Genomic DNA, 46443 nt, shown 5'->3' on the forward strand with positions numbered 1-46443 from the left:
TAATTCGATATACAATTTGGAGGATATACAATGACAAACGACAACTTTTTTGATGTTCTATATGAACGCACATCTACACGTGCATTCAACCCAAATAAAGAAATCTCATCTACAGAATTACATGAGATTTTAAAAGCCGCAGCACAAGCACCTTCCGCTTGGAACTTACAACACTGGAAATTCCTTGTTTTTCAAGGTGAAGATGTACAAAAACGATTACACCCAATAGCTTATAACCAACAACAAATTCTTGATGCTTCTGCAGTAGTCGCTATTTTAGGCGATTTAGAAGCTTATAAAAATGTTGAGCCGGTATATGGTCCAATTGTAGAACAAGGATTTATGAAAGAAGAAGCAAAAGAACGCTTAGCTAAAAATATTGAATCTGCATATGCTCGTGAACAATTCCCAAGAGATGCTGCCTTTTCAAATGCATCTTTAGCAGCAATGCAACTTATGCTTGCAGCTAAAGCAACTGGTTGGGATACTTGTGCTATTGGTGGCTTCAATCCACAAGCACTGACAGACGAATTTAACGTTTCATCTCGTTACGTTCCAATTATGCTTATTACAATTGGTGAATCAACTTTAAAAGGCCACCCTGCACCTCGCATGAGCGTAGAGCAAGTGAGTGAGTGGGCAAAATAATAAAAAACGAAGGTAACTACGTTGCCTTCGTTTTTTATTTCCTGTCATACTTTTGTAATATTACTACAAATCATTCGACATTTATACTTATGGAAAAGTATATTCTATTCCCTCCTCATAAATAAACGTGACGTTTCGTGTCGAATTTTGTTAAGGCGTTGAAATATACCCGTGTATTTTTGTTACAATTGTGATACAATGATAACAAATAGATAACAAGAGAGGGATTTTCATTGAGTTCATACGGAAGCTTTATCGCACTTTTATGTTACATAGTAACTGTACTGCTTCTATATTTTATTGGTGATGCCGCAAACATCTCCATTTTACAATTTCCAAAAGAAGAAGCATTCCAATTAGAATCAGAAAAACATACTGCACGATCCATTGTGCCACTACTCCTAGCTCTTCCTGTATATATCATCGTTTTATATAAAAGTAAAAAAGTGTAAAGGCTACCCATTTCATTTATTTCGGTGGTTTTTACATTTTTTTGTTATATTCCCCCTATTTTAAACATCATTCCATACTAAACACCCAGCTAGTCATTTAAAATGAGAAAATCCCCTAGAAAAAATTCCACTCTCTGTCCAGTCACTAACTACCGAACTTACATAGATTATAAGTGTGAAGGGGGTGATGAGGATTATGTTTGGATCATTTGGATGCTGTGATAACTTTAGAGACTGTCATCATCATGAAAGAGAGTGCAGACATCATGAGAAAGAGAAAGAGAGAGAAGTAGTTAGACCACAACAACCAGCTGTATGTAACGTACTTGCTAGCATTTCAGTTGGAACAGAGCTTTCTCTTTTAAGCATTAGAGGTAATGGCACTTTCAACAATGTAATTTTTGAAGGTTTCGCTAACGGTGTTGCTCTTTTCTCTGCTTTAGCTCGTAATAACAAAGATGACAAAGATAACAATAAAGACGATAAACACAATCAAAATCGAAATACTTTTACTGGTATTTTACGTGTATGCCCAACTGATATCGTTGCAATCGCTATCTAATTCTGTCTCTTATCCTCGATAGTAAGCAAATAAGATTTACTTTTCTCATAGAAAAAACCTGAGACCGATTTCAAATCGGCTCAGGTTTTTTTATTGATTATATGCTTTTAACTAGTTCAACAACTTCTTCAGCAGTTGACATCATTAATGCTTTTTCTGCTAATGTTTCCATTTCTGCTTTTGACAACTTGCTTAGCTGTGTTCTTGCAGGAAGAATAGATGTTGCACTCATACTGAACTCATCTAAACCTAATCCTAATAATAATGGGATAGCAAGTGAATCGCCCGCCATCTCACCACACATACCAGCCCATTTGCCTTCTTTATGAGCAGCATCGATAACCATTTTTACAAGACGTAAAATAGATGGGTTATATGGTTGGTATAAGTAAGATACTTGTTCGTTCATACGGTCTGCAGCCATTGTGTATTGGATTAAATCATTTGTTCCGATAGAGAAGAAGTCAACTTCTTTCGCGAATTGATCTGCTAATACTGCTGAAGCTGGGATTTCAACCATCATACCAACTTCAATAGAATCAGAAACAGTTGTACCCGCTTCTACAAGTTTCGCTTTCTCTTCTAATAAAATCGCTTTCGCTTGACGGAACTCATCAAGAGTTGCAATCATTGGGAACATAATTTTTAAGTTACCGTATACGCTAGCACGAAGTAATGCACGAAGTTGTGTACGGAACACATCTTGCTCATCAAGACATAAGCGAATTGCACGGTATCCTAAGAATGGGTTCATTTCTTTTGGTAAATGTAAGTATGGAAGCTCTTTATCTCCACCGATGTCAAGTGTACGAACAACGACTGGTTGACCTTCTTTTACACCTTCAAGAACTGCTTTATACGCTTCGAACTGCTCTTCTTCTGTTGGAAGATTGTCACGGCCCATGTATAAGAATTCTGTACGGTATAAGCCAACACCTTCTCCGCCATTATCGATAATACCTTGTACATCATTTGGTGTTCCGATATTTGCAACAAGCTCAACGTGATGTCCGTCACTTGTTACAGTAGCTTGGTCTTTTAATTTAGCCCATTCAGCTTTTTGCTCTTCAAATTTCGCTTTCTTTTCTTCAAACGAACGAAGAGTTTCTTCTGATGGATTTACAATTACTTCTCCATCTAAACCGTCAATGATAACGATATCGCCGTTTTGGATTTTCTCCATAACAACTTTCGTACCAACAACAGCTGGAATTTCCATAGAACGAGCCATAATTGCAGAGTGAGATGTACGTCCACCGATATCAGTAGTGAAACCTTTTGCATACTTACGGTTTAACTGAGCTGTATCAGATGGTGTTAAATCTTCAGCAATGATGATTACCTCTTCAGAAATTGTACCAGGATTTGAGAAGTTAATTCCTAGTAAATGTGCAAGAACGCGTTTTGTTACGTCACGAATGTCCGCAGCACGTTCTTTCATATATTCGTTATCCATGTTTTCAAACATAGAAATAAACATTGATGCAACTTCATCCATTGCAAATTCAGCATTTACTTTTTCGCTATTTACTTTATCTTTTACTGGGTTTACTAGTTCTGGATCATTTAACACTAATAAATGTGCTTCAAAGATCGCAGCTTTGTCAGCACCTAGTTCAGCAAATGCGTGGTCCTTAATAGCTTCTAATTCAGTTTTTGCTTTCTCAAGCGCAGCGTCTAAGCGTGCAATTTCTGCAGCTTCGTTTGTAATTGATTTCTTTTCGATGTTAAATTCAGGATTTTCAAGTCTGAAAGCCTTTGCAATAGCAATCCCACTTGATGCAGCGATCCCTTGAATGTTAAGAGTCATTATTCTCCTAATCCTTCGTTTTTCATAGTTTCTTCGATAGCTGCTAGTGCTTGAGCTGCATCATCACCATTTGCAGTGATTTTAATTTCTGCGTTTTGTTGAATGCCTAAAGACATAACGCCCATGATTGATTTTAAGTTAACGTTCTTTCCGTTATACTCTAAGTTAATGTCAGAACCGAATTTGCTTGCAGTGTTTACAAGTAGAGTTGCTGGACGAGCATGAATTCCTGAGTCGCTAGTTACTTTAAAGATTTTTTCCATGATAATTTATCTCCTTTAAATTACAGTATTTTTTAGTTGTATAGACGTGAGTACTACACCATCTATTATAATTATAAACATTTTGCGTCAAATTCCTACTGAATGTCAATAATAGCGGTTTCGCCCTTCTTAACATTTCCATCTTTTTTCAATTCGACTTGTTGCCCTTGTTGTAAGTTTGTAAAGACAATTGGTGTAATGATAGATGGTGCATTTTCTTTTACAAATGCAAGATCTACTTTTAATAATGGTTGGCCTTGTTTCACCTTGTCGCCTTGTGCTACAAGCGCTTCAAAACCTTCACCATTTAATTTTACAGTATCAATACCGAAGTGGATTAAAATTTCTTTTCCGCCTTCAGATTGAATGCCAATCGCATGTTTTGTAGGGAATACATTGACAATCTCACCGTTCACTGGAGAGACTACTGTTCCTTCAGTTGGTTCAATTGCAAATCCGTCTCCCATCATTTTTCCTGAGAATACTTGGTCAGGTACTTCTGTAATTGGTAAGATTTTTCCTTCGATTGGTGATACAATTGTTTCATTTTCATCAACTTTTTGAGGAGTTTCTTCCACTTTTACAGGTTCTTCTTTTTCAACATGAGGTGTACGACCTGACATAATATCATGAATTTGTGATTTTAATGTGTCAGATTTCGGCCCGAAAATAGCTTGAATGTTATTTCCAACTTCAAGTACACCAGCTGCTCCAAGTTCTTTTAAGCGGTCTTTGTTTACATTCTTTTGTTCGTTAACTTGAACACGTAAACGAGTAATACAAGCATCTAAAGAAGCAATGTTTTCTTTACCACCAAGTGCTACTAATACTTCACGAGGAAGTTCGCCTGCTTCTGCTTTTCCTGCGCCATCATTTGCATTTGCCACTTCACGACCAGGTGTTTTTAGATTCCATTTGCGAATTGCAAAGCGGAATCCGAAGTAGTAAATAACTGCTAGTACAAGACCAACAATAATTACCCACCACCATGCTGTACGGCCTGGTAATACACCGAATAATAGGAAGTCAATTAAACCACCAGAGAATGTCATACCAATTTTAACACCTAAAATTTGCATTGTCATAAATGATAGACCAGCAAATACAGCGTGAATTCCGAATAATACTGGCGCTACGAATAAGAATGAAAATTCAAGTGGCTCTGTAATACCTGTTAAGAAAGATGTTAATGCTGCAGAACCTAAAATACCTGCTGCTAATTTTTTATTTTCTGGACGTGCTTCATGGTACATTGCTAAAGCTGCTGCTGGAAGACCAAACATCATGAACGGATACTTACCAGTTGTAAATGTACCTGCTGTTAATTCTACACCGTCTTTTAACTGTGCCATAAAGATTTTTTGGTCACCACGGATTAATTCGCCAGCTGCATTTGTATACTGACCGAATTCGAACCAGAACGGTGAATAGAAAATGTGATGTAATCCAAATGGAATTAATGAACGTTCAATTAAACCGAATATAAATGCTGCGATTGTTCTATTTGCATCAATCATTTGATGTGAGAACGTGTTTAAGCCACCTTGAATGTATGGCCAAATGAAGCACATGATAATACCTACTATTAAAGAGAATGTTGCAGTTGCGATCGGTACGAAGCGCTTACCTGCAAAGAAACCTAAGTATGATGGTAATTCAATGTTGAAGTATTTATTATAGCAATATGCCGCTACTATACCGACGATAATACCACCAAATACTCCTGTTTGTAGCGTTGGAATACCTAATACGTTTGCATACGCTGGATCTGCAAATCCAATTTTTACTGGGTCTGCTCCAGAACTTGTTACTTTCACTAGCTTATCTACTTCTAAGAACACACTCATCGTTTTGTTCATAATTAAGTAGCCGACGAATGCTGCTAAACCAGCTACTCCGTCTCCACCAGCTAAACCAATTGCTACCCCAACTGCGAATAATAATGCAAGGTTAGCGAAAATAATATCACCAGATTGTTCCATAATTTTTGCAACCATTACGAACCAATCTGCTTTTAAAGCAGGAATAACATTTGTTAACTGTGGATTTTGAAATGCATTACCAAATCCAAGTAAAATACCTGCCGCCGGTAAAATCGCTACTGGAAGCATTAACGCTTTTCCGACTTTTTGAAGAACACCAAAGATCTTCTTAAACATGGAAACCCTTCCTCTCTTATCTATATTGATACCTTCCGACAAACGCCAAAAAGACATGAGGAAAAAAAGATAGAACGATAGCTATACAAAGGGTAGTATATCCCTTTCTCTAGCTTACATTCCTTACTTTTCTCCACTCATGCCTGATCGAATCAGTAACACGTGTCAAAAATAGGTTTACGTATAAGTTCACTATAATTAAGGCAAACGTTTTCGTTACTCACCTTAATGTGTTTGTCGAAATTTGTATAACTTTGCAATAGTTATTATACATAACTATTGTAAGCGATTCAATCATTTTTTTTAACGTTTTCATTTTAGACAAAAATATATGACTTTTTACACATGCTCTGCCTTCACTAAGCGTTGCAAGTGCATCGTTAAATAAATACTTTCAGCTTCATATACAGGTAGTTGCAACTCTTTTTGCATGACCTTAACTAGCTTCCAAGCCAAGTTATAGCAAACTGGATACTCCGCCTTTAATAAATCAGCAAAACTTTGCGATTCTTCTACTTTTTCTCCTTTTTTCACCCTCTCAATAGCATATTGAAGATGACGAATAAGGCGTAAATAATGAATGCTCTCTTGGTCTAATGTAATTTGTAAGTTTGTCTCAATTAAAGATACAAGTTGTGCAATGAGACGGGAGTTTTGATTAACTGAAGATAAATCAGAATTTGTAAGCGAACTGTAAATGTGAAGTGCAATAAAACCAATTTCTCCTTCTGGCAATGTAATTTGCAAACGAGAATTTAAAAGTTGTACAACACCTTCCGCAATTGCATATTCCTCTGGATAAAGCATTTTTGTTTCAACTAAAAAAGGGTTATCAATTGTAAGTCCTTGTTTTAACCTTTTAATCGCAAATGAAATATGATCCGTTAACGCAATATGAATATGTTCATTTAGTGGAGATTTCGCTTTTTCTTGAATGTACAGCATAATATCGTTCATCAATTCAATTAATTTTTCACTAATATGCGGCACTAATAATTTATATTGTTCACGATCACGTTCATTTTTTAAGACAAACATTTTTTCGATTTGTTCTTGCTCCAATACATCTTTCGCTTTTTTCCCAAATCCAATTCCTTTTCCAATCACTACTACTTCCTCGTGTTCAGGATGGCTAGCAATGATGACATTATTATTTAAAACTTTTTTAATTTCTAGATAATTATTCATATAACACCACCCTCGTACTTAAATAGCCTACTTTCATGTTACAGAATATTCTTCTTTGTCGTCAATGTAAAACATCTGCCATTTAATAAAAATTCATTTTTTAGACATGTTTATATATGATGCGTATAATGTAAGAGCAACTGTACATAGAAAGGAGATAACAGCATGATTAAAATGTTTGTAAGTGATATCGATGGTACAATGATGCAACACGGAGGTCTTATTGATGAACAAGATGTTGCGGCACTACGCAGCCTTGCCGAACAAAATGTTATTCTTTGCTTCGCTTCCGGAAGACTTGATAATGAAATTGCAGACTTAATGAAAGCTGTAAATACAAATTTTCATCGCATTAGTGTAAATGGTGTTTTTGTATATACACATGAAAATAAACAACTATTATCTGCAACTTTTGATTCCAGCATACTTCCCGATTTGTTAGCTATGACGAATGAAGATCCTTATTTCCGTTATGTAAGTGATGAGCATAATTATTACATTGAAGAGAAAACACCTTTTATTCAAGAACTTGAACAACAAGTAACTATGACTTCTGTTGAAGAACCAAACTTACTACAGAAGATTGATGATACAATTTTCCCAAATAAAATTTCTGTCGGTGGAACAAAGGAGAGCTTGCAACTCCTTCAGAAAAAAATTGATGAAAAATTCCACGGGAAAGTTAGTACTTTCATCTCAGCAGAACAATGTTTAGATGTAATGCCACCGAATGTTAGTAAAGGCTCTGCCATTTCTGTTTTATTAAATGAGTTTCAAATAAAACCTGAGGAAATTGCTTGTATAGGGGATTCTTACAATGATATTCCTATGTTTTCTTTAACTCCTCACAGTTTTGCTATGTCACAAGCAGATGATGCAGTAAAAAATCACGCTCACTATGTAGTAAATCACGTCAAAGATGCTGTTAACCACGTAATTGCTCATAATAAAAATACGACTCATTCCTTATAAGGATGAGTCGTATTTTTATTTCTTTACATGTTAACCATTTTCAATTCCACTGTACTTCACAAACTGAAATATACTATTTGTTACGTGCGATATTCGTAATAAATTTATAACGATCTCCACGATAAATACATTTCACATACTCTAGCGGTATCTCACCTTCTGAATATGACCATTGACGCATTACAAGTACAGGCGCCTTTTTAGGAATATGCAGATGTTCAGCTTCATTTTCCGTCGCAACGGAAGCTTCAATTGACTGAGTAGCGCTAACAAGTTTAAAGCCCAGTTTTTTCTCTAAATGTTCATATAAAGATTGTTGCAATATCTCTTCGTTAATATCTTTTACAAGAGCTGGCGACAAATATGTCGTCTCAAAAGCAATCGGTTCATCATCAGCTAAGCGAATACGCCTCACTTCATAAACCGATTCCCCCTCCTGTATTCTCAACCGGTCTGCTATTTTCGCAGTAGCTGGAACTAGGCGGAAACTAAGTAATTGACTACTTGGGTTCATCCCACGAGAAATCATGTCTTCTGTGAATCCCGTCATTCCTTGCAATTTTTGTTCCACTTTCGGAAGTTGGACAAATGTTCCAATTCCACGCTTCCGATATAAATAGCCTTGTTCCACTAAATTATTAATCGCCTGTCTGATTGTCATTCGACTCACTTCGAACTTATCACAAAGTTCATTCTCAGATGGGATTTTATCTCCCGGCTTCCATTCGCCGTCCTCAATTAGCTGTTTCACCCACTCTTGAATCTGATAATAGATCGGAAATGGTGAATACTTGTCGATGTTCATCAGCAATCGCCTCACTGCATAAAGATAGAGCTTCTTGATCAGCGATTACGGTTACATTCGGATGACGTTGTAAAACTGTAGCCGGACACTCTTCACTATATTCACCTTGCAATAATTCTTTAACAGCTTCTGCCTTTTTAGAACCCATAGCAACTAGTAGAACTTGTTTCGCTTTCATAATGCTTCCAATTCCCATTGTAATCGCATGAGTTGGCACATCTTCTTCTTTTTCGAAGAAGCGAAGGTTTGCTTGGCGTGTAGATTCTGTTAATTCAACAATGTTTGTTGGAGAATTAAACGGTGTTCCTGGCTCATTAAATCCGATGTGACCGTTTTCACCGATTCCAAGAATCTGTAGGTCAACTGGGTTAGCAGCTAGAATGCTCTCATAACGTTTGCATTCTTCCTCTAAATCACTTGCCATCCCGTTTGGTACATAAGTTTGTTTAAATGGAAGATGATCAAACAACTGTTCTTGCATGAAATAATGATAGCTGTTTTTATCTTCATGTGGTAAATTTACGTACTCATCTAAGTTTACAGTGGTTACACGGCTTGTATCAAGTTTATTTTTTCGCATTTCTGCATAAATACCTAATGGAGAGCTTCCTGTAGCCATTCCTAACGTTGGATTTTCTTTTGTTTTTACAACTTCTTCAATTAATTTATAACCTGCTTCTGCTAGTTCTTCTGGAGTTTTTACAACAAGAATATTCATTTAATTACTTCCCTTCCTTCATATGAATTCCTAAACGAACCGTATCATATACATGTAAATCTTCATTCATCACAACAAAGTCTGCATCTTTTCCTACCGCTAATGCACCTTTATTATTTAATCCAAACTCTTCTGCTTGGTTAACTGATGTCATCAGTACTGCATCTTCGATTGAACAACCTGTAAATTCAATTACATTTCGGAAAGCTTGATCCATTTTTAAAATACTACCAGCTAACGTTCCATCTTCTAATCGAGCACTACCATCTTTTACATGTACTGGCTGTCCGCCAAGCTCATATAATCCATCTTCAAGACCCTTTGCACGCATTGCGTCAGTGATAACACTTACTTTTTTTGGTCCTTTTAACTTATATGCTAATTTCACCATATCAGGGTGAATATGAATGCCATCTGTAATTACTTCAACCATTACATCTGGATTTAATAACACATGACCAACAACTCCTGGTTCACGGTGATGTAATCCACGCATTTGATTGTATAAATGTGTCGCATGTGTAATCTTTCTATTTTTTAGTTGCGCATCAATTGCATCTGTATGCCCCATTGTGCCAACTACACCAGTTTCAGCAAGATATTGTTCAAACTCTAACGCTCCCTCTTCTTCTGGTGCATATGTTACTAATTTAATTAAATTCCCACTTGCTTCTTGCCATTGTTTAAATTGCTCAATATTTGCAGGAACGATATGTTCAAGTGGTTGTGCACCTGCACGTTTCTTTGAAACATAAGGTCCTTCTAAGTGAATATATTCGAAATGCGCTCCTTTTTCTTTTGCTTCTTTTGCAGCAGTTAACGCTGCTTCAATTGCCTCTGGAGCTTGTGTCATTGTTGTTGGGAAGTAAGTTGTAACCCCTTCTTTTAACATTTCTTTACCTAGAGTTACTAACCCATCGCTATTTGCATCCATCGCATCAATATCGTATCCACCATGAATATGAACATCGATCATACCTGGAATTACAATCTTCCCTGTAGCATCAAAAACAGTTTCATTTTCTTGTGGTACATATTGAGCCATCAAACCAATTTCTTTAATGGTTTCTGCGTAACGAATAAATCCGTTTTCCACTATTTCTTGACCTGTGTAAATTTTGGCATTGATGACAATTTGCGTTTTCATTTTCATCGATCCTTTCCCATGAATTACCTACTTGTTATTATTACCTTATTCGCCTAGTTCCATCTTAATATACGCACGAGTAGTTGTCTATACATTCTAATGAAATTTCCTTTTTATTCAACAGAAAAGGAAATTTCTTACGTCTCTTATAATTATAATATATATTATTCATTTTTCCAAAAAGGGACAGTATCGCCCCCTAATCTAGAAATCACTTCAATAATGGCATTAACCCGCTAGACTCTAACATAATATGTTCACCATCTGTTTCCATTTCTACTGTACGTTTATTCGTTCTATATACCATTATACCGTGCCTTTTTAAGCGTTTCACTACACTTTGGTGAGGATGTCCATACGGATTACTACTCCCGTACGACAAAATAGCAAACTGCGGTTCCACTTTTTTTATAAACGTTTCACTTGTTGAAGTATATGAGCCGTGATGCCCCACTTTTAACACATCTGCATGGACATCAAATTGTTTTAATATTTCATGTTCTGTCCGTACATCCGCGTCACCCATTAATAAAAAATCCGCTTTTCCATATCGCACCTTTAAAACAATTGATGATTCATTATTTTCATCTTTTGATTTCCCGTTGTTTAATACTTGTATAGAAACATGTGGATCCAGCGGTATATATTGTCCTTCCTTTACTGAAACGAAAGGTATCCCTCTTTTTTTAATATTATTCCGATACGTATGATAAGTAAGAGAACTATATGTTTTTCCGCTATCTAATATAAGCGATACCGGCATTTGCTCTACAATTGGAATTAACCCCCCTATGTGATCCATATCGGGATGCGTACTGACAATTACATCTAAATGATTAATCCCTTTCTCAATTAATTTCTGAATAATAACCTCTCCTGCTTCATAAGGTCCTCCATCAATTAACATTGTTTGTCCATTTGGCATTATAATAAGTGTTGCGTCACCTTGCCCCACTTTTAAAAAGCTCACTTTCATTTTACTAAGATGTTGCCGATGCATATGTAAAGGAGACGTAGTATGAATGGACATCATATACCTTTTAGCTGATGCGCTATTTAAAGAAAAACATAATAAAACAGAAACTAATAATAAAATAATCCGCATACCTCTCATAACTCGTCTCCTTTTTTCATTTAGTATGGCACTGTAAATAATTGATATACAAAAAAAGCTTAGCAAAATGCTAAGCTTTTATTTCGATATCTCTTGTAAGGAACCGAAGAATAAATCTGCTTCATTCATTTGTTCATTCTCTTCAGAAAGCGGTGGTAAATCATCTAATGTTTTCAATCCAAATGTGTCCAAAAATTCTTTTGTTGTTCCGTATAAAATAGGACGCCCTGGTCCTTCTGCTCTTCCCATTTCTTTTATAAGTAAATGTGAAACCAACGTTGGTAACGCCTTATCAGTTTTAACTCCTCTAATCTCTTCCATTTCAGTCCTTGTGATTGGTTGGCGATATGCAACAATCGCTAAAGTTTCGAGGGCAGCTTGTGAGAGTGAAGCAGCTGTTGGTGTATCTATTAATTTTTGATAATATGAAGCATGTTCTTTCTTTGTAGCAAAACGATATACTTTTGCATACTGTACAATTTGCAAACCACGGTTTGCACCTTCACATTCTTGTTGCATTTCTTCTAAAATATTTATTACTTCATTCATTTCAATTTCAAGAACTTTCGCTATTTGTTCTGGATAAATCCCTTCATCACCAGAAACAAATAAAAGGCCTTCAATAATTGACTTTTGTTCTTTCCTATCCATTTCACGAGCTCCTTCCTTCTATTTTCTCATAAAAATACACATCAAAAAAACCGAATCACAATTAATGCGTTCGGTTCAATATTTTTTCTCTTGTTCCAAACGATACATAAAAACATAGCATGAGATAAAATGTTTCTATCCCATTTTCACATACTTGCTCTATGCAGATTTATTAGAGCTTGATACGAAAATTTCATCAAAATTATGTTCTTGCTCAATTATGATTTGTTGATTTTTCATAAGTTCCAGAACTGCTAAAAATGTTACAACCATTATTTCACGTTCATCATCAACAAACAAATCATAAAAACTTTGGCGACCACCCTTTATTTTTAACTGCTTTAAAATATCAGTCATTCGCTGTTCAATTGGTATTTCTTGACGAGTAATACGTGTTGTTACAGTTTTTTTTGCCTTTTTACGGCGCATTAATTTTTGAAATGCTGCTAGCATATCATATAACGTAACATCAAGAGGTAAGCTTGTCTCCTCTTCTTGTTGCAACGATGTAAAGTCAATTGGTGGACGTGTATATAGCTGTGCTCTTTCTTGTTCTCTTTCTTTTAACTCAGTAGCAACTTGCTTATATTTCTTATATTCAATTAACCTCTCCATCAATTCTTGACGAGGATCATCTATAAAATCATCACCGTTATCAAGTACATCTTCTTCATGTTTCGGCAACAACATCTTACTTTTAATTTGTAATAACGTTGCAGCCATTACTAAATACTCACTTGCAACATCTAATTGAAGTTCTTTCATCGTATGCACATAAGATAAATATTGCTCTGTAATATCTGCTACAGGAATATTATATATATCAATTTCATAACGATGTATTAAATGTAACAATAGATCTAACGGCCCTTCAAAAGCCTCTACTTTAAAATTATATTGCACAAAGCATCCCACCACATTTTTTCTATAACAACATAAGTATAGAGCATACTCATGTTCTATCCAACCTTTTTAAGAAATTTAATTAAAAATAGACCGATGCCTATGTCATCATGCCCACCACTTCATATGATAACAGTGTAGTAAGAACAATGTAGGAGGTCAAAAAACTATGGGTCACGTTGATTGTGGTTTTAGCGGTGGGTTCGCATTACTTGTTGTACTGTTTATTTTGCTAATTATTGTAGGAGCAGCTTGCTTCTGCTAATATGAACAATAACGGCTAGGGGGAAACCTCCTAGTCGTTTATTGTTCATATTTCTATGATACACTTATATGTATAACCGTTAGATAGGAGCGAGAAAACATGTATCCTACCGAATACATACAATTTTTAATTCATTTCCATGGAGATTATGACTATTTTGAATGCCACGAAATACTAGAAGAGTATTGGAAAACAAAACCAAGAGGTAATCGTGATCATTACTTAGTTGGTCTCATTCAAATTGCAGTTTCTTTATACCACCAAAGACGTGCTAATTGGAATGGTTCCACAAAAATGATGAAAAGCGCAATCACAATTTTAGAAAAAAGCGGTGTGCCTTTACAACGTTTAGGAATTAATCAAGTACAACTTCTTTCCTTGCTCAATGACAGATTGCAATCTATCCATAAAAAAGAACGTTTTGTACCTTTATTTTTACCCTTATCAGATCCATCGTTAGAGAAGCAGTGCATAGAGTTATGTCAAAAACAAAACCTCTCTTGGAAAGACTTGAATGCTATCCCAGGTGAATATATTATAAACAAGCACACTTTGCGTGATCGCACAGAGGTCATTACTGAACGAAACGAACAATTACAAAAAAGAAAGCAGAGATAATAAACTACTTATCTCTGCTTTCACGAATGTATATTTTGTTCTAGCCCTTTACATTTTTCGCAAAAACTTGCCGTTTGCTCATTTCCGCAAATTGTAAACTCAAGAAATTTACTCTTTAACTCTTGAACCATCTTCGTCCCAATCCCCACATGACGGTGAGACGGGTTCACACTCAAATGCTGAATTTCTAATACTTGATTCTCTTTTTTTACAATCCCCATTATTCCAACAAAATCTTCATTTTCTTTCCACAAATACAATTGCCAATCATCTTTTGCTTCATATTCTTTCATTGTCAATTGTAATGTTTTCACATCTTTTTCAGTTGGCATAAACGAAAGAAGCCCCATTGCAATTTTTTCATAACTTTTTTTAAAACGAATTAACATAACCCTTATCCCTTCTTACAAAAGTTACAAACTAATAATCCCCTCAATCACTCTTTTCATATCACATTCATTTTACAATATTTTCAACAGAGTGAGAAGAGTCTAAAACAACTTGATAATCATACAAAGCGAAAAGAAGAAAGTCAAATCTATGTTTCAGCACTATTCCTTTAATAAATAGAGTTAAAAAAAGAAAATTTTATATGGAATGGAAAGAAACATATCATTCAACAGCACTTCATTCATAGTTACCCTAAAGCAACACAATTCTAGCAAAATTAATATAACAAAAAATATTTATTGAAACATATAATGTAATGTATTCTATGTAATTGGTTAAAGGTTTGTTCTCACAAGCAATATATTTTAGCAACAATACTACTTGTATGATGAGCTGTAGAAGAAGTACTCAATCTCATTAAAAATAAAAAAGAGAGCAAAAGCTCTCTTTTTCCTTACCTTATTCTTCCCAAACTTTAACTTCTTTCATTACATCGCCTTGACGCATTTTTAATACTGTTTCAATACCGCTTGTTGCTTTACCAAATACAGTATGAACACCATCTAAATGCGGCTGTGGCTCATGAACGATAAAGAATTGGCTACCGCCTGTGTTACGGCCAGCGTGAGCCATAGAAAGTGATCCTACAAGGTGTCTATGAGGGTTTCCATCAGTTTCACATGGAATAGAGTAACCTGGGCCACCTGCACCTGTACCTGTTGGGTCTCCACCTTGGCTTACGAAGCCAGGAATAACACGGTGGAATGTCACACCGTCATAAAATCCTTGCTCTGCTAATTTTTTAAAGTTTTCTACTGTTTTCGGTGCTCCTTCTAGGAAAAATTCCAAGTCGATTTTTTCACCGTTTTCCATTAATATGTATCCTAAAGTTTTCATACGTATATGTCTCCTTTCAATTATCTCAGCACTATATTACCACATTCATGACTAGAAACAAAAAGAATCCGACAATCTAGATACTTCTTTTTTGAAATGTGGAAAAAGCTAGGTGACAAATAAGAAATATATACTATAATAACTTTGTTGCCCGAAAATTTTAGAAAGAGAAAGGGAGCGATTTTTCGTGAAAACGAAATTATTAGCTCTGCTATTAGCTGTAACGGTATTTATGATGCCAACAGCTTCATTTGCAGACATCATCGAGGGAGAATCAATTGTTACATTAGGAGAGAACTTATCCGAACAACAAAAACAAGATCTGTTAAAAGAAATGAAAGCACCAAAAGATGCTACAATTATCACTGTATCTAATGCGGAAGAACATAAATTTCTAGAAGGCATTGTTCCAAAAGCACAAATTGGTACGAGAGCAATTTCTTCTTCTATGATTACATACACAAAACCAGGATCTGGTCTTATTGTACGATCAAAGAACATTAACTGGGTAACAGATGCAATGTACACTAACGCTTTGATTACAGCAGGTGTAAAAGGTGCAGAAATTCAAATTACTGCACCTTTTAAAGTTTCAGGAACTGCAGCTTTAACTGGATTAATGCAAGCATACGAAACTGCGTCCAATAAACAAATTCCTGAAGAAGTTAAAAAAGTAGCGAATGAAGAAATGGTACAAACAGCCCAGCTTGGTGATAAAATTGGTGAAGAAAAAGCAGTTCAACTTGTTGCAAAAATTAAAGAAGAAATTGCAAAAGAACAGCCAAAAACAACCGAAGATTTACGTTCATTAATTAAAAAAATTGCTGATCAACTCGGCATTACATTAACAGATGAACAGTTAGATAACTTAGTATCGTTATTTGATAAAATGAAGAATCTTAATATCGATTGGAATCAAGTTGGTAGTCAATTAAACAAAGCAAAAGAACATGTTTCTGCCTTTTTAGGATCTGAAGAAGGGCAAAGTTTTCTAGATAAAGTGAAAGATTTCTTCTCAAGTATCATTGATTTTGTTAAATCTTTATTCAAGTAAAAAAGAAGTCCGCCAATGACGGGCTTCTTTTTTATACAAGTAACGGTAATTTCATAACAGCCTCTTCAACCGAACGCACTATATGATTTGCTTTCTCCTTTACATACGGATGGGCATGATGAAGAGTAAATGAATGCGGGGTTACTTCAAACATAGAAATATCATTGAAAGAATCTCCAATACAAGCAACTTCATTTGCTTCAATTTGCAAATGATCCATTAGTCGCTTTAGAGCACTCCCCTTACTCACGCCTCTTGGCATAATATCAACATAGCGTTTACCTGATATAAAAACTTCCGCTTCGCCTTGAAACGTATCTCGTAGCTCTTGATCTAACGTCACAATTTTCTCTTCTTCTCCAAAAACAAACAATTTTGCAGGGTGTACAGTCTTACCAAACTCTTCTTCTAACGCTTCAATTTCAGAGATATGCACGCCCATATACGCTTCAAAATTATGGTGATGTTCATTCTTCCTTTTTGTATATCGCTGCTCATTTGCACAAACAATATCCGCTAGTCCTTTTTTATGTATATATCGATATATTTCCTGGGCAACCACATTTTCAAAACTCGATTCATGAAATAAATTTCCATCCGGAAGTAACATTGTCGCTCCATTTAAGCCAGTTGTGTAATATGGGAATGCAAACCTTTTTACAACTTCATCAATTCTGTGTGTAAAGCGGCCAGAGGCAAAACAAATATTTGTCCCTTTCTCAGCTAACCAACACAGCGCACGTTCATCTTCTTTTTGCATATGATTCACATCGTAAACGAGCGTGTCATCTAAATCACTTACAAATAATTTAATCATGTCCTCTTCCCCTTCCATACACAATATCTACTCTAAGTGTACACAAAAAATGTTTGATTTTTGTTAAAAAATAATAAATTTTTGCTAAAAAAAATAAACGGGTGTATAATCCCGTTTATTTTTGTCTTTTTACATTTTGAGGTCTTACAATACTTGGTCGTACTTTTAAACTAGACATCGTTGGACGGAGTAAAATTTTTGTTAACGCGCCCCAATCAAATGGTAAAAACGGCCATAAATAAGGTGTTTGTAAACTTTTTATAGACGTTAAAAATAAAATTAATATCGTCATACCAATTACAAATCCCATCTCATGGAAGAGACCTGTTAAAATAATAACAAACAATTTCCCAACCTTATTCCCTAATCCTAATTCATAACTCGGTGTTGCATATGCACCAACCATCGAAACTGCTACATACAAAATTACTTCTGGCACAAACAAACCTACATCAATTGCAATTTGACCAATTAATATAGCGGAAATCAACCCTGCTGCAGACGATAACGGCGTTGGAGTATGAATGGCTGCCATCCTTAAAAACTCAAGTCCGACCTCTGCCATTAACACCTGTAATAAAATTGGTAAATGCGTCATCTTAGTCGGTCCAATAAAAGCAAGATTTGCTGGCAAAAGAGTTGGATCAAATACAAACACTAACCAAAATGGTAATAAAAATAACGAGAATATAACACCTAAAAAGCGCACCCAGCGTAAAAATGTACCGACAGCTGGATTTTGTCTAAACTCTTCCGCGTGCTGTAAATGATGAAAATATGTTGTCGGTGTAATCATAGCACTTGGCGATGTGTCAACGAGTACTAACACATGTCCTTCTAGTAGATGATTTGCTGCTACATCTGGCCTTTCTGTATATCGAATAAGTGGGAATGGGTTATAGCTTTGCTTTACAACAAATTCTTCTACTGTTTTATCCGCCATCGTAATTCCATCTACATCGATGTTATTTAATTCTTGTTTTATAATCTTTACTAAATCTGGATTTGCAACATCTTGAACGTATGTAATACAAATATCCGTTTGCGATCTATCTCCTACTCGAACCATTTCATTTCGAAGACGTGGATCTCGAATTCTCCTACGAATTAACGCTGTATTTACAACGATATTTTCAACAAATCCATCCCTCGCACCTCGTACTACCTTTTCGGTATCTGGTTCTGTCGGTGTTCGCCCTGGATAACTACGAACATCGATCGCGAACGCTTCCGTTTCACCTTCCACAAATATCACGATGAGTCCTGATAATACTTGGAGCATTACCTCATCCATCGTTTTCACTTTACTTACTTGTTGATGGATTAAGCGATTCTCTAAAAGCTTCACTGTATCTTCTTCTACATCCCTTATCTCATTTGTATCCACCGCTTCTTCTAAAATAGGGATAATATAATTTGTATCACAAAGTCCGTTTACAAATAGCACACCAATTTCTTTATTCAAAATTTGAAATTTACGAATGCCGACATCGTATGTAACGCCTAGTCCAACTGTCTGTTTTAAATAATTTTCATTGTCACTTATGAAAGTTGATATGGGGATATCCACTTTTTTAGGCTTCGTCATAAAACCCACTCCTTTCTAAAATTAATTGAATTGCTTTCTTTGTAATAGGTGACCCTCTCTCCCATTCATCATTTCCGCACATTTTACCAATATCACCAACTCCAACAATGACAGGAACATTTAAATCGTCTAAACAATATATTGTATCTCCACTAATCCTGCCAATTTCACCATCTGGAAGTCCAAATTTATCAACACCATATTCGGTTAAATTCCCGTTCCGATCTACACTTACATCTACACGTGCCCATTCCCAATGATGCGTATTAGACGCTACTGCTAAAATACCGAGCACATCAATTTGTTTATGGGTAGCCACATATTTTAATGCCTTTTCACCAGACCCTTCTCCAATAAATCCACTGTCATCAAACATGACAAATACAGGGTCATATGGCGTTTGCATAATAAGCTCAACAACTTTTTTCCCTGTCAATTTGGTTGGATTACTTTGTGATGCTGAAATACACCTTCCCCCAAATTCCTTCGTTAAAAGCTCAATTGTCCGCTTTGCATATTCATCTCCATCTGTGACCAAAACAACCCTTCGTCTCATTTGATTTATCCTTTCGGTTTACATATAAGTGCTATAAAAAATGAAAACAATATCGCTGCGGAAATGCCCGCAGACGTTAAACTAAACATGCCAATACCAATTCCTAAATATCCATGTTTTTCTGCTGCATGCATTGCTCCGTGCAATAGTGAATGTCCAAAACTTGTAATAGGGACTGTCGCTCCAGCACCTGCAAACTTTATTAGTTTATCGTACAATCCAAATCCATCTAAAATTGCTCCGATGACTACAAAAGTTGCCATTAAATGAGCTGGTGTTAACTTTACGAAATCTAACAATAGTTGCCCAATTAAACAAATAGCTCCACCTACAAGAAATGCATATATAAAATCCACAATTCACTCTCCTTTAACTCTCTCAAATACGACACCATGTGCAATTGTTGGAATCGTTTCCTTCTGTTGCATCATCATCGGGCTTAATAATGCACCAGTCGCAACGACAAAAATTCGTTGTAAATTCCCTTTTTGCATCTCGTGTAATAAATGGCCATACGTAACAACTGCTGAACAAGCGCAACCACTACCACCTGCAAACACTTCTTCTTGACTTGATTCATAAATCATCAATCCACAATCATTGTATATATGCCCAAGATCATAACCTTCCTCAAGTAAAAGTTGTTTCGCAATCGGCGTCCCAACAGCTGATAAATCACCCGTAACAATCAAATCATAATCATCGGCACTTCTTCTTAAATCTTCAAAATGTTGTTGAATTGTATGAGCCGCTGCTGGAGCCATCGCTGCCCCCATATCCAAAGGATTTGTAATTCCTAAATCTTGCACTTTTCCGATTGTAGCTGACGTAATTTTAATTGCACTTTTTTCATTGCTAATTAATATAGATCCTGCACCAGTCACAGTTGAATTTGCTGTCCCTGGTTTTTGCCCACCGTACTCTGTTGGATAGCGAAATTGTCTTTCAGCCGTTGCATTATGACTGCTTACTGTAGCTAAGACACGATTTGCAAATCCACCGTCTATAAAAGCTGAGCCAACTGCTAAAGTCTCCATAGACGTCGCACAAGCACTAAACATTCCTAAAAAAGGAATGCCCCACTTACGCGCAACATAATTTGCTGTCACTGTTTGATTCAATAAATCTCCCGCTAAAAAGAAATCAATTTGCGATGTTTTTATATTCCCTTTTTGCACTGCTTGTTGAATTGAGTCTGACATTAATCTTCGTTCGGCGAGCTCCCAATTTTCTTCTCCACAATGCAAGTCATCATATGAAATATCAAATTTTTTCCCAAGAGGGCCCTCAGCTTCTTTCGGACCGACAGCAGTACCCGTTGCATTCACATATATATCATTTTGAAATACCCACGTTTGTTTTCCGGTCAACCTCATACTAGCCCCTCCTTTAAGACATAAAAATTTTAAAGGTATACCTTATTAACCCAATGATATATGCACCAACAACCCCAAATACAATCACACTTCCTGCCAGTTTAAACATATTTGTAGCAATCCCTAGAACAACCCCTTCGCTCTTATGTTCTAAGGCAGCGCTCGCCATAGAATTTGCAAATCCTGTTACCGGTACCGCTGATCCTGCTCCAGCAAATTGACCGATTTTATCATATACACCACACCCTGTTAAAATCGCGGATAATAAAACAAGGGTTGCAACAGTTGGGTTTCCTGCCTCTTGTTCACTGAAGTGAAAATAATGTATATAAAATTTCATCAATACTTCTCCAACTGTGCAAATGAGTCCACCTACAAGAAATGCTTTGATACAATTTAGTAAATAGTTTGGCTTTGGATGATACTCCTTCACTTTATTTATGTAATCATCCTTCAATTTCTGACTTGTCATTTATATACTGCCTCCTACTTTACGAAATAAATCCAGTGAAACAACGATCCTATTACTTTCCCAAGTACAAGAGCGACGAGTAAAACAATAATCTTCCCCTCTACCCCTACTCGTTTCGCTAAAATAGGTAGAACATTTAACACCTCTGTTAATGCTGCAGCAAGCATTCCAATGAACGTGCCACAAAATATCCCTAATATAACGAGCCAATATTGCGACGTTTGAAATGTAATGTTTTTCAAACTGCACCAAGCCCCTGTTAAAGTACCTGCAATGACTGCCCACTCAAAATATTGAATATGCTTTCCACTTCTCGTTAATTGGGCTAAACGGGGGATTATACCAAGTACAGCTAAAAATGCGACATATCCGCTACCTACCGCAATCCCTCCAGCTAAACCAATTAAAATAACAAATCCAGACTCAATCATCGGTAAGTTGTTTCATATTATCCTTGTTTTCATTAACGATTACATACTGATCAAGTGACTGTTGGTATTGAAACATCTCAACTTCTAGCGGACTTGGCTCTTCATTAATTCGCTTTTGAAATACATGATTAAAGAATAAAACCATCCCTAAGCCAAGACCTAAAGAATAAGGAATTTGAAATAAAAGTGGTTGCGCATTAAATTCTCCAGTAATCATGTAATATAACCGTTGATGTACTTGTTGCATACTTACATCTTCATGGAAATAAATGATCGCAAGGGCCGCTCCAATGAAAAGTAACAGCCATACAAGCCCGAAAAAAATTGGGTGCGCCTTCTTTTTTTCGTATATAATTTCAACAAGAGTTTGTCCAGAACCGAGTAAATTAATTTGTACATGAGATGCTTTCTGTTGAATAATCTCAATTACTTTCATAACATCAATTACAACATGCGTCTTATCATGCGCTGTTATTTTGTAAACTATCTCATTTTGTAACAACTCAACTACGGAAGAATCTCCGGCAAGTTGAGCAACATCGCCCAGCTTTACTTCATAAGTAGGAGAAACCTTTAAACGATTGCGCATTTTAATATAAATCGTTTGTTCCAACTTTCATTCACTCCTTCACTCTTCCTCGTAGTTGTAGTATGGTTATTGAATTTTTTTCTAATACAATTTTTTCATAAAAAAACATCTGCACCATTTCGGTACAGATGTTTTTTACTTATGCCTTTTTCTTAAATAAGTTTGCAATACTTAATGCAAGCCCTCCCCAAATGACTACTATTCCAATAACCATCATCATAATCGCTGATCCACTCATTATGAAACACCTCGATCTTTCCATTCTTTTTCAAGCTTGGCAGAATCCGAATGAATTTGTGCATCCCATTTTTTCAGGCCAATGATTATTGCAACTATGAGGAATGCTGCTGCTATCGACCAACCATACGTTACAACAAACTCAGTCGGATAATCTCCATAATTCTTTTTAATATTTTGGATTGTACCATCAATTAGCATATACCCTAACATAAGCGGAGTAATAACGAGTAAACTCACTCTCCAAAACGTTCCTAATTTAATATCAGATACAAAGTTTGCATGATTTTGATAAACTGGTAAACGACGTAAAATGAGCCCTATCGTCACTACTTCCGCAAGTGCAATTGTAATTAATCCGAAATTATTAGCGAAATAGTCGACAACATCTAAGAACATAAGCCCACCACGTGTTGCAAATACAAGAGAAACTAACACGAGAAGGGTTCCCATAATTCCAATGGTTTTTTCCCGACTTAAACTGAATTTTTCAGATACAGCGGCAAAACATACTTCCGCGAGTGAAATAAGTGATGTGATTCCAGCAACCGTTAACGATAAGAAAAATAATACACCAAACAACGGTGACATCGGCAATTCATTAATAATTTGCGGAAATACTACGAACGCAAGCCCAACGCCAGCACTTGCTACTTTATCAACCGGTACTCCCATATTATTTGCCATAAATCCAAGAGCTGCAAAGACCCCAATACCTGCTAATAATTCAAATCCTGAGTTTGCAAATCCAGTAATAAAGGCATTATTTGTTGTATCCGAGTTTTTCGGTAAATAACTAGAATACGTAATCATAATTCCAAATGCTAAAGATAAACTAAAGAATATTTGACCATAAGCAGCAAGCCATACTTTCCCATCAAAAATACGACTCCAATCTGGTTTAAAGAATGCATCTAGTCCTTGCATAGCACCTTCCATCGTCACTGCACGAACGACGATAATAAGGAACATAACAACTAATAAAGGAATAAATATACGGTTAACAACTTCGATTCCTTTTTTAACTCCTTTAAATGCAACGCCAAGCACAATAATCCAAACGAGAGCTAACGGAATTAATACTTCCGGTACAAGTCCTCCAAATTGTCCTGGCTTATCTGCAACATGTAAGTACTCTTTAAATAAAAATGATTGCGTGTCTTTTCCCCATGCTCCAGTAATTGCAAAGTATGTATACGATATAGACCAAGCAATAATCACTGCATAATATGTTGAAACGATAAATGTTACGCACATTTGCCACCATCCAATAAATTCGGCACGCGGGCTAATACGGAAAAATGTAAGTGGTGCTGAACCACGATGACGATGACCAAGGGCAAATTCAAACGCTAACAATGAAATACCAGTCGTTAATAATGCAAATAAGTACGGTAAAAAGAATGCTCCTCCTCCATTTTCATACGCTGTATAAGGAAAACGCCATATGTTTCCTAATCCAACGGCAGATCCGACCGCTGCGAAAATAAATCCAGCTCTCGTTCCCCATTGTTGCCTCGTTTCCATGTTTCCTTCCCCCTTTATGACAAGTTCATACTTGGATTATATTTCAAATTAACTAAATTATCAATAAATTCTGTTAATTTTTGCGAAAATTAACATCTCTCTCCTATTAACGGCATAAAAAAATCGAATAGACAATTATTCGTCTATTCGATCTTTCATCTGTTTTAATATTTTCTTTTCAAGTCTTGAAACTTGTACTTGCGAAATGCCTATGCGCTCTGCTACTTCTGACTGTGTTTGATCTTTATAGTAACGCAAGTATACAATTAAGCGCTCTCGTTCATCTAGTTCTCTAATCGCTTCTTTTAAAGCAATTTTATCGAACCATTTCGTTTCAGATTGATCTGCAATTTGATCTAAAATAGTGATTGGATCTCCATCGTTTTCATATACAGTTTCATGTATAGATGAAGGGGCCCGGCTCGCTTCTTGCGCTAGAACAACTTCCTCTGGCGTTAGTTCTAGTGCCTCTGCCACTTCATTAATCGTTGGAGCCCTTCCGAATTCTTTCGAAAGCTCATCTCTCATCTTTCGAATTTTGTTTCCTGTTTCTTTTAAAGACCTACTAACTTTCACTGATCCATCATCACGTAAGAAACGTTGTATTTCGCCAATAATCATTGGAACTGCATATGTTGAAAATTTCACGTCGAAAGATAAATCAAATTTATCTACCGATTTCAAGAGTCCAATACATCCAATTTGAAATAGGTCGTCTGGTTCGTATCCTCGATTAAGAAACCGCTGTACAACCGACCAAACGAGGCGCATATTACTTTGAACGATTGTATCTCTCGCTTGTTGATCTCCATCTTGACTTTTTTGAATTAACGCTTTTAGCTCGTGGTCCTTTAACTGAGGTTTCTTCTTCTCATTTTTGACCTCTATGTCCATAGGCTATTCTCCTTAATTGCATAGAGCGTTACTATTTGATAAGTATTTTGTCAAATGGATTGTTGTCCCGAAAGATTCGTTTGAAATAACTTCTACTTCATCCATAAAATTTTCCATGATAGTAAATCCCATTCCGGAACGCTCTAATTCAGGTTTAGTTGTAAAAAGGGGTTGTCTCGCTTCATCTAAGTTAAAGATTCCAATCCCTTCATCTCGAATCGTGAGTTTCACCATTGCTTCTTCCAAAATTACAGAAATATAAACAATACCTTCTGCATTTCCTTCGTATCCATGAATAATTGCATTTGTAACCGCTTCTGACACAACTGTTTTAATCTCCGTTAATTCTTCCATCGTTGGATCTAGTTGTGCAATGAAAGCCGCCACAGTAACGCGAGCGAACGATTCATTTTGACTTAATGCTGAAAATTGAAGGTTCATTTCATTTCTCATCTATGCCACCCCCAACGTCGCGAGCGCGTGCGCTTCACTTTCTTCTAAGCGAACAATTTTGAATAAGCCCGACATTTCAAATAAACGCTTAACAGGCGGTGAAATTGCACAAACAACCATTTCTCCACCTAATCCCTTTACGTGTTTATATCGGCCTAATATAACACCTAGACCAGAACTATCCATAAAAGATAAGTTCTCTAGGCTCAAAACAATATGATGAACACCATGTGTCTCAATCATATCTGTTACTTTCGTTCGCAACTCTTCAGCCGTATGATGATCTAATTCACCCTCTAGTCTCACACATAGGACGTCACGTTTTACTTCTAATTGCATGGAAAGACTCACACGATTTCCTCCTTATGCTCAAACTTTACTTATTCACATACATAAAGATTTTCGTGATACAAAATAAGAATCCTTCCTGCTGACAAAAGAAGAACTATTTCGTCATAAAGTGAAACCTTTCAGCATTATTCACTTACATACGAATAGAAAAGCGGCAAAATATTTGCCGCTATTTTGATGTTGAAAACATCCCAAAGCTTCTTTTAAATAACTCCCACCAGCTCGCTGCAGCAACATCTTCTTTTGCTACAATTGTTTGTTTTAATAAAACATCCTTATCTTTTTTAATAACAAGTGTACCAAGCGCGTCACCCTTTTTAATCGGTGCTTTTACTTTCTTTTCAGCAATTACTTCTTGTTTTACCTTGTCCATATTCTCGCCCTTCTTCATAAGAAGAGAAACATTATCTGATGCAACTAAATCTACTTTTTCTTTTTTCCCTTTCCCTACTTGAACTGTCTTAATTTTTTCGCCGCGCGTATACAATTTCTTTGTCATATATTGTCCAAATGCATAGTCAAGAAGCTTCGTCACTTGGTTGTTCCGTTCTTTTGATGTTGGTGCTCCCATGACAACTGAAATGATACGCATGCCATTTTTTTCAGCCGATGCTGTTAAACAATATTTCGCTTCTGTCGTAAAACCTGTTTTTACTCCATCTACGCCAGGATAAAAACGTACTAGCTTATTCGTATTAACGAGCCAAAACTTTTTATCCGTATCTTCACGTAAATAATCTTCGTACTTACCTGTGTATTTACGAATAAGTGGATACTTCATCAATTCTCTCGCCATTATAGCCATATCATTTGCTGTCGAATAATGGTCTTTGGCCTGAAGACCTGTTGGGTTTTGAAAATGTGTATTTTTCAGCCCTAGATCTTTCGCCTTTTTGTTCATCATATTTACAAATCCTTCTTCTGAACCTGCGATATGCTCGGCTACTGCAACAGATGCGTCATTTCCAGATGCAATTGCAATACCCTTTAACATCTCATTTACAGTCATCTCTTCCCCAGGTTCTAAAAAGATTTGCGATCCACCCATTGAAGCTGCATGTTCGCTCGCTCTAACTTTATCGGTCAGTTTTAGTTTTCCTTTTTCAACTTGTTCCATAATTAAAAGCATTGTCATAATCTTTGTCATACTAGCAGGTGGTAATTTTTCATTTGGGTTTTTATCAAATAAAACTTTACCTGTATCTTGCTCAATTACGATTGCTGACGACGCTTGTTCCGCTAACTTCGGCGTTGTTTCTTCTGTTTTCTCCTGCTTCGTTTTCTCAGATTGTGCGAAACTCACTGAAGTTCCAGAAAGCAATAACATGAAACAAACAAGTATTCCAAAAACTCGCTTCATGACTAACCCTCCATTCTATATCAGACCTATTTTTCCCAATTTATCCTTTTTTAATACCAAATTTTTCTAACATTTTCAGTTGACAAACACATTCATCCCCTATATTGTATTAAGTGTATTACACGAAGTAGTACACTTAATACATATGAGGAAGGAGACATTGCTCTTGCATATTCAACTTGATCCAAGAAGCAACACTCCGATATGGGAACAAATTGTTCAAAATATAAAAGAACTCGTATTGAAAAACATATTGACTCCAAGTGATAAACTTCCTTCTGTACGCGAACTCGCTTCTTTACTCGTTATAAATCCAAATACAGTGAGTAAAGCGTATCAAGAGTTAGAGCGACAAGGAATTATTGAAACGTTACGAGGAAAAGGAACATTTGTATCCCAATCGATTACCCCAACATTAGACGAAAGGAAAATCGCTATGGTTGAAAAGCAATTTCATCAATTACTATTAGAAGCCTCTTATCTTGGTATTACGAAAGATAAAATTCATGATTGGATAGATTCATACTATAAAGAGATTGGAGGGAATACAGATGTTGAAAGTGACAAACTTGAAGAAAACAATTGATAATCAAACAATTTTAGACGATGTTTCTTTCACATTGCAAAGAGGGAGTATCATCGGATTACTCGGAAGAAACGGTGCGGGGAAAACAACTTTATTGCGAACGATGGTCGGCATTTTGGACCCAGACGAGGGAACTGTTACATATGAGGATATCGACATCCATAAAAATCCTGAAACGAAACAAAAAATCGTATATGTTCCTGATTCTACTAATATACTGAACGGCTATACGATAAAAGAAATCGTAAAGTTTTATAAAGAAGTTTATACCGCATTTGATGAAACACATTTCTATGAACTGTTAGAACGTTTTAACTTACCAAACAAACGAATTCGTAGCTATTCAAAAGGCATGAAAGCACTGCTCGCCATCATTTTAGCCGTTTCTCCAAAGGCAGAATATGTCATTTTAGATGAACCGACAAATGGACTTGATCCTATCGTGAAAAGGAAAATTTTACAGTTTCTCGTTGGAGAAGTTGCAGAAAAAGAGATTACCATTTTCATCTCCACTCATCATTTAGATGAAGTAGAACAAATTGCAGATACAATTATTATATTAAAAGGCCATACTATCTCGTCTATTACATCACTAGACGATGCAAAATCACGATTTGCAAAAATACAAGTAGCTTACGAACGTTCATTACCTCAAAAGCTAGAAAACTTAAGCAATATTAAAATATTAAATCAAACAGGAAAAGTATATACAATCTTAATTGAAGGAAATGTGGCAGCTACATTAGAAAAGTTTCATAAAGAACAGCCACTGCTCATTGAAGAATTAACAATGTCACTTGAAGATATTTTTATCACTACATTTGAGGAGGATTCACATGTTTCATAAAGCTTTATGGATGAGGCAATGGAAGCAAGGAAAATATATAATTCTATTATTTTGGTTAACTAGTTTATATCAACTACCTTATAAATATTATCAAGAAGCGCAAATGCAACTAAAACTATCAAAAATGAAGTTTGGTGACTATGCATATTACTACTCCTACTATTTTCAGACATCTGATGGTGCCGTCTTCTTTCAAGGAGCTACTCTAATTGCACTCGCTTGTCTTTTAATTGGATGGGAACGTAATAATCAATCAACTGATTTTCTATTCTCGATGCCTTTTAAACGAAAGGATATTTTTTTAACAAAATGGTGGCTTGGTGTTTTGAATATTATTACAGTACAAATTGTTTGCTGGATTAGCATGTACGGAATAAAGAACATGTCGTTTCACAATGAGTATCAAACCTTTGCTCCGTTCTATAGTTACTTTCTATATGCTACCGTTGTACTTATCGCTATTTATACATTCGCCTTATTTATCGGGACTCTTACTGGACATATATTTTCTCAAAGTATTTTAACTATCATTCTATTATTTTTACCATACGGTTTTGGATTGTTAATTTCCGGATTCATTTATTCACACACACAATGGTCTGTAGATGCAATGGGAGAAATAGAGCACCATACTCATGAGTACTTACAACATATAGGTATCATTTCACCATTAGAATATTTTTCTATTACTTATGATTACCACCCGATAGAAACATTTGATGACTATGGCAATAAACTTCCCAGTATATCACAGGACAATCCTACGGAGCGTATTTCTGTACCTTCTCCTTGGACACTATTAACACCATTTGCTTACATCATTACCTTTTTATCAATAGCAACCTTTCTATACACACGTACACCGAACGAACAAAGTGGAAAAATACTATTGTTTCCTAACTTGCAAAAATGGTTCATAATTTGCACTGTTCTATGCTTCGGACTACTTGGTGGTAGAATATTAGGCGGACGAGATGCACTTCTGTCTTATTATGTTGGATTTTTCCTATTCGCTACCATAAGTTACTTCATTTTTACACGTCTATTAAAATTGAAATTTGCTTTTGTAGGGAAATAAATATGCATTAAGATGGTGGATACATGTTTCCAAAAGCATTATAGATGTGAAACTATAAACACGGAACAATGGCATTAATAGAAGCTGACAAAAGAAAGATGTTATGAATTATTTAACTCTTATATGAACTAAATAAAAAGGCATTGCACAAGAGCAATGCTTTTTATTATATATGTCCCTATCTAAATAAAGAGGTTATTTCACATTCTCTCTCCTATCCCCATACACCATCTCTTCTTTCATCCCAAATCCATCACCATTTTGCACAATTTGCTCTGTCGGTGCAACTACACTTTCAGCAATTTTCCATTCCCCACGCTCTTTCACAAATACTTGTAGAAAATAGTTCATGCCATCTAGTTGATATGCATTTTCTTTTTTCACATTATAGTGAATCGCAATGTAGTATACTTGAATGTTTTCTTTTCCTGCTTTTGATACGTATTGCGATAATCTCGGTATATAGAGGGCCGCTTTCTGAAAAGGTAGTTGTTTCGCTTTAACAAGCGATGAACTTGTTACATTACGTAATGTGTCCTGATTACGAATATTATCGCTATGGTGGAATAATACTGCGTTTTGCATAGAACGAACCCATAATTTCGAATATAAGACTGTATTATCGGTTTCAATGTACTTCACTTCTTTTCGTACCACTTGGATAGGCGTATCTGCGTACGTAAATGTTTGAAAATAGAAAAAACCACCAAATAAAATGGTAAGTGCAGCAATATATTTCATAATCTTTCCTCCGATCTTTTAATTAAAGTATCGGAGTTTCAAAATATTTTTATTCAAAAGAAAAAGGATAGGAATGCTTTCGCTTCCTATCCTCATTTATTATAATACGCGGCCAAATAGTTCTAAGACCATTTCTATTTCTTGGTCGCTCCAACCTTTAAATCTCTCTTTATAATATTCTTTACGCACAGCTTCAAGTTTTTCAGTTACTTCTCTTCCGTGCTCTGTAATTTCTAAGTACACGATTCGACGATCTGAATTAGAACGTTTTCTTTCTACTAATCCTTTTCGTACGAGACGATCTGTAACAGCTGTAATATGACTGGAGGTTACGTTTACTTCACTCGCAATTTGCGAAGCCATCTGTGGACTCTTTAAAAATAACGCACGTAATACAGAAAATTCATTATATGGCATATGTTCTGCAAAACGTGTATTAATATCATTTTGTAATAAACGTATCATTTTTCGAAATGATGCAGATAAATCTAAAATCAGTGTTTCTCTTTTTTCGTTCAATAGCCTCGTCCCTTTTTTATCATATTTACACATATTATAATCTATAAATACCTATGTTGTACATGCTTTCTTTCCTCAACATTCTCATTTATGTAACTTTTTTCATATAAATTTCTTTTTTGTTCACACATATACATATAAAAAGGATGGTGATGGAAAATGCAGGGTGGAATGAATCCTTATTTACACAACGTACGCACAGCTAATACTGGTAAAGAAGCTACTATTACTGTACAAGGCGAAGGCGTTGTCAAAGCAAAACCGAATGTTGTTATATTAACGCTTGGCATTCGAACAGATGATAAAAATGTAAAACAGCCTCAAGAAGAAAATGCAGTGCAATCCAAACAATTGCTGGATGCACTTAAACAGCTTGGTATTGCCGATAAAGATATAGAAACGATTTCTTATACGATTACTCCTCAATACGAATATGTAAATGATAAAGCATTGCTACAAGGATACCGTGTGGAGCATTTGTATGAAATTACCGTTTTAAATGTACAAAAAGCTGGGGAAGTATATGATATAGCCGTTTCAAATGGCGCAAATGTAGCAAAAGGTTTACGTTTCCGAGTATCTCATCCAAATAAATATTATGAGCAAGCTCTCATTCAAGCTCTGCACCAGGCAGTGGAAAAAGCTCGTGCTATTGCGAGTACATATAATTCAAATATTAATCCTGTTCCTCTCTCATTCGTTGAAGAATCTGCCCAATTACCACGGGAGGTTACGTCTTATGCTACTTTACATGCGCAAGCAGCCCCGCCCATTCAATCGGGTGAATTAGAAATCATTTCATCCATACGGGCTATTTTTACGTATTTATAACGAATTCTCTTTACAAGTAAACGTTATCATTTTACTTGTTGTAAAAACATGATGTTCTGATATAATAAAGAACGGTGAGCTCTTACAAAAGAGATATCACGGGTGGGAGAGGGATATGAAAAAGAAGGTTTAACATGAAAGGAATACTTGAAAGAACATTTAAATTAGGTTTACACGAAACATCACCAAAACAAGAAGTTTTAGCTGGAGTTACGTCATTTTTCACAATCGTATATATTATGATTGTAAATGCGTCAATCTTATCAGATGCTGGCATTCCTCTTGAAGCTGGAATTTTAGCAACTGTTTTTAGTTCATTTGTCGGATGTCTACTCATGGCATTTTGGGCAAATGCACCTGCTATTCTTGTCCCGGGTATGGGTGTAAATGCATTCTTCACGTACACAGCTGTGCATACGCTTGGACTAACTTGGCAAGAAGCATTGGCTGCTGTCTTTATCTCTGGTATTATTTTTGCAATTGCCGCTTTTACACCAATCGCTCGCGTGCTATCAGTATCAATTCCAAAGTCATTAAAGGAAGCGATTACTGTCGGCATCGGATTATTTTTAGCGTTTATCGGATTGCAAAAAGGTGGTTTAGTCGTTTCGAACCCAAATACTGCTGTGGCAATGGGGAAATTAAGTAATCCTGTCGTTCTTGCGACATTACTTACTCTTATCATTGCACTTGTATTATTTATTCGTAACGTACGTGGAAACTTTTTATGGACGATTGCAATAGGAACTGGTATCGCCTGGCTATTTGGTCTTGTGGATACGAGTCAAGTGGGAGGTAGTTCATTCTCATTCGCCAATTACGGTGATGTGTTTGGAGCTATGTCATTTGGGAAACTTTCTTCCTTACCATTTTGGATTGCAACATTCTCTTTAAGCATGGTGCTTATTTTTGAGAACATGGGACTTCTGCACGGTTTATTAGAAGATGATCGTAAATTCCCACGTGCTTACCAAGCCAATGCAATTTCAGCAATGACATGTGGTCTATTTGGCACAAGTCCTACCGTTTCAACAGTAGAAAGTGCCGCAGGTATTACTGCAGGTGGTAAGACCGGTCTGACGTCTATCGTTACTGGGTTGCTATTTTTTGCATCACTGTTTGCTCTTCCATTTGTCAAATTAATTCCTGATAGTGCCATTGCACCCATCTTAATTATTATTGGCGGTCTGATGATTACAAGCATTCAACAAATTCCTCTGAATGATTTTTCAGAAGGATTTCCAGCATTCTTAATTATCGTTATGATCCCGCTCACATATAGTATCGCTGATGGCATTGCGTTCGGATTTATTGCTTACCCTATCTTAAAAGTTGCTCTTGGAAAGCGTAAAGAAGTCGCACCATCTATGTATATCATTACATGCTTATTCTTAGCTATGTTTGTATTACATGCTATTGGTTAAAAAACACCGAGGAAATCCTCGGTGTTTTTTTACTTAAACCATCCTTTTTTATAAAACCAGGCCATCATTCCGCCGCCAATTAGTGCCATAATAAGTAGACAAATAAAATAACTATATTGTCCACCAAGCTCTGGCATATGCGTAAAGTTCATTCCATATACTCCCGCAATAAATGTTAATGGCATGAAAATAGTCGAGAATACAGTTAATGTTTTCATAATGTTATTCATATGATGTGAGTTTAATGAAAAATAACTATCCCGAATATCTGCTGTTAACTCTCGGCTTGCCTCAATCATTTCTGTTAGTTTAAGCAAATGATCATGTATATCTTTAAAGTAAATTTCATGATCGCTTATACCGTAAAAACGAGTCGAATTTAAAATACGATATAATAAATCACGCATCGGAATAATTGTACGCCTTAGCTTTGATAAATCTGCACGTATATCAAATACCTCTTCTAATACACTTCCTGCTGTCTCCCCCGTTAAATTATCATCAATTGCATTTAAATGATCCTCAATGTAATATACAGGCGCAAAATAGTCATCTACAATTTGGTCGATAATTGTATGAGCTACGTGTAAAGGACTATTTTTAATACGCTTCTTTTCTCCAAGTGTTTTCCATACTCTTTCGATTGCATTGTTATGAGAAAAGTGGAAAGAAACAATATAACGATCACTAATAAATAAATCGATTTCGTGCGGTTCTAGTCCATCTTCCCCAAATGCATGAAGAACTAAAAAGTTATATCCATCATAAAAATCAACTTTTGGCCTCTGTACATATTCTATACAGTCTTCAATTGCAAGGGGATGGAACTTAAAATGGTCTTGCAGAATATATGTATACTCTTCTTTCGTTGGCTTATATAAATCTAGCCAATACCATACAATATGGTCTTTCTTTGTTTCTTCTAGCGAAACATCATATAATACTTCATCTGTTTTTGTTACTGCACAAATTCTAATCATAATTTCACCCATTATTATTATAAACAAAAAATAGTAAAAAAAGCCAAGGAGAAATCTCCTCAGCTTTTTTTATTACTTCGTTACGATACTGTGTACTAAAGTTGGTGCATCTACATGTTCTTTAGAAATCTTCATGTTCTCATAAATTTTCGCTTTTACATCTTCAACATTTTCGCGGTTTGCGTAAATTGTAACAAGGGATTCACCTTGCTTCACGCTATCGCCTACTTTTTTGCGCAGCATTAGACCAACTGCTAAATCAATTTCAGACTCTTTCGTTGCACGTCCTGCTCCTAAAAGCATTGCTGCTGTTCCGATTTCGTCTGCAACGATTTCTGATACATATCCGTCTTCTTTCGCTTCCACTTCAATTTTAAATTGTGCTTGTGGCAATTTAGAAGGATCATCAACAACAGATGCGTCGCCGCCTTGAGCTGATAAGAACGTTTTAAATGATTCTAGCGCTTTTCCGTTGTTCATTACTTCAATTAGCTTTTCACGTGCATCTTCTAAAGATGAAGCTTGTCCAGCAAGGTACACCATTTGACTTCCAAGTGTTAAACATAACTCTTCTAAATCTTTCGGCCCTTTACCTTGTAATGTATCAATTGCTTCTTGTACTTCTAGTGCGTTACCAATAGCTTCACCAAGTGGTTGACTCATATCCGAAATAACTGCCATCGTGTTACGACCAACGTTATTACCGATACGTACCATTGCTTCTGCTAAACGTTTTGCATCTTCATCCGTTTTCATAAATGCACCTGCTCCAGTTTTTACATCAAGAACAATTGCATCTGCACCAGCAGCAATTTTTTTACTCATAATCGAACTTGCAATAAGCGGAATTGAGTTTACTGTTGCTGTTACATCACGAAGTGCATATAACTTTTTATCAGCAGGTGTTAAGTTACCACTTTGGCCGATAACTGCGATTTTGTTTTCATTTACAAGACGCATGAATTCATCGTTTTCAATTTCCACATGGAATCCTGGGACTGCTTCTAATTTATCAATTGTACCACCAGTATGTCCTAAACCGCGTCCAGACATTTTCGCTACTGGTACATCTAAAGCAGCTACTAATGGACCTAATACAAGTGTCGTTGTATCACCAACACCACCTGTTGAATGCTTATCTACTTTTACACCTTCAATAGCCGATAAGTCGATTGTATCACCGCTATTTACCATTGCCATCGTTAAATCAGCACGCTCTTGATCGTTCATATCTTGGAAGAAAATTGCCATTGCAAGTGAACTTACTTGATAATCAGGAATATCACCATTTGTATATCCTTCAACAATAAAGTTAATTTCTTCTGTCGTTAATGCATGTCCGTCACGTTTTTTTGCAATTAGGTCCACCATTCTCATTGTGAGGTCACCCCTTCATTTGTTTTACGATTGCTTTTACTAATGCTAAGAAGTTCGCTTTAACACGTTCTGTCGTTTCAATTACTTCATCGTGGTGAAGTGGCTGATCTAAAATACCAGCTGCCATATTTGAAATACAAGAAATACCTAATACTTTCATACCAGCATGACGCGCTACAATTACTTCAGGTACTGTTGACATACCAACTGCATCTCCGCCAAGTGTACGAAGCATACGAATTTCAGCAGGTGTTTCATATACAGGACCTGTCATTCCTACGTATACACCTTCTTGTACTTTAATATTTAAGTCTGCTGCAACTTGTTTCGCCATTTCGCGAAGTTCTACCGTATATGACGTAGACATATCAGGGAAACGTACGCCCATTTCAGAATCATTTGGTCCGATTAATGGATTCGTACCCATGAAGTTAATGTGGTCTGAGATTAACATAAGATCGCCTGGCTCAAATGATGTATTTACACCACCAGCTGCGTTTGTTACAACAACTGTTTCTACACCTAGTTCTTTCATAACACGAACTGGGAATGTTACTTTTTGCATGTCGTATCCTTCATAGAAGTGGAAACGTCCTTGCATTGCTACTACTGTTACACCTTGAAGTGTACCGAATACTAGTTGACCTGCATGGCCTTCTACAGTTGATACTGGGAACTCAGGGATTTCACTGTAAGGTACTGTTACTGCGTTCTCAATTTCGTCTGCTAATACACCTAGTCCTGATCCAAGGATTAGTCCTACTTGTGGTGTCTCTTGAAATTTCTCTTTTAAGTATGAAGCTGATTTTGTAATAAGTTCACGATTCATTTGTTTATCCCCCTATTTCTTTAGCTCGTTTAAGAAGCTTGTTCCGTATTCTGGCATTTTCACACCGAAGTTTTCTGCTACTGTTGCACCAATATCAGCAAATGTTTGACGAAGTGGTAACTCTTGTCCGCCTTCTTTCATGCTTGGGCTATATGCTAATAATGGTACATATTCACGTGTATGGTCAGTACCAGGATGAATTGGATCATTACCGTGGTCTGCTGTAATTAGTAATAAATCATCTTCTTTTAGTTTTGCGAATACTTCTGGAAGACGTGCATCATATTCTTGCAGAGCTTCTCCGTATCCTTGTGGATCACGGCGGTGGCCGAATAATGCATCAAAGTCAACTAAGTTTAAGAAGCTAAGACCTGTAAAGTCCATATTTAATGTATCTACAAGCTTATCCATTCCATCCATGTTAGACTTCGTACGAAGTGATTCCGTTACCCCTTCGCCATCATAAATATCAGAGATTTTACCGATAGCAATTACATCGTAGTCACTATCTTTTAATTCATTCATTACTGTACGGCCGAATGGTTTTAGTGCATAGTCATGACGGTTTGGTGTACGTGTAAAGTTTCCAGGTTCACCAACGAATGGACGAGCAATAACACGACCTACCATGTATTTCTCATCTAATGTTAATTCACGTGCAATTTTACAGATTTTATATAACTCATCAAGTGGCACTACTTCTTCGTGTGCTGCAATTTGTAATACGCTATCAGCAGAAGTATAAACGATTAAAGAGCCTGTTTCCATTTGCTCTTGACCAAGTTCATCAAGAATCTCAGTTCCTGAAGCTGGCTTATTACCGATAATTTTACGGCCTGTTTTTTCTTCTAATTCATCAAGTAATTCTTTCGGGAATCCTTCCGGGAACACTTGGAATGGTGTATCAATGTAAAGGCCCATGATTTCCCAGTGACCTGTCATTGTATCTTTACCAGTAGATTTCTCTTGCATTTTTGTGTAATATCCAAGTGGTTTCTCTACTTTAGAGATACCTTTCATTTCTCGAATGTTACCAAGACCTAATTTCACCATGTTAGGCATTTGTAACCCATTCATATGTTCAGCAATGTGACCAATTGTGTCAGATCCTAAATCACCAAATTGCTCAGCATCTGGTGCTTCACCGATTCCCACAGAGTCCATTACGACTAGGAATATACGTTTATATTTATTCATAACTGCGACCTCCTATAAGTTCAGTTCTACTTCTTGTAGTATGTTCAAAACGCTATAAAGTGAAACTGTTATCCAAAAGAATTCTCATTGTCAAACAGTACTTCTTTAAATCATTTTCTAACCTATTTCGTTTACTTGAAACGATTCAAAAACATTTCTAGTTTTTTCTAAGTCAGATGTCAGACATCTGATACTGATATCATAACATGTTTACGCTTTCTTTTTAATACATTTTCGTAGAATTTCTCATTTTCTTCACACTTCTATTGTAATCCATTCTGCAACGAAGTGCTAATTTTTTTATGATTTATTTCTTCATATTAAAAATAAAAAGTAGCTCTAAAGAGCTACTTTTTATTTTACTTCTATTGTTTCTTCTTTATGTTCATGCAATTCGCCTTTTCTTACATGTACTTTCACTTTGTAAGCACCGTTCTCTTTGAAAGTATGTTTTGTTTCATACTCTCCTTTATTCCCTTCTTTCGCTGGAATAAATTCGTGTTTTTCAACACCATCTTTCCAAATCTCTAGTTGTACTTCAGCACCAGTTAGGGCTTCTTCTTTTTGTTTTAAATGAACTTTCATTGTAGATTCAGCATTTGCCTTTATGTCTCCAGCCATAAGATGGATCATTGTGTCACTTTTATGATCTCCATGTCCTGCACTGTGATCACTATTTTCTTTTTTTGCATCTTCTACTTTCGCATTTCCTACAGCAACTTTTACTTCTGGCATAACGTGCATTTCACGTGCATTTGTGTGAGCGATAATATGGTATACTCCATCCGTTTCGAATGTTTTCTCTACTGCATAAACACCTTTTCCTTTATGCTTACCATCTAACATCTCGTGTTTTTCGTCGCCATCTTTCCAAATTTCAAACTTTACATCATCGGCATCCGTTACTTTTTCTTTCCCTTGTGTAACAAGTGCTTGTACTTCTGTTTTTTCACCTGGTTTAATTTCTTTCGGATTTGTTTGTACTGCTACTTTTACAGCTTCAAGTTTCTGTTCTTTTTTCGGTTCTTCTTTGTTTGTATTACAGCCAGCCAACGCTAGCATCGCGATAAATAAAGTTATAATCAGTTTTTTCATCATCATTTCCTCCTTTATACTTTATTTAGTATAGAGGAAATACATTGTAATATTCCAGTCTTCTGCTGAAAACAATATACGAAATGTTTGTGAAGTTTCTGTGAAACGCTCTTCCCCTCTTAATCTATGAAAAAAAGAGCATAGTAACTATGCTCTCGGATGAAACTGTTTATATACATCTTTTAATCTAGTTTTTGAAACGTGCGTATAGATTTGCGTCGTTGAAATATCTGCATGTCCAAGCATTTCTTGTACAGCACGTAAATCTGCTCCATTTTCTAATAAGTGCGTAGCAAACGAATGACGCAACGTATGAGGTGTAAGCTCTTTTTCAATATTTGCTTCTTTCGCTAATCGTTTTAATATTTTCCAAAATCCTTGTCTTGATAATCGATTACCATGATGGTTTAAAAAGAGTGCATCTACTACTTTTTTCCCCATTAATTCTCTTCTTCCTTTTTCAATATACTTTTGAATCGCTTCCGTTGCTAAACTTCCTAGTGGAATAATTCTTTCTTTATTCCCTTTCCCTATGCAACGAACAAATCCCATTGTTAAATGTACATCCTCTAAATTGAGTGCAATCAATTCTGAAACACGAAGTCCTGTCGCATACAGTAACTCTAGCATCGCCTTATCACGAATCCCAAAAGCACTTGTCATTTTTGGTGTTTGAAGTAACGCCTCTACTTCATCAACTGATAATACTTTTGGTAATTTCCGTTCCCCTTGTGGCGTTTCAATATGTACGGATGGGTCGTGTTCTACCGCTCGTTCACGAAGTAAAAATTGGTGGAACGAACGAATTGATGCGATATGACGCGCCAATGTTTTCGAAGATTTTCCGTTCTCTTTTAAATACTGCAAAAAGTTAACAATGTGTAAACGGGTCACTTCATGAAAAGTTTTCGTCTGTTCCACATTTTGCAAATACTTTACGTAGCTTTTTAAATCCCGTTCATAAGATACTACTGTATTCTTTGCTAATCCTTTTTCGACAACCATATAATGAATAAAATCTTTTAATTGATCTTCCACTCTACACTACTCCCCATTTTCATAGAAAAACATCATTCTATTTACGAAAGCATCCTTTGCCGGTTCTTCATTCCCTGATACTTTTTCTACAGTCTCTTCTTTAGGTTTTTCATAACGATGATAGCTTTCATATTCTTCATTTATCCATAGTATAGCGAAATAAAACAAAATCGTACAACTTGTAAATAATAAAAATACTTTTATTCCATCAAAAGTTAATTTTAAAGCTCGGCGCATTGTAAATTCCTCCAAAATATAAGTTATTACAACATATGCCAAGCTTTCACCAATTTATACCTTATTCAAATAAAAAACCTCTTCCTAGATAAATAGGAAAAGGTTATTTTTCATCCGTTTCATTTTCTTGACAATTTTTACAAATCCCATGGAATGTTAAACGATGATCTTTCACCTTAAAGCTCCAGTCTCGTTCTACTTTCCTTTCCACTTCACCAAGTAAATCTTCTTGTATTTCTTGTACAGCACCACATTGTGTACAAATCAAATGATGGTGGAAACGCTGCGCACCTTCTTGGCGTAAGTCATAGCGTGAAACACCGTCTCCGAAGTTAATCTTATCGACAACTTTTAACTCAGATAATAGTTCTAAAGTTCGATAGACGGTTGCTAATCCGATCTCTGGCGACTTTTCTTTTACAAGGAGGTAAACATCTTCTGCGCTTAAATGATCTTCTTCATTTTCTAGCAGCACACGAACTGTTGCTTCACGTTGCGGTGTTAATTTGTAGCTCGCTGCATGTAATTGCTTCTTAATTCGTTCAATTCTTTCTTCCATTCGGTACTACTCCCTCCTCGCCACTCTTACACCATTATATCAGAAGAAGGGCTTCTGTCAAAAGAAAAAACAATAAAAACAAATTGATAATTATTCTCAAAAAGTATTTATTTTTTATTAATAGCCTCAACGACTTCTTTCATTAAAACTGGTGATGCGTAAGCCTCCACACTAGAAGCAAGTGCTAACACTACTCCAATTACAAGAAAGAAGCATGTATAACGGATTAATAATGGTAATAGTGGCTCGGTTATTTTTCTAATAAATTGATGCCTAATCATCCGTAAAGAAAAACTTGCAGCAATAGTTGTCATAACGAGAAAGACTGGAATGATAATTAAATTTTGTGGCAAAACAGATACAAATGCTAATAATAGTCCATTCCATCCATGCTGACTTACTAAAAAACCAACTGTAAATCCAACGACAACTCCTTTTACAAATAATAAAATAAAAATAAGTGGTAATCCAATAATTGAAATCCCTAAAATCCAAATAAACCCGATGTATTTTAATTGCGAAAAGTAACTTTCTCGAAACATTTCGCCCGCAATAGCAAATTCTCCTTTAGAGACTTGTCCAAAAAAACGTTGTAAATAAAATGATAAATCTTGTTTTTGATTGATTTGTAAACTATTCACCAGAATGGCTCCGAATATTACTCCCATCAATAATAAAACGGCGTTAAATATATATAATGAAGAGTTTTCCTGTATGTGAGACATTACACGGTCTTGCCAATTTTTTCGCCACATTTTTCTTCCCTCCGTTCACACTCTTATTAAAAATGTATGAAAGAAAGAAAAAAGTATGACGAATTAACATTGAAATTCCGCTCTACTTTGCTAAACTAAAAAGTAGAAAATAGGAGGGATTTCTCTTGAAACCATTATTATTAGATTTTCCAACATTATTTCAAACTGAACGCTTGCAAGTTCGTAAACCATTTCCAGGTGATGGTGCAGAAGTATATGAAGCAATCCAAGCTTCTCTAGAAGACTTAGTACCGTGGATACCAATTAACGCTGAAACAGAAGAGAGTGCTGAAGAAATTGTTCGCGAAGCTCACGGACAGTTTTTACTTCGTGAAACACTTGATTTTCACTTATACGATAAAGTATCTGGTACATTCATCGGAGCAATTACACTAAAGCCTGAAAACTGGGATATTCCAAAGTTTTCACTTCACTTCTGGCTACATAGTGCCTATACAAAACAAGGCTATATGACCGAAGCTGTTAAAGGTGCAATTCAGTTCGCCTTTGATAAACTAGGCGCTAGAAGAATTGAAATTCGTACTGATGCAACAAATATAAATGCATGTAGCTTAGCAGAACGTCTAGAATTCATTCTAGAAGGTACAATGGAAAATGATTTCCTAGCACCAGATGGTAGCTTACGTGATGCACGTGTATATGCAAAAATCAATTAAAAAACACTCGCCTTTGGCGAGTGTTTATTTTTGTAGTTGTAAATATTGTACTGCAAACATCGTCTTCGCATCATGAATACGAAGATCTTTCATAAGAGTAATCGCTTCTTCTAACGATACTTCCATTAATTCCACAAACTCATCTTCATCTAACTCAGCTTTATTTTCTTTTTTTGTCAAACCTGTCGCTTTATATACATATAAAATTTCATCTGCGAATCCTGGAGATGTATAGAAAGAAGTAATGAGCTCCATATTTTCACATACATATCCTGTTTCCTCTTCTAATTCACGAACTGCTGTTACTTCAGGTTTTTCACCAGGTTCTAACTTGCCAGCCGGAATTTCTATAATCGCTTTTTCAAGTGCTTTACGATACTGCTCAACAAGCACAATTTTCCCCTCATCAGTAATAGCAATAATAGCAACTGCACCAGGGTGATTTACAATTTCACGTTTACTCATTGCTCCATTTGGTAATACTACATCATCAACACGAACTTTTATAACTCTACCATCAAAAATCGGCTCAGTTTTTACTGTTCTCTCTGCAAGATTACTCACACTACTTCATCTCCCTGTTCTATTTCCTATTCTTTCCTCATACATTTTACCACATTGAAAGGAGCGTGATAGAAATGAAAGTTTATATTTTACCAAATCGCGTCACTTTAGTCGGAAAAGCATGGCAAATTCGCCATAAGCTAAAGCAATATAGCAAAGAGTATACAACTGTACAAGAGTGGATTACAGCAAATAAAGTGAAACATTAATCATGTTTTTACGGGCAGTTAATGCGCAGCGAAGAGTAAACGTTTGTCAACCTCTTTTCCCTCTCGTACAATAAAGGTAAGGAGGTTGACCTATGAAAAAACGTCAATTAGGAAACTCAGATTTGTTTGTTACAGAAATGGGCCTTGGCTGTATGTCTCTCGGTACATCTGAAACAGAAGCTATGCATATTATCGATGAAGCGATCGATTTAGGAATTAATTTTTTTGATACAGCAGATTTATATGATTACGGATTAAATGAAGAATTTGTTGGAAAAGCCTTGAAGGGAAGAAGAGACCAAATTGTACTTACAACGAAGGTTGGAAATCGTTGGACAGAAGAAAAAAATGGCTGGTCTTGGGATCCTTCTAAAGCTTACATAAAGACTGAAGTAAAGGAAAGTTTACGTAGACTTCAAACTGATTATATTGACCTTTACCAACTTCATGGCGGAACGATTGAAGATCCAATAGATGAAACAATTGAAGCTTTTGAAGAATTGAAAAAGGAAGGTATTATTCGCCATTACGGTATTTCTTCTATACGCCCAAATGTCGTTCGTGAGTATGCAAAACGCTCAAACATCGTTAGTGTACTAATGGAATATAGCCTTTTAAATCGTCGTCCAGAAGAATGGTTCCCCCTTCTGAATGAACACCAAATTAGCGTCATTGCCCGCGGGCCACTTGCAAAAGGAATTTTAACTGACAACAATGCAAGAAAAATAGAAAGAGTAAAGGAAAAGGATTATCTCTCTTATTCTTACGATGAATTACATACAACTCTAGCGAGTGTAAAAGAAACGATTGGAGAACGCTCTTTAACAGGAACAGCTATTCAATATTGCTTACATAATAAGACTGTTGCAGCTGTTATACCTGGTGCAAGCTCGCTTCAACAATTACAGGAAAATATACGAGCTAGCCAACAGTTACCTTTAACGAAAGAAGAATATATACAACTTCAAAAGATTGTTAAATATGACACATATGCTTTGCATCGTTAAAAATATCGAATTACCGATAAATAGAAGACTGTCTCCAGTATTAGGAGACAGTCTTTTTTATAACGTATCATATTTATCAGGATTCGTTCCTACATGTAAATCACGATTCAACGTGTTAATTTGACGTATCTCTTCTTCAGTTAGTGCAAAATCAAAAATAGTAAAGTTTTCTTTAATACGAGATGGTGTAACAGATTTAGGAATTGTAACAATCCCGCTTTGAATATCCCACCTTAATATAACTTGTGCAGGTGTTTTTTCATATTTGTTAGCAATAGCCTGAATGATTGGATGCTGGAATACTTCTCCGCCCCTCATTAACGGACTCCATGCTTCCATTTGAATTTGCTCATCTTGACAATAATTGCGCAACTCAAATTGCGTCAACACCGGATGAAGTTCCACTTGGTTTACCATCGGCTTCACTTTGCAATTTGGTAATAATAGTTCTAAATGATGTTTATGAAAATTAGAAACACCAATCGCGCGCACTTTACCTTCTTCATACAATTTCTCCAAAGCTCGGTACGTATCAACATACTTCCCTCTTACCGGCCAATGTATTAAATATAAATCTACATAGTCCATTTGTAATTTTTTCAAACTCTTTTCAAATGCCTCGAGTGTCTCCTCATATCCTTGATCGTCGTTCCATACTTTTGTTGTAATAAATAGATCTTCTCTTGGAATTCCTGATTCACGTATCGCCTCTCCGACACCGCTTTCATTTTCATATACAGTTGCTGTATCAATCGAACGGTATCCAACTTCTAACGCTGTTTTTACTGCTTGCTTTACTTCGTCTCCTTCTTTCGCTTTATATACGCCTAGACCAATCATCGGCATTTTCACGCCATTATGAAGTGTAGTTGTTGGAATATGCACAGTCGTCTCCCTTTCATTGTTACATTTTTATAAGCCACAACTTTATTTCAACAAGATTCATCCCAAAAGTCAAAACATACGTACAGTTTACATAACACTTTTATATAGCTAAAAAATAACGTGAATTCATTCATTCACGTTATTTTTTCTCCATTCTTTCGCTTTTTCATCCACATTGCGCACAAACTCATTTTTTCCTTCCGTATATAACGCGCCATCATATGTATACTTTTCGGCTAATTCTTTCTTTAAGGTTGCATATGCCTCTGCTTCTTCACAATGAGCCATCATATAATCACGAAATGCTAAATGCCTTACTATCTCTGGATTTCCTTTTTCAAACACGTGTAAATGATACGAACGTTTTTCTTCAGTTCCATGAATATAATATCGGCGTCTTGAAATACCATTTTCCCCTTTTACGATGTAACCAAGCTCTATAAATCGTTCATTCCACCCATCTACTCTTTCGATATTTTCTACTTCCATGATCATATCAATAATAGGTTTAGCTGCCAGTCCAGGAACTGACGTACTTCCAATATGATGAATTTTTACCGTTTCTGGCATCGCTGATTTTAATCTTTTAGCCTCCATTTGAAATTTTTCACTCCAATGGTTTTCATGTGGAACAACGACAATTTTTCTCATTCTAACTCCCCTTTTCTTACAAGCTCGTCAAAAAATGATCAGTGGTATTTCACTGATCATTTTTTATTATTTAAAGTCTTTCCAAGTAAGGTTACTTTCACTTAGCAGTTCTTCAAATGATTTATTCTTTTCACGTTCTTTTTGTTCTTGGCGCTTTCTTTCCAGTTCAGCTGCCTCTTTTTCCTCTTCCCTCACTTGCAACTCTTTCTTCTTACTCTTTAATTGTTGCATGAGTGAATCATTTAATTGATCGCCTAATGTAAGTGTTTCTTTCTTTGGTTGATTCGCTTGTGATTGTCTTTGTCTTTGTATTTGTCTTTGTTTCTTTTTCTTCATGCTACTCACCTTTTACTTTTTTCTCCATTATAGTAGATACACGATGAAATCGACAATAAAAAAGGGTCTTTACTCTATTATTCACTTTTTGTAAATATGTTAATTTTTCGAAAAGACTAAATTTTTGTGTGGCTATAATCCTATGAATCTATTAAAATTATGTCGTATGATGTCAGATTATAAAAAAGGAGAATTATATTATGTGGAAAAAAATTATTCCTGCCGTTGCTGTTTTAAGCACCATTACTTTTTCAAGCGTATTTGCCGCTCCCCCATCTCAGAATCCAGCTGAACAAAACCACTACATAGACGTACAAATGCTTGGTATTAATGATTTCCATGGACAACTAGATACTGTTAAAAAAATCAATAATAAAGAAGCTGGTGGCGCTGATTACTTAGCTACTTATTTAAAAGAACGTAAAAAACAAAACCCTAATACACTTCTCGTACATGCTGGTGATATCGTCGGAGCTAGTCCACCAGTTTCAGCATTATTACAAGATGAACCGACAATTGAATTTTTAAATGACTTAAAATTTGATGTTGGTACAATCGGAAACCATGAATTTGATGAAGGTATTGATGAAATGCAACGCCTCATTTACGGTAGGGTAAGTACCCAGCGCCTTATCATATTTCTATGATAGGTTTCCATGTACTCCCCCCCGAACCGTACGTACTTGTCTCCAAGTATACGGCTCTCCATTTATCAATCCAACTTACCTGAGTGTAAATCTACGTGACATTGATG

The 46443-nt window shown here is 35.9% G+C and carries 56 protein-coding genes and 1 pseudogene; 16 read left to right on the forward strand and 41 right to left on the reverse strand.

Annotated features, from left to right (window positions below; translation table 11 throughout):
- The first annotated feature begins 30 nt into the window (after window positions 1–30).
- The 3 genes from MR169_RS09135 (at window position 31) to MR169_RS09145 (ending at window position 1662) form a co-directional block, all read left to right on the forward strand.
- Window positions 31–648: a nitroreductase family protein gene (locus tag MR169_RS09135; protein WP_000180372.1), complete on the forward strand. Its 618-nt coding sequence runs from the start codon at window positions 31–33 to the stop codon at window positions 646–648.
- Between the two features lie 233 nt (window positions 649–881).
- On the forward strand, window positions 882–1100 hold the full coding sequence (locus tag MR169_RS09140) for a hypothetical protein (protein ID WP_000100485.1): 219 nt from the start codon (window positions 882–884) through the stop codon (window positions 1098–1100).
- 196 nt (window positions 1101–1296) lie between these two features.
- Window positions 1297–1662: a DUF3915 domain-containing protein gene (locus MR169_RS09145; protein WP_000468016.1), complete on the forward strand. Its 366-nt coding sequence runs from the start codon at window positions 1297–1299 to the stop codon at window positions 1660–1662.
- A 97-nt stretch (window positions 1663–1759) separates the two neighbouring features.
- Here the strand turns inward: MR169_RS09145 and ptsP are convergent, their stop codons facing one another.
- The 4 genes from ptsP to glcT form a co-directional block, all read right to left on the reverse strand.
- Window positions 1760–3472 (reverse strand): phosphoenolpyruvate--protein phosphotransferase, encoded by a 1713-nt coding sequence (gene ptsP, locus MR169_RS09150; RefSeq protein WP_000174207.1) that lies wholly within the window; start codon window positions 3470–3472, stop codon window positions 1760–1762.
- Entirely contained in the window at window positions 3472–3735 is a 264-nt protein-coding gene (gene ptsH, locus MR169_RS09155; protein WP_000411080.1) for a phosphocarrier protein HPr, read from the reverse strand. The genes ptsP and ptsH overlap by 1 nt, the downstream gene beginning before the upstream one ends.
- 95 nt (window positions 3736–3830) lie before the next feature.
- A complete protein-coding gene (gene ptsG, locus MR169_RS09160) occupies window positions 3831–5894 on the reverse strand; it encodes a PTS glucose transporter subunit IIABC (RefSeq protein WP_000473174.1) in 2064 nt (687 codons plus the stop codon).
- Window positions 5895–6233: 339 nt separating this feature from the next.
- Entirely contained in the window at window positions 6234–7082 is an 849-nt protein-coding gene (gene glcT / locus MR169_RS09165; protein ID WP_001067317.1) for a glucose PTS transporter transcription antiterminator GlcT, read from the reverse strand.
- A gap of 165 nt (window positions 7083–7247) precedes the next feature.
- Between glcT and MR169_RS09170 the strand changes: the two genes are divergently transcribed.
- The gene (locus tag MR169_RS09170; protein ID WP_000594244.1) at window positions 7248–8054 is read left to right on the forward strand and encodes a Cof-type HAD-IIB family hydrolase; all 807 of its coding nucleotides are present in this window, start codon (window positions 7248–7250) and stop codon (window positions 8052–8054) included.
- Between the two features lie 73 nt (window positions 8055–8127).
- On the opposite strand, the gene MR169_RS09175 is transcribed toward MR169_RS09170, so the two are convergent.
- The 6 genes from MR169_RS09175 to scpA all read right to left on the reverse strand — a co-directional run bounded on the left by MR169_RS09175 (window position 8128) and on the right by scpA (window position 13392).
- Window positions 8128–8859, reverse strand: coding sequence for a GntR family transcriptional regulator (locus MR169_RS09175; RefSeq protein WP_014894892.1), 732 nt, complete (start codon window positions 8857–8859; stop codon window positions 8128–8130).
- Window positions 8789–9577 (reverse strand): glucosamine-6-phosphate deaminase, encoded by a 789-nt coding sequence (gene nagB, locus MR169_RS09180; RefSeq protein WP_001024210.1) that lies wholly within the window; start codon window positions 9575–9577, stop codon window positions 8789–8791. The genes MR169_RS09175 and nagB overlap by 71 nt, the downstream gene beginning before the upstream one ends.
- Window positions 9578–9581: 4 nt before the next feature.
- Window positions 9582–10724 (reverse strand): N-acetylglucosamine-6-phosphate deacetylase, encoded by a 1143-nt coding sequence (gene nagA / locus MR169_RS09185; RefSeq protein WP_001987227.1) that lies wholly within the window; start codon window positions 10722–10724, stop codon window positions 9582–9584.
- Between the two features lie 211 nt (window positions 10725–10935).
- A complete protein-coding gene (locus MR169_RS09190) occupies window positions 10936–11838 on the reverse strand; it encodes a ComEC/Rec2 family competence protein (RefSeq protein WP_001214829.1) in 903 nt (300 codons plus the stop codon).
- Window positions 11839–11916: 78 nt separating this feature from the next.
- The gene (gene scpB / locus MR169_RS09195) at window positions 11917–12489 is read right to left on the reverse strand and encodes a segregation/condensation protein ScpB (RefSeq protein ID WP_242319299.1); all 573 of its coding nucleotides are present in this window, start codon (window positions 12487–12489) and stop codon (window positions 11917–11919) included.
- A 159-nt stretch (window positions 12490–12648) separates the two neighbouring features.
- Window positions 12649–13392, reverse strand: a complete 744-nt coding sequence (gene scpA / locus MR169_RS09200) for a segregation/condensation protein A (protein ID WP_061663477.1) — start codon at window positions 13390–13392, stop codon at window positions 12649–12651.
- A 169-nt stretch (window positions 13393–13561) separates the two neighbouring features.
- Between scpA and MR169_RS09205 the strand changes: the two genes are divergently transcribed.
- Together MR169_RS09205 and MR169_RS09210 are read left to right on the forward strand one after the other, a co-directional pair.
- On the forward strand, window positions 13562–13657 hold the full coding sequence (locus MR169_RS09205) for a YjcZ family sporulation protein (protein ID WP_000510194.1): 96 nt from the start codon (window positions 13562–13564) through the stop codon (window positions 13655–13657).
- Between the two features lie 99 nt (window positions 13658–13756).
- Window positions 13757–14275: a DUF309 domain-containing protein gene (locus MR169_RS09210; protein ID WP_000283589.1), complete on the forward strand. Its 519-nt coding sequence runs from the start codon at window positions 13757–13759 to the stop codon at window positions 14273–14275.
- 20 nt (window positions 14276–14295) lie between these two features.
- Here the strand turns inward: MR169_RS09210 and ribT are convergent, their stop codons facing one another.
- Window positions 14296–14664 (reverse strand): GNAT family N-acetyltransferase RibT, encoded by a 369-nt coding sequence (gene ribT / locus MR169_RS09215; RefSeq protein ID WP_000908401.1) that lies wholly within the window; start codon window positions 14662–14664, stop codon window positions 14296–14298.
- A gap of 460 nt (window positions 14665–15124) precedes the next feature.
- Entirely contained in the window at window positions 15125–15562 is a 438-nt protein-coding gene (locus tag MR169_RS09220) for a peptidylprolyl isomerase (RefSeq protein ID WP_242319300.1), read from the reverse strand.
- Between the two features lie 187 nt (window positions 15563–15749).
- Here MR169_RS09220 and MR169_RS09225 point away from each other — a divergent pair, with 187 nt between their 5' ends.
- Window positions 15750–16616, forward strand: a complete 867-nt coding sequence (locus MR169_RS09225; RefSeq protein WP_242319301.1) for a DUF1002 domain-containing protein — start codon at window positions 15750–15752, stop codon at window positions 16614–16616.
- Window positions 16617–16647: 31 nt separating this feature from the next.
- Here MR169_RS09225 and MR169_RS09230 read toward each other — a convergent pair whose 3' ends face one another.
- The 14 genes from MR169_RS09230 to dacF all read right to left on the reverse strand — a co-directional run bounded on the left by MR169_RS09230 (window position 16648) and on the right by dacF (window position 27267).
- Window positions 16648–17451, reverse strand: coding sequence for a Cof-type HAD-IIB family hydrolase (locus MR169_RS09230; RefSeq protein WP_242319302.1), 804 nt, complete (start codon window positions 17449–17451; stop codon window positions 16648–16650).
- Window positions 17452–17548: 97 nt separating this feature from the next.
- Window positions 17549–19021 carry a spore germination protein SpoVAF gene (gene spoVAF, locus MR169_RS09235; protein ID WP_000165596.1) on the reverse strand — a complete coding sequence of 491 codons (1473 nt, stop codon included), beginning with the start codon at window positions 19019–19021 and terminating at the stop codon, window positions 17549–17551.
- Complete coding sequence (gene spoVAEA / locus MR169_RS09240) at window positions 19008–19577, reverse strand: stage V sporulation protein SpoVABEA (protein ID WP_001254415.1); 570 nt, start codon at window positions 19575–19577, stop codon at window positions 19008–19010. The genes spoVAF and spoVAEA overlap by 14 nt, the downstream gene beginning before the upstream one ends.
- 5 nt (window positions 19578–19582) lie before the next feature.
- Window positions 19583–19933, reverse strand: a complete 351-nt coding sequence (spoVAE, locus tag MR169_RS09245) for a stage V sporulation protein AE (RefSeq protein ID WP_000345904.1) — start codon at window positions 19931–19933, stop codon at window positions 19583–19585.
- 3 nt (window positions 19934–19936) lie between these two features.
- On the reverse strand, window positions 19937–20953 hold the full coding sequence (spoVAD, locus tag MR169_RS09250; RefSeq protein WP_001241163.1) for a stage V sporulation protein AD: 1017 nt from the start codon (window positions 20951–20953) through the stop codon (window positions 19937–19939).
- 13 nt (window positions 20954–20966) lie between these two features.
- Window positions 20967–21425, reverse strand: a complete 459-nt coding sequence (spoVAC, locus tag MR169_RS09255) for a stage V sporulation protein AC (protein WP_000203810.1) — start codon at window positions 21423–21425, stop codon at window positions 20967–20969.
- 14 nt (window positions 21426–21439) lie between these two features.
- On the reverse strand, window positions 21440–21856 hold the full coding sequence (gene spoVAB, locus MR169_RS09260) for a stage V sporulation protein SpoVAB (protein ID WP_000572936.1): 417 nt from the start codon (window positions 21854–21856) through the stop codon (window positions 21440–21442).
- A complete protein-coding gene (locus MR169_RS09265; protein WP_061663476.1) occupies window positions 21849–22469 on the reverse strand; it encodes a stage V sporulation protein AA in 621 nt (206 codons plus the stop codon). Before MR169_RS09265 ends, spoVAB begins: the two co-directional genes overlap by 8 nt.
- 115 nt (window positions 22470–22584) lie before the next feature.
- Window positions 22585–22683 carry a methionine/alanine import family NSS transporter small subunit gene (locus tag MR169_RS09270; protein ID WP_000016826.1) on the reverse strand — a complete coding sequence of 33 codons (99 nt, stop codon included), beginning with the start codon at window positions 22681–22683 and terminating at the stop codon, window positions 22585–22587.
- Window positions 22683–24209 carry a sodium-dependent transporter gene (locus MR169_RS09275; protein WP_000450088.1) on the reverse strand — a complete coding sequence of 509 codons (1527 nt, stop codon included), beginning with the start codon at window positions 24207–24209 and terminating at the stop codon, window positions 22683–22685. The genes MR169_RS09270 and MR169_RS09275 overlap by 1 nt, the downstream gene beginning before the upstream one ends.
- A gap of 135 nt (window positions 24210–24344) precedes the next feature.
- Window positions 24345–25103: an RNA polymerase sporulation sigma factor SigF gene (gene sigF / locus MR169_RS09280; protein WP_000350729.1), complete on the reverse strand. Its 759-nt coding sequence runs from the start codon at window positions 25101–25103 to the stop codon at window positions 24345–24347.
- A 12-nt stretch (window positions 25104–25115) separates the two neighbouring features.
- Window positions 25116–25556: an anti-sigma F factor gene (gene spoIIAB / locus MR169_RS09285; RefSeq protein WP_001243398.1), complete on the reverse strand. Its 441-nt coding sequence runs from the start codon at window positions 25554–25556 to the stop codon at window positions 25116–25118.
- Window positions 25557–25907 carry an anti-sigma F factor antagonist gene (spoIIAA, locus tag MR169_RS09290; protein WP_000059135.1) on the reverse strand — a complete coding sequence of 117 codons (351 nt, stop codon included), beginning with the start codon at window positions 25905–25907 and terminating at the stop codon, window positions 25557–25559.
- Window positions 25908–26076: 169 nt separating this feature from the next.
- The gene (gene dacF / locus MR169_RS09295; protein WP_242319303.1) at window positions 26077–27267 is read right to left on the reverse strand and encodes a serine-type D-Ala-D-Ala carboxypeptidase DacF; all 1191 of its coding nucleotides are present in this window, start codon (window positions 27265–27267) and stop codon (window positions 26077–26079) included.
- Window positions 27268–27433: 166 nt separating this feature from the next.
- Between dacF and MR169_RS09300 the strand changes: the two genes are divergently transcribed.
- The 3 genes from MR169_RS09300 to MR169_RS09310 are packed head-to-tail and all read left to right on the forward strand — an operon-like array spanning window position 27434 to window position 29778.
- Window positions 27434–27853, forward strand: coding sequence for a GntR family transcriptional regulator (locus tag MR169_RS09300; protein ID WP_242319304.1), 420 nt, complete (start codon window positions 27434–27436; stop codon window positions 27851–27853).
- A complete protein-coding gene (locus MR169_RS09305) occupies window positions 27819–28700 on the forward strand; it encodes an ABC transporter ATP-binding protein (protein ID WP_242319305.1) in 882 nt (293 codons plus the stop codon). The genes MR169_RS09300 and MR169_RS09305 overlap by 35 nt, the downstream gene beginning before the upstream one ends.
- Window positions 28690–29778 carry an ABC-2 transporter permease gene (locus MR169_RS09310; protein WP_242319306.1) on the forward strand — a complete coding sequence of 363 codons (1089 nt, stop codon included), beginning with the start codon at window positions 28690–28692 and terminating at the stop codon, window positions 29776–29778. The genes MR169_RS09305 and MR169_RS09310 overlap by 11 nt, the downstream gene beginning before the upstream one ends.
- Window positions 29779–29973: 195 nt before the next feature.
- On the opposite strand, the gene MR169_RS09315 is transcribed toward MR169_RS09310, so the two are convergent.
- The gene (locus MR169_RS09315; protein ID WP_000873783.1) at window positions 29974–30519 is read right to left on the reverse strand and encodes a hypothetical protein; all 546 of its coding nucleotides are present in this window, start codon (window positions 30517–30519) and stop codon (window positions 29974–29976) included.
- Between the two features lie 99 nt (window positions 30520–30618).
- A complete protein-coding gene (locus MR169_RS09320) occupies window positions 30619–31038 on the reverse strand; it encodes a MarR family winged helix-turn-helix transcriptional regulator (protein ID WP_001003305.1) in 420 nt (139 codons plus the stop codon).
- A gap of 159 nt (window positions 31039–31197) precedes the next feature.
- On the opposite strand from MR169_RS09320, the gene MR169_RS09325 reads away from it, so the two are divergent.
- Together MR169_RS09325 and MR169_RS09330 are read left to right on the forward strand one after the other, a co-directional pair.
- Window positions 31198–31869, forward strand: a complete 672-nt coding sequence (locus MR169_RS09325) for an SIMPL domain-containing protein (protein WP_242319307.1) — start codon at window positions 31198–31200, stop codon at window positions 31867–31869.
- A gap of 134 nt (window positions 31870–32003) precedes the next feature.
- The gene (locus tag MR169_RS09330; protein WP_242319308.1) at window positions 32004–33293 is read left to right on the forward strand and encodes an NCS2 family permease; all 1290 of its coding nucleotides are present in this window, start codon (window positions 32004–32006) and stop codon (window positions 33291–33293) included.
- A 29-nt stretch (window positions 33294–33322) separates the two neighbouring features.
- Here the strand turns inward: MR169_RS09330 and corA are convergent, their stop codons facing one another.
- The 9 genes from corA to spoIIM form a co-directional block, all read right to left on the reverse strand.
- Window positions 33323–34285, reverse strand: coding sequence for a magnesium/cobalt transporter CorA (corA, locus tag MR169_RS09335; protein ID WP_002000765.1), 963 nt, complete (start codon window positions 34283–34285; stop codon window positions 33323–33325).
- A gap of 60 nt (window positions 34286–34345) precedes the next feature.
- A complete protein-coding gene (locus MR169_RS09340) occupies window positions 34346–35650 on the reverse strand; it encodes a pyrimidine-nucleoside phosphorylase (RefSeq protein ID WP_001243071.1) in 1305 nt (434 codons plus the stop codon).
- A gap of 7 nt (window positions 35651–35657) precedes the next feature.
- On the reverse strand, window positions 35658–36479 hold the full coding sequence (locus MR169_RS09345) for a purine-nucleoside phosphorylase (protein WP_001078446.1): 822 nt from the start codon (window positions 36477–36479) through the stop codon (window positions 35658–35660).
- A 12-nt stretch (window positions 36480–36491) separates the two neighbouring features.
- Window positions 36492–37676 carry a phosphopentomutase gene (deoB, locus tag MR169_RS09350; RefSeq protein WP_001046079.1) on the reverse strand — a complete coding sequence of 395 codons (1185 nt, stop codon included), beginning with the start codon at window positions 37674–37676 and terminating at the stop codon, window positions 36492–36494.
- A gap of 354 nt (window positions 37677–38030) precedes the next feature.
- Entirely contained in the window at window positions 38031–38771 is a 741-nt protein-coding gene (locus tag MR169_RS09355) for a FixH family protein (RefSeq protein ID WP_000733456.1), read from the reverse strand.
- A gap of 147 nt (window positions 38772–38918) precedes the next feature.
- A complete protein-coding gene (gene xerD, locus MR169_RS09360) occupies window positions 38919–39809 on the reverse strand; it encodes a site-specific tyrosine recombinase XerD (RefSeq protein WP_000390088.1) in 891 nt (296 codons plus the stop codon).
- 6 nt (window positions 39810–39815) lie between these two features.
- A complete protein-coding gene (locus MR169_RS09365; protein ID WP_001250432.1) occupies window positions 39816–40046 on the reverse strand; it encodes a YqzK family protein in 231 nt (76 codons plus the stop codon).
- Between the two features lie 103 nt (window positions 40047–40149).
- Window positions 40150–40605: a ferric iron uptake transcriptional regulator gene (fur, locus tag MR169_RS09370; RefSeq protein WP_000392657.1), complete on the reverse strand. Its 456-nt coding sequence runs from the start codon at window positions 40603–40605 to the stop codon at window positions 40150–40152.
- Window positions 40606–40712: 107 nt separating this feature from the next.
- Window positions 40713–41330, reverse strand: coding sequence for a stage II sporulation protein M (gene spoIIM / locus MR169_RS09375; protein WP_013142149.1), 618 nt, complete (start codon window positions 41328–41330; stop codon window positions 40713–40715).
- Between the two features lie 155 nt (window positions 41331–41485).
- Between spoIIM and MR169_RS09380 the strand changes: the two genes are divergently transcribed.
- Window positions 41486–42037 carry a GNAT family N-acetyltransferase gene (locus MR169_RS09380; RefSeq protein ID WP_000803479.1) on the forward strand — a complete coding sequence of 184 codons (552 nt, stop codon included), beginning with the start codon at window positions 41486–41488 and terminating at the stop codon, window positions 42035–42037.
- A 24-nt stretch (window positions 42038–42061) separates the two neighbouring features.
- Here MR169_RS09380 and MR169_RS09385 read toward each other — a convergent pair whose 3' ends face one another.
- Entirely contained in the window at window positions 42062–42601 is a 540-nt protein-coding gene (locus MR169_RS09385; RefSeq protein WP_000067041.1) for an NUDIX hydrolase, read from the reverse strand.
- Window positions 42602–42675: 74 nt separating this feature from the next.
- Here MR169_RS09385 and mciZ point away from each other — a divergent pair, with 74 nt between their 5' ends.
- Window positions 42676–42810, forward strand: a complete 135-nt coding sequence (gene mciZ, locus MR169_RS09390) for a Z-ring formation inhibitor MciZ (protein WP_000870302.1) — start codon at window positions 42676–42678, stop codon at window positions 42808–42810.
- Window positions 42811–42902: 92 nt separating this feature from the next.
- A complete protein-coding gene (locus MR169_RS09395; RefSeq protein WP_000747213.1) occupies window positions 42903–43817 on the forward strand; it encodes an aldo/keto reductase in 915 nt (304 codons plus the stop codon).
- A 57-nt stretch (window positions 43818–43874) separates the two neighbouring features.
- On the opposite strand, the gene MR169_RS09400 is transcribed toward MR169_RS09395, so the two are convergent.
- The 3 genes from MR169_RS09400 to MR169_RS09410 form a co-directional block, all read right to left on the reverse strand.
- Window positions 43875–44702, reverse strand: coding sequence for an aldo/keto reductase (locus tag MR169_RS09400; RefSeq protein ID WP_242319309.1), 828 nt, complete (start codon window positions 44700–44702; stop codon window positions 43875–43877).
- A 126-nt stretch (window positions 44703–44828) separates the two neighbouring features.
- The gene (locus tag MR169_RS09405) at window positions 44829–45353 is read right to left on the reverse strand and encodes a GrpB family protein (RefSeq protein ID WP_016118585.1); all 525 of its coding nucleotides are present in this window, start codon (window positions 45351–45353) and stop codon (window positions 44829–44831) included.
- Between the two features lie 66 nt (window positions 45354–45419).
- Complete coding sequence (locus MR169_RS09410; protein WP_242319310.1) at window positions 45420–45689, reverse strand: YqkE family protein; 270 nt, start codon at window positions 45687–45689, stop codon at window positions 45420–45422.
- Between the two features lie 200 nt (window positions 45690–45889).
- Between MR169_RS09410 and MR169_RS09415 the strand changes: the two are divergent.
- Window positions 45890–46300 (forward strand): annotated as a pseudogene (locus tag MR169_RS09415) (metallophosphoesterase); the annotation flags it as partial.
- Window positions 46301–46443: the final 143 nt, after the last annotated feature.

Source organism: Bacillus cereus group sp. BfR-BA-01349 (assembly GCF_022663795.1).
Classification (GTDB): Bacteria; Bacillota; Bacilli; order Bacillales; family Bacillaceae_G; genus Bacillus_A; species Bacillus_A cereus.

What these genes read in the sequence shown, in the direction of transcription:
- MR169_RS09135 (WP_000180372.1), top strand. Translation starts at nt 31, where the DNA reads ATGACAAACGACAACTTTTTTGATGTTCTATATGAACGCACATCTACA.
- MR169_RS09145 (WP_000468016.1), top strand. Translation starts at nt 1,297, where the DNA reads ATGTTTGGATCATTTGGATGCTGTGATAACTTTAGAGACTGTCATCAT.
- ptsP (WP_000174207.1), bottom strand. Translation starts at nt 3,472, where the DNA reads ATGACTCTTAACATTCAAGGGATCGCTGCATCAAGTGGGATTGCTATT.
- ptsH (WP_000411080.1), bottom strand. Translation starts at nt 3,735, where the DNA reads ATGGAAAAAATCTTTAAAGTAACTAGCGACTCAGGAATTCATGCTCGT.
- ptsG (WP_000473174.1), bottom strand. Translation starts at nt 5,894, where the DNA reads ATGTTTAAGAAGATCTTTGGTGTTCTTCAAAAAGTCGGAAAAGCGTTA.
- glcT (WP_001067317.1), bottom strand. Translation starts at nt 7,082, where the DNA reads ATGAATAATTATCTAGAAATTAAAAAAGTTTTAAATAATAATGTCATC.
- MR169_RS09170 (WP_000594244.1), top strand. Translation starts at nt 7,248, where the DNA reads ATGATTAAAATGTTTGTAAGTGATATCGATGGTACAATGATGCAACAC.
- MR169_RS09175 (WP_014894892.1), bottom strand. Translation starts at nt 8,859, where the DNA reads ATGAACATCGACAAGTATTCACCATTTCCGATCTATTATCAGATTCAA.
- nagB (WP_001024210.1), bottom strand. Translation starts at nt 9,577, where the DNA reads ATGAATATTCTTGTTGTAAAAACTCCAGAAGAACTAGCAGAAGCAGGT.
- nagA (WP_001987227.1), bottom strand. Translation starts at nt 10,724, where the DNA reads ATGAAAACGCAAATTGTCATCAATGCCAAAATTTACACAGGTCAAGAA.
- MR169_RS09190 (WP_001214829.1), bottom strand. Translation starts at nt 11,838, where the DNA reads ATGAGAGGTATGCGGATTATTTTATTATTAGTTTCTGTTTTATTATGT.
- scpB (WP_242319299.1), bottom strand. Translation starts at nt 12,489, where the DNA reads ATGGATAGGAAAGAACAAAAGTCAATTATTGAAGGCCTTTTATTTGTT.
- MR169_RS09205 (WP_000510194.1), top strand. Translation starts at nt 13,562, where the DNA reads ATGGGTCACGTTGATTGTGGTTTTAGCGGTGGGTTCGCATTACTTGTT.
- MR169_RS09210 (WP_000283589.1), top strand. Translation starts at nt 13,757, where the DNA reads ATGTATCCTACCGAATACATACAATTTTTAATTCATTTCCATGGAGAT.
- ribT (WP_000908401.1), bottom strand. Translation starts at nt 14,664, where the DNA reads ATGTTAATTCGTTTTAAAAAAAGTTATGAAAAAATTGCAATGGGGCTT.
- MR169_RS09220 (WP_242319300.1), bottom strand. Translation starts at nt 15,562, where the DNA reads ATGAAAACTTTAGGATACATATTAATGGAAAACGGTGAAAAAATCGAC.
- MR169_RS09230 (WP_242319302.1), bottom strand. Translation starts at nt 17,451, where the DNA reads ATGGAAGGGGAAGAGGACATGATTAAATTATTTGTAAGTGATTTAGAT.
- spoVAF (WP_000165596.1), bottom strand. Translation starts at nt 19,021, where the DNA reads ATGACGAAGCCTAAAAAAGTGGATATCCCCATATCAACTTTCATAAGT.
- spoVAEA (WP_001254415.1), bottom strand. Translation starts at nt 19,577, where the DNA reads ATGAGACGAAGGGTTGTTTTGGTCACAGATGGAGATGAATATGCAAAG.
- spoVAD (WP_001241163.1), bottom strand. Translation starts at nt 20,953, where the DNA reads ATGAGGTTGACCGGAAAACAAACGTGGGTATTTCAAAATGATATATAT.
- spoVAC (WP_000203810.1), bottom strand. Translation starts at nt 21,425, where the DNA reads ATGACAAGTCAGAAATTGAAGGATGATTACATAAATAAAGTGAAGGAG.
- spoVAB (WP_000572936.1), bottom strand. Translation starts at nt 21,856, where the DNA reads ATGATTGAGTCTGGATTTGTTATTTTAATTGGTTTAGCTGGAGGGATT.
- MR169_RS09270 (WP_000016826.1), bottom strand. Translation starts at nt 22,683, where the DNA reads ATGAGTGGATCAGCGATTATGATGATGGTTATTGGAATAGTAGTCATT.
- MR169_RS09275 (WP_000450088.1), bottom strand. Translation starts at nt 24,209, where the DNA reads ATGGAAACGAGGCAACAATGGGGAACGAGAGCTGGATTTATTTTCGCA.
- sigF (WP_000350729.1), bottom strand. Translation starts at nt 25,103, where the DNA reads ATGGACATAGAGGTCAAAAATGAGAAGAAGAAACCTCAGTTAAAGGAC.
- spoIIAB (WP_001243398.1), bottom strand. Translation starts at nt 25,556, where the DNA reads ATGAGAAATGAAATGAACCTTCAATTTTCAGCATTAAGTCAAAATGAA.
- dacF (WP_242319303.1), bottom strand. Translation starts at nt 27,267, where the DNA reads ATGAAGCGAGTTTTTGGAATACTTGTTTGTTTCATGTTATTGCTTTCT.
- MR169_RS09305 (WP_242319305.1), top strand. Translation starts at nt 27,819, where the DNA reads ATGTTGAAAGTGACAAACTTGAAGAAAACAATTGATAATCAAACAATT.
- MR169_RS09310 (WP_242319306.1), top strand. Translation starts at nt 28,690, where the DNA reads ATGTTTCATAAAGCTTTATGGATGAGGCAATGGAAGCAAGGAAAATAT.
- MR169_RS09315 (WP_000873783.1), bottom strand. Translation starts at nt 30,519, where the DNA reads ATGAAATATATTGCTGCACTTACCATTTTATTTGGTGGTTTTTTCTAT.
- MR169_RS09325 (WP_242319307.1), top strand. Translation starts at nt 31,198, where the DNA reads ATGCAGGGTGGAATGAATCCTTATTTACACAACGTACGCACAGCTAAT.
- MR169_RS09330 (WP_242319308.1), top strand. Translation starts at nt 32,004, where the DNA reads ATGAAAGGAATACTTGAAAGAACATTTAAATTAGGTTTACACGAAACA.
- corA (WP_002000765.1), bottom strand. Translation starts at nt 34,285, where the DNA reads ATGGGTGAAATTATGATTAGAATTTGTGCAGTAACAAAAACAGATGAA.
- MR169_RS09340 (WP_001243071.1), bottom strand. Translation starts at nt 35,650, where the DNA reads ATGAGAATGGTGGACCTAATTGCAAAAAAACGTGACGGACATGCATTA.
- MR169_RS09345 (WP_001078446.1), bottom strand. Translation starts at nt 36,479, where the DNA reads ATGAATCGTGAACTTATTACAAAATCAGCTTCATACTTAAAAGAGAAA.
- deoB (WP_001046079.1), bottom strand. Translation starts at nt 37,676, where the DNA reads ATGAATAAATATAAACGTATATTCCTAGTCGTAATGGACTCTGTGGGA.
- MR169_RS09355 (WP_000733456.1), bottom strand. Translation starts at nt 38,771, where the DNA reads ATGAAAAAACTGATTATAACTTTATTTATCGCGATGCTAGCGTTGGCT.
- MR169_RS09365 (WP_001250432.1), bottom strand. Translation starts at nt 40,046, where the DNA reads ATGCGCCGAGCTTTAAAATTAACTTTTGATGGAATAAAAGTATTTTTA.
- fur (WP_000392657.1), bottom strand. Translation starts at nt 40,605, where the DNA reads ATGGAAGAAAGAATTGAACGAATTAAGAAGCAATTACATGCAGCGAGC.
- spoIIM (WP_013142149.1), bottom strand. Translation starts at nt 41,330, where the DNA reads ATGTCTCACATACAGGAAAACTCTTCATTATATATATTTAACGCCGTT.
- mciZ (WP_000870302.1), top strand. Translation starts at nt 42,676, where the DNA reads ATGAAAGTTTATATTTTACCAAATCGCGTCACTTTAGTCGGAAAAGCA.
- MR169_RS09395 (WP_000747213.1), top strand. Translation starts at nt 42,903, where the DNA reads ATGAAAAAACGTCAATTAGGAAACTCAGATTTGTTTGTTACAGAAATG.
- MR169_RS09405 (WP_016118585.1), bottom strand. Translation starts at nt 45,353, where the DNA reads ATGAGAAAAATTGTCGTTGTTCCACATGAAAACCATTGGAGTGAAAAA.
- MR169_RS09410 (WP_242319310.1), bottom strand. Translation starts at nt 45,689, where the DNA reads ATGAAGAAAAAGAAACAAAGACAAATACAAAGACAAAGACAATCACAA.